Annotated in this window: 55 protein-coding genes and 3 tRNA genes (1 of these 58 cut by a window edge); 47 read left to right on the top strand and 11 right to left on the bottom strand. The window is 58.7% G+C overall.

From position 1 onward, the window contains the following. The 31 genes from AC6RA8_RS03270 to AC6RA8_RS03120 form a co-directional block, all read left to right on the top strand. Positions 1-86: the end of a hypothetical protein gene (locus AC6RA8_RS03270; RefSeq protein WP_500350695.1), read on the top strand. Its footprint begins 247 nt before the window's first position; the window shows 86 of its 333 coding nt (coding positions 248-333); the start codon falls outside the window, past its left edge; the stop codon is at positions 84-86. Then, a complete protein-coding gene (locus AC6RA8_RS03265; RefSeq protein ID WP_500350694.1) occupies positions 83-478 on the top strand; it encodes a hypothetical protein in 396 nt (131 codons plus the stop codon). The genes AC6RA8_RS03270 and AC6RA8_RS03265 overlap by 4 nt, the downstream gene beginning before the upstream one ends. Positions 479-636: 158 nt before the next feature. Further along, the gene (locus AC6RA8_RS03260; RefSeq protein ID WP_500350693.1) at positions 637-855 is read left to right on the top strand and encodes a hypothetical protein; all 219 of its coding nucleotides are present in this window, start codon (positions 637-639) and stop codon (positions 853-855) included. Beyond that, positions 852-1,130, top strand: a complete 279-nt coding sequence (locus AC6RA8_RS03255; protein WP_500350692.1) for a hypothetical protein — start codon at positions 852-854, stop codon at positions 1,128-1,130. Before AC6RA8_RS03260 ends, AC6RA8_RS03255 begins: the two co-directional genes overlap by 4 nt. Next, positions 1,131-3,161, top strand: a complete 2,031-nt coding sequence (locus AC6RA8_RS03250; RefSeq protein ID WP_500350691.1) for a hypothetical protein — start codon at positions 1,131-1,133, stop codon at positions 3,159-3,161. A gap of 442 nt (positions 3,162-3,603) precedes the next feature. Further along, entirely contained in the window at positions 3,604-4,272 is a 669-nt protein-coding gene (locus tag AC6RA8_RS03245) for a hypothetical protein (protein WP_500350690.1), read from the top strand. A gap of 172 nt (positions 4,273-4,444) precedes the next feature. Then, on the top strand, positions 4,445-6,223 hold the full coding sequence (locus AC6RA8_RS03240; protein ID WP_500350689.1) for a hypothetical protein: 1,779 nt from the start codon (positions 4,445-4,447) through the stop codon (positions 6,221-6,223). A 2-nt stretch (positions 6,224-6,225) separates the two neighbouring features. Further along, positions 6,226-6,672 carry a hypothetical protein gene (locus tag AC6RA8_RS03235; RefSeq protein ID WP_500350688.1) on the top strand — a complete coding sequence of 149 codons (447 nt, stop codon included), beginning with the start codon at positions 6,226-6,228 and terminating at the stop codon, positions 6,670-6,672. 15 nt (positions 6,673-6,687) lie between these two features. Then, positions 6,688-7,221: a hypothetical protein gene (locus tag AC6RA8_RS03230; protein ID WP_500350687.1), complete on the top strand. Its 534-nt coding sequence runs from the start codon at positions 6,688-6,690 to the stop codon at positions 7,219-7,221. A 204-nt stretch (positions 7,222-7,425) separates the two neighbouring features. Continuing rightward, on the top strand, positions 7,426-9,051 hold the full coding sequence (locus AC6RA8_RS03225; protein WP_500350686.1) for a portal protein: 1,626 nt from the start codon (positions 7,426-7,428) through the stop codon (positions 9,049-9,051). Beyond that, entirely contained in the window at positions 9,051-9,194 is a 144-nt protein-coding gene (locus AC6RA8_RS03220) for a hypothetical protein (RefSeq protein WP_500350685.1), read from the top strand. The genes AC6RA8_RS03225 and AC6RA8_RS03220 overlap by 1 nt, the downstream gene beginning before the upstream one ends. A 19-nt stretch (positions 9,195-9,213) precedes the next feature. Next, the gene (locus tag AC6RA8_RS03215; protein ID WP_500350684.1) at positions 9,214-9,528 is read left to right on the top strand and encodes a hypothetical protein; all 315 of its coding nucleotides are present in this window, start codon (positions 9,214-9,216) and stop codon (positions 9,526-9,528) included. Then, positions 9,518-10,501 (top strand): hypothetical protein, encoded by a 984-nt coding sequence (locus tag AC6RA8_RS03210; protein WP_500350683.1) that lies wholly within the window; start codon positions 9,518-9,520, stop codon positions 10,499-10,501. The genes AC6RA8_RS03215 and AC6RA8_RS03210 overlap by 11 nt, the downstream gene beginning before the upstream one ends. 242 nt (positions 10,502-10,743) lie before the next feature. Then, entirely contained in the window at positions 10,744-11,694 is a 951-nt protein-coding gene (locus AC6RA8_RS03205) for a phage capsid protein (protein ID WP_500350682.1), read from the top strand. Positions 11,695-11,774: 80 nt separating this feature from the next. Further along, a complete protein-coding gene (locus tag AC6RA8_RS03200; protein WP_500350681.1) occupies positions 11,775-12,233 on the top strand; it encodes a hypothetical protein in 459 nt (152 codons plus the stop codon). Between the two features lie 67 nt (positions 12,234-12,300). After that, positions 12,301-12,897, top strand: coding sequence for a phage connector family protein (locus AC6RA8_RS03195; protein ID WP_500350680.1), 597 nt, complete (start codon positions 12,301-12,303; stop codon positions 12,895-12,897). Continuing rightward, the gene (locus AC6RA8_RS03190) at positions 12,894-15,110 is read left to right on the top strand and encodes a phage tail protein (RefSeq protein WP_500350679.1); all 2,217 of its coding nucleotides are present in this window, start codon (positions 12,894-12,896) and stop codon (positions 15,108-15,110) included. Before AC6RA8_RS03195 ends, AC6RA8_RS03190 begins: the two co-directional genes overlap by 4 nt. Beyond that, positions 15,110-15,649: a hypothetical protein gene (locus AC6RA8_RS03185; RefSeq protein WP_500350678.1), complete on the top strand. Its 540-nt coding sequence runs from the start codon at positions 15,110-15,112 to the stop codon at positions 15,647-15,649. Before AC6RA8_RS03190 ends, AC6RA8_RS03185 begins: the two co-directional genes overlap by 1 nt. Next, entirely contained in the window at positions 15,646-17,757 is a 2,112-nt protein-coding gene (locus AC6RA8_RS03180) for a hypothetical protein (RefSeq protein ID WP_500350677.1), read from the top strand. The genes AC6RA8_RS03185 and AC6RA8_RS03180 overlap by 4 nt, the downstream gene beginning before the upstream one ends. After that, positions 17,754-20,654, top strand: coding sequence for a hypothetical protein (locus AC6RA8_RS03175; protein ID WP_500350676.1), 2,901 nt, complete (start codon positions 17,754-17,756; stop codon positions 20,652-20,654). The genes AC6RA8_RS03180 and AC6RA8_RS03175 overlap by 4 nt, the downstream gene beginning before the upstream one ends. After that, on the top strand, positions 20,654-23,143 hold the full coding sequence (locus AC6RA8_RS03170; protein ID WP_500350675.1) for a hypothetical protein: 2,490 nt from the start codon (positions 20,654-20,656) through the stop codon (positions 23,141-23,143). The genes AC6RA8_RS03175 and AC6RA8_RS03170 overlap by 1 nt, the downstream gene beginning before the upstream one ends. Further along, positions 23,140-25,461 (top strand): hypothetical protein, encoded by a 2,322-nt coding sequence (locus AC6RA8_RS03165; RefSeq protein WP_500350674.1) that lies wholly within the window; start codon positions 23,140-23,142, stop codon positions 25,459-25,461. Before AC6RA8_RS03170 ends, AC6RA8_RS03165 begins: the two co-directional genes overlap by 4 nt. Positions 25,462-25,472: 11 nt before the next feature. After that, positions 25,473-25,880: a hypothetical protein gene (locus AC6RA8_RS03160; protein WP_500350673.1), complete on the top strand. Its 408-nt coding sequence runs from the start codon at positions 25,473-25,475 to the stop codon at positions 25,878-25,880. Then, positions 25,873-26,397, top strand: coding sequence for a hypothetical protein (locus AC6RA8_RS03155; RefSeq protein ID WP_500350672.1), 525 nt, complete (start codon positions 25,873-25,875; stop codon positions 26,395-26,397). The genes AC6RA8_RS03160 and AC6RA8_RS03155 overlap by 8 nt, the downstream gene beginning before the upstream one ends. After that, positions 26,397-27,059, top strand: a complete 663-nt coding sequence (locus AC6RA8_RS03150) for a peptidoglycan recognition protein family protein (protein ID WP_500350671.1) — start codon at positions 26,397-26,399, stop codon at positions 27,057-27,059. Before AC6RA8_RS03155 ends, AC6RA8_RS03150 begins: the two co-directional genes overlap by 1 nt. Before the next feature lie 10 nt (positions 27,060-27,069). Next, positions 27,070-27,345: a hypothetical protein gene (locus AC6RA8_RS03145; RefSeq protein ID WP_500350670.1), complete on the top strand. Its 276-nt coding sequence runs from the start codon at positions 27,070-27,072 to the stop codon at positions 27,343-27,345. Beyond that, on the top strand, positions 27,342-27,548 hold the full coding sequence (locus AC6RA8_RS03140; RefSeq protein ID WP_500350669.1) for a hypothetical protein: 207 nt from the start codon (positions 27,342-27,344) through the stop codon (positions 27,546-27,548). The genes AC6RA8_RS03145 and AC6RA8_RS03140 overlap by 4 nt, the downstream gene beginning before the upstream one ends. Before the next feature lie 26 nt (positions 27,549-27,574). Further along, positions 27,575-27,865, top strand: coding sequence for a hypothetical protein (locus AC6RA8_RS03135; protein WP_500350668.1), 291 nt, complete (start codon positions 27,575-27,577; stop codon positions 27,863-27,865). A 40-nt stretch (positions 27,866-27,905) separates the two neighbouring features. Next, positions 27,906-28,052, top strand: a complete 147-nt coding sequence (locus tag AC6RA8_RS03130; protein WP_500350667.1) for a hypothetical protein — start codon at positions 27,906-27,908, stop codon at positions 28,050-28,052. Then, entirely contained in the window at positions 28,045-29,316 is a 1,272-nt protein-coding gene (locus AC6RA8_RS03125) for a hypothetical protein (protein WP_500350666.1), read from the top strand. Before AC6RA8_RS03130 ends, AC6RA8_RS03125 begins: the two co-directional genes overlap by 8 nt. A 9-nt stretch (positions 29,317-29,325) precedes the next feature. Beyond that, on the top strand, positions 29,326-31,716 hold the full coding sequence (locus AC6RA8_RS03120; RefSeq protein WP_500350665.1) for a hypothetical protein: 2,391 nt from the start codon (positions 29,326-29,328) through the stop codon (positions 31,714-31,716). Here the strand turns inward: AC6RA8_RS03120 and AC6RA8_RS03115 are convergent. Beyond that, entirely contained in the window at positions 31,713-31,862 is a 150-nt protein-coding gene (locus AC6RA8_RS03115; protein WP_500350664.1) for a hypothetical protein, read from the bottom strand. The two genes, AC6RA8_RS03120 and AC6RA8_RS03115, sit on opposite strands and share 4 nt — an antisense overlap. A gap of 111 nt (positions 31,863-31,973) precedes the next feature. Here AC6RA8_RS03115 and AC6RA8_RS03110 point away from each other — a divergent pair. Beyond that, a tRNA-Ser gene (locus AC6RA8_RS03110) sits at positions 31,974-32,065 on the top strand. A 942-nt stretch (positions 32,066-33,007) separates the two neighbouring features. On the opposite strand, the gene AC6RA8_RS03105 is transcribed toward AC6RA8_RS03110, so the two are convergent. Further along, on the bottom strand, positions 33,008-35,479 hold the full coding sequence (locus AC6RA8_RS03105) for an HsdM family class I SAM-dependent methyltransferase (protein ID WP_500350663.1): 2,472 nt from the start codon (positions 35,477-35,479) through the stop codon (positions 33,008-33,010). A 354-nt stretch (positions 35,480-35,833) separates the two neighbouring features. Next, positions 35,834-36,211 (bottom strand): hypothetical protein, encoded by a 378-nt coding sequence (locus AC6RA8_RS03100; protein WP_500350662.1) that lies wholly within the window; start codon positions 36,209-36,211, stop codon positions 35,834-35,836. Here AC6RA8_RS03100 and AC6RA8_RS03095 point away from each other — a divergent pair. Beyond that, positions 36,204-36,845, top strand: coding sequence for a tyrosine-type recombinase/integrase (locus AC6RA8_RS03095; RefSeq protein ID WP_500350661.1), 642 nt, complete (start codon positions 36,204-36,206; stop codon positions 36,843-36,845). The two genes, AC6RA8_RS03100 and AC6RA8_RS03095, sit on opposite strands and share 8 nt — an antisense overlap. 15 nt (positions 36,846-36,860) lie before the next feature. Here the strand turns inward: AC6RA8_RS03095 and AC6RA8_RS03090 are convergent. Further along, positions 36,861-36,934 (bottom strand) — tRNA-Cys (locus AC6RA8_RS03090). A gap of 164 nt (positions 36,935-37,098) precedes the next feature. On the opposite strand from AC6RA8_RS03090, the gene AC6RA8_RS03085 reads away from it, so the two are divergent. The 4 genes from AC6RA8_RS03085 to AC6RA8_RS03070 all read left to right on the top strand — a co-directional run bounded on the left by AC6RA8_RS03085 (position 37,099) and on the right by AC6RA8_RS03070 (position 40,796). Next, positions 37,099-37,752, top strand: a complete 654-nt coding sequence (locus AC6RA8_RS03085; RefSeq protein ID WP_500350713.1) for a protein-L-isoaspartate O-methyltransferase family protein — start codon at positions 37,099-37,101, stop codon at positions 37,750-37,752. Between the two features lie 44 nt (positions 37,753-37,796). Next, the gene (locus AC6RA8_RS03080) at positions 37,797-39,218 is read left to right on the top strand and encodes a TolC family outer membrane protein (protein WP_500350660.1); all 1,422 of its coding nucleotides are present in this window, start codon (positions 37,797-37,799) and stop codon (positions 39,216-39,218) included. A gap of 86 nt (positions 39,219-39,304) precedes the next feature. Next, positions 39,305-40,177: a hypothetical protein gene (locus tag AC6RA8_RS03075; protein WP_500350659.1), complete on the top strand. Its 873-nt coding sequence runs from the start codon at positions 39,305-39,307 to the stop codon at positions 40,175-40,177. 40 nt (positions 40,178-40,217) lie between these two features. Further along, positions 40,218-40,796 carry a cobalamin biosynthesis protein CobQ gene (locus AC6RA8_RS03070; RefSeq protein WP_500350658.1) on the top strand — a complete coding sequence of 193 codons (579 nt, stop codon included), beginning with the start codon at positions 40,218-40,220 and terminating at the stop codon, positions 40,794-40,796. 58 nt (positions 40,797-40,854) lie between these two features. On the opposite strand, the gene AC6RA8_RS03065 is transcribed toward AC6RA8_RS03070, so the two are convergent. After that, the gene (locus AC6RA8_RS03065; RefSeq protein ID WP_039684470.1) at positions 40,855-41,175 is read right to left on the bottom strand and encodes a DUF6280 family protein; all 321 of its coding nucleotides are present in this window, start codon (positions 41,173-41,175) and stop codon (positions 40,855-40,857) included. Between the two features lie 219 nt (positions 41,176-41,394). On the opposite strand from AC6RA8_RS03065, the gene efp reads away from it, so the two are divergent. Further along, positions 41,395-41,958 carry an elongation factor P gene (gene efp / locus AC6RA8_RS03060; RefSeq protein ID WP_500350657.1) on the top strand — a complete coding sequence of 188 codons (564 nt, stop codon included), beginning with the start codon at positions 41,395-41,397 and terminating at the stop codon, positions 41,956-41,958. Between the two features lie 289 nt (positions 41,959-42,247). Further along, the gene (locus AC6RA8_RS03055) at positions 42,248-42,949 is read left to right on the top strand and encodes an alpha/beta fold hydrolase (protein ID WP_500350656.1); all 702 of its coding nucleotides are present in this window, start codon (positions 42,248-42,250) and stop codon (positions 42,947-42,949) included. Positions 42,950-42,981: 32 nt separating this feature from the next. On the opposite strand, the gene ygfZ is transcribed toward AC6RA8_RS03055, so the two are convergent. Continuing rightward, a complete protein-coding gene (gene ygfZ / locus AC6RA8_RS03050) occupies positions 42,982-43,722 on the bottom strand; it encodes a CAF17-like 4Fe-4S cluster assembly/insertion protein YgfZ (protein ID WP_500350655.1) in 741 nt (246 codons plus the stop codon). 65 nt (positions 43,723-43,787) lie between these two features. Here ygfZ and AC6RA8_RS03045 point away from each other — a divergent pair, with 65 nt between their 5' ends. Further along, positions 43,788-44,456: a glycosyltransferase gene (locus AC6RA8_RS03045; RefSeq protein WP_500350654.1), complete on the top strand. Its 669-nt coding sequence runs from the start codon at positions 43,788-43,790 to the stop codon at positions 44,454-44,456. On the opposite strand, the gene AC6RA8_RS03040 is transcribed toward AC6RA8_RS03045, so the two are convergent. Further along, a complete protein-coding gene (locus AC6RA8_RS03040; protein ID WP_500350653.1) occupies positions 44,453-46,321 on the bottom strand; it encodes an ABC transporter ATP-binding protein in 1,869 nt (622 codons plus the stop codon). The two genes, AC6RA8_RS03045 and AC6RA8_RS03040, sit on opposite strands and share 4 nt — an antisense overlap. A gap of 155 nt (positions 46,322-46,476) precedes the next feature. Here AC6RA8_RS03040 and AC6RA8_RS03035 point away from each other — a divergent pair, with 155 nt between their 5' ends. Next, entirely contained in the window at positions 46,477-47,685 is a 1,209-nt protein-coding gene (locus tag AC6RA8_RS03035; protein WP_500350652.1) for a pyridoxal-phosphate-dependent aminotransferase family protein, read from the top strand. A gap of 45 nt (positions 47,686-47,730) precedes the next feature. Beyond that, on the top strand, positions 47,731-48,474 hold the full coding sequence (locus tag AC6RA8_RS03030) for a class I SAM-dependent methyltransferase (RefSeq protein WP_500350651.1): 744 nt from the start codon (positions 47,731-47,733) through the stop codon (positions 48,472-48,474). A 12-nt stretch (positions 48,475-48,486) separates the two neighbouring features. Here AC6RA8_RS03030 and AC6RA8_RS03025 read toward each other — a convergent pair whose 3' ends face one another. Both AC6RA8_RS03025 and AC6RA8_RS03020 read right to left on the bottom strand, forming a co-directional pair. Further along, positions 48,487-48,705, bottom strand: a complete 219-nt coding sequence (locus AC6RA8_RS03025; RefSeq protein WP_189369677.1) for a hypothetical protein — start codon at positions 48,703-48,705, stop codon at positions 48,487-48,489. Positions 48,706-48,754: 49 nt separating this feature from the next. Next, positions 48,755-49,858 (bottom strand): pyridoxal phosphate-dependent aminotransferase, encoded by a 1,104-nt coding sequence (locus AC6RA8_RS03020; protein WP_500350650.1) that lies wholly within the window; start codon positions 49,856-49,858, stop codon positions 48,755-48,757. Between the two features lie 101 nt (positions 49,859-49,959). Between AC6RA8_RS03020 and AC6RA8_RS03015 the strand changes: the two genes are divergently transcribed. Beyond that, entirely contained in the window at positions 49,960-50,754 is a 795-nt protein-coding gene (locus AC6RA8_RS03015) for a crotonase/enoyl-CoA hydratase family protein (RefSeq protein WP_500350649.1), read from the top strand. A 176-nt stretch (positions 50,755-50,930) separates the two neighbouring features. Here AC6RA8_RS03015 and AC6RA8_RS03010 read toward each other — a convergent pair whose 3' ends face one another. Both AC6RA8_RS03010 and AC6RA8_RS03005 read right to left on the bottom strand, forming a co-directional pair. Further along, entirely contained in the window at positions 50,931-51,476 is a 546-nt protein-coding gene (locus AC6RA8_RS03010) for a P-loop nucleotide/nucleoside kinase family protein (protein WP_500350648.1), read from the bottom strand. A gap of 159 nt (positions 51,477-51,635) precedes the next feature. Beyond that, complete coding sequence (locus AC6RA8_RS03005) at positions 51,636-52,070, bottom strand: RidA family protein (RefSeq protein ID WP_500350647.1); 435 nt, start codon at positions 52,068-52,070, stop codon at positions 51,636-51,638. Positions 52,071-52,570: 500 nt separating this feature from the next. On the opposite strand from AC6RA8_RS03005, the gene AC6RA8_RS03000 reads away from it, so the two are divergent. From AC6RA8_RS03000 to AC6RA8_RS02985, 4 genes are all read left to right on the top strand, one after another. Next, positions 52,571-52,646, top strand: a tRNA-Thr gene (locus AC6RA8_RS03000). A 410-nt stretch (positions 52,647-53,056) separates the two neighbouring features. Beyond that, on the top strand, positions 53,057-54,190 hold the full coding sequence (locus AC6RA8_RS02995) for a slipin family protein (protein ID WP_500350646.1): 1,134 nt from the start codon (positions 53,057-53,059) through the stop codon (positions 54,188-54,190). 168 nt (positions 54,191-54,358) lie between these two features. Further along, complete coding sequence (locus AC6RA8_RS02990; RefSeq protein ID WP_500350645.1) at positions 54,359-55,123, top strand: DUF3592 domain-containing protein; 765 nt, start codon at positions 54,359-54,361, stop codon at positions 55,121-55,123. Positions 55,124-55,197: 74 nt separating this feature from the next. Continuing rightward, a partial coding sequence (locus AC6RA8_RS02985) for a xanthine dehydrogenase family protein molybdopterin-binding subunit (protein WP_500350644.1) occupies positions 55,198-57,181 on the top strand: 1,984 nt, incomplete at its 3' end.

Here is a 57,181-nt window from a genome sequence, read left to right as displayed (position 1 = left end):
CACCCGACACCCAAGAATGGATCGATCACAAAATGACCGATCCGTCCTGGGCTGATTGGCGAGCTGAACAGGAGAAAAGCGCATGAGTTTGGAAGCCTGGGGCGACGAAAACCCTGATGATGCCTTTGCCGACAGCTGGATGGCCGCGGCCGAGGCGGCCGGCTGGATCGATGGCGACGAACTGCGCCAGGGCACGAAAGATGTGATTGCCGAGCGTTACCGCCAGGAGGATGCGGAGGGGTTCGATGCAATCCATGATGATGCGTACGAAAACGACGAGCTGGTCCAGGCGGCGTGTTGCTATGTGCTGAACACAGAAACGCACCCGATCCCGGGCAGTCCGCCCGCGCCTTGGCTCTGGGGCAGTCAATGGTGGAAGCCAAAGGCCACAAGACGGCAGAACCTTGTGGTCGCGGCCGCGCTGTTGATTGCGGAGATCGAACGCATCGATCGCGCAGAAGAGCATGGGGAGGGTTGAATGCCATATCGCATTGAACTGACCCGCCTGGGGAAAATTGTTTACGCGGCGGCGATTGACGGTCCTCTTGGGCTACCCGCTGTCGCTCTGGCATACATCTGCCCGCACTCATGGCTGGTCAAAAGCTTCACGCAGACGTTTCCGAAGAAGGATCATCCATGATCGATCCAATCTACGCAGACAGCGTTGTTGTCGGGAACTGTGCCGACGACTGCAAATGTCAAAACGTCCACTTGCTGCATTGCGACGACGAGGGCGACGTTATTTCGGCAATGACGCTTGGTCCCGACCAGGCCCGCGCCGTTGCCCGCGATCTGATCGCCGCAGCTGACCAGGCGGATCTGATGCGCGCACGCCAGGCGGGGCGCGTTGCATGAACTTCCGCGCTGAATTTGACCATGACGGCACGGCCCACGTGCTGGGCTTTGGCGAGGGGTCGCACATCGCCTTCGATCAGTACGGGGCCGTCACAGAGCTGCACGCGCATCCGCTGGATCGGGGCTTTCGCTTTTCGGCGCAGCGGATTGCCAGGGCGGCCGCATCGCAGGCCCGCCTTGAGCTGGCCAAACCGACCTACGGCCGTCGCGACAGCGTTGCGCGCCGCAAATTCATCGATCGGGTTGCCACGATCGCCAACAGTATGGAGATCTGAGTGGCTGACATTGAGCAGAACAACGACGCCTGGCTAAAGAACCCCAACCCGGCCAGCTATCGCAAAGACCCCCCACCCACCACTGACGATCTGCGCGACGCCCTGGCGAACGCGCCCGAGGCACCACGAAAGGATCAAGACGATGGTAGACACCCAAAAACAGATGACGCCGGAAATGCAGGCCGTCCTGGCGCAGATGAAAGGCGTGACGCCAAGCCATCTGACGCATCCAGCAGTGGCGCAGGCGGCCAAGGCAGTGGCCGCGCGGGAGATCGCGCCCGTGGTGAAATATTTGATGACTGCCCGGTCACGCCTCTTGGGGTCCGTGGCAAATACGCCTATTACCTCGATGTGCTTGGCCAGCTGAGGGCCATCGACAACCACAACGCCCAGAACATCCAGGGCCTGTTTGGTCATCAGATCCCGCGCCTTTGCTACAACTTCCCGCAGTGGAAAAAGGGCGAGGACGGCACATTCGAGCGGGTCAAAAACCGCTTTGATCAGACCACGGCCAGCATGTCGATGCACGCGGCCGCGTCGGAATGTGGCGTGTTCAATCCTGACAACGCGGTGCGCGGCGTGGGCGCCTGGACGGACGAAGATGGCCAGCTGGTCTATCACATGGGCGATCAGGTGCTGTTTGACGGTAAGGTGCACAAGCCGGGCCGCCTGGGGCGCCATATCTACCCTGCCCAGCCCACGATCCCACACCCGAACACCAGCGACACAGCGCCGGATCCGACACCCGAGATCCTGCGCACCCTGGAAACCTGGAACTGGACCAACAAGGATGTGCACCCGTTCATTGCCCTGGGCATGATCGCGACCCAAATGCTGTGCGGCGCCCTGGACTGGCGCCCTGTCTTTTGGCTGTTGGCCCCGGCCGGGGCCGGCAAGTCAGAACTGCAGCGCCTGGTCAAGATGCTGCACGGTGACGATGGCCTGGTGCAGACCACCGACGCCACCAAATCCGGCATCACCAGCAAGCTCGGCCAGTCCAGTTTGCCCGTGGCCGTGGACGAGCTCGAGCCGGGCGACGAACGGTCCACCAAAGAGCGGGACATCATCGCCCTGGCGCGGGTCGCCGCGTCCGGGGGTGAATGGTTCAGGGGCTCGGCCGATCAAACAGGCGTGGGGGGCAAGGTCTATTCCGCGTTCCTGTTTTCCTCGATCCTGATCCCCGGCGTGATGAAAACTCAGGACGTGCAGCGCCTAATCCGCCTCGAGCTAAAACCACTTGAGAAAGGGTCGGCCAAGCTGAGCCTGCAACCCCGCACCTGGCGCGCCCGTGGCGCCCGCTTGAAACAGCTGTTGATCGCGCGGTGGGACACATGGCCGGAACGCCTCGAGGCTTGGCGCCACGCGCTGGAAATCGCCGGCGTGACGGGCAGGGACGCGGACAATTGGGGCACGGTCCTAGCGATGGCTGACATGGCCTGTAATGAGGATCTGCCCGACGAAGAAATCACCCAGAGCTGGGCCAAAAAGATCGCCTATGTGGCCGAGGCAGACCGCGATGACGTGATGAACGATGCCGAGGCGATGCTGGTGCACCTATTGGGCCAGCCATTCGACATCTACAGGCGCGGAGAGCTTCACACCGTGGCGCAGTGGATCATGTCGGCCGCCCAGCTGCCCGGCGGACCGATCAGCCTTGCGGGCGACGGATCGGACGCCATCGATGCGCTGGATCGTGCCAAGATCGCCAATGAAAAGCTGGCCAAGGCAGGGATGCGCGTCACCGGCAAAATGCAGGATGCGACGCTGTTCATTGCCAACAAGCAGATCCCAGGCTTGCTGGATCTTTTCAAGGGCACGCAGTGGGCCGGTGGAGTGTGGGCGCAGTCCGTAAAACGCGTGCCAGGCGCTGAGACGGCCGGCGTCAAGCGTCTGGCTGGCATAGCCAGTCGTGGCGTTGTCATCCCCCTGACAGCCGTTCCTGGCCTCTTTGCCTTCCCCGCTGATCGCATCAGCAACGCTGATCAGCCCGGCGCGCCCAAGACCACCAAAGACATCGACGATTTTGGCTAAAGAAAATGCTTGACACGATCAACCATCTGAAAACACGCGCTTATTGTCGCTTTTTCCCCGACCCGTTTGGTGCCATAATTTGCGTGCGCCACAGTCCAGATCGACGGGTTTGGGGCGCAACACCGCAACACGGACGCCCCCGTATGTGTTGCGGGTCTGTTGCGGGTAAAAACCGTTTAAAAACAGATACTTCACCCCTAGCCGCAACACCGCAACAGAAAATCCCCCCGTACACATGTGCGTGCACACCCGCGCGCGCGCACGTGAGGCACCCCCTGTTTTTCTGTTGCGGTGTTGCTCTTTATATCTATCTTATTGAAAAGATTGATATTTTACCCGCAACATGCCCGCAACAATGCCGCAACACCATGCCAAGAAGTGTTGCGGGTAGCGTTGCGTCTCTCTCTAAGCCTCTGTTTTCATTGAAAAAGGGTGCTTTTTGATGCCGGGTCGCGACACGAAGTACGAAAAGCTGGCCCGTGAAGCGGATGAACGGCTGCGATCTGATCGAGCGATGCAGGAGCAGCTGTCATTGCTGCCCGATGAACAGGACGGCGCGGACCTGGTGGACGATGGCAAGGTGAAGCGCGGGCAGGGCAAGGCGCTGAGCCAGATGCGTGAGTTCCTGGCGGCAGAAGGCTACCGGTTCCCCGAGCAGGTGCTGGCGCAGATTGCGGGGCTCGACCGCAAGGACGGTGACAGCCTGGAGGCAGCCATGGCGCAGGCTGAGCGGATACTGGCCTGGGCGCAGGACGGTGCGCGGCCTGAAAAGGATGGCGATAGCTTGGTGGAGGCCAAGCCCACCCTGGCCCAGCGATTGAACACCCTGCAGCTGGTGCGCACGGCCCAGCTGCGGGCAGCGGATGCCCTGATGCCCTATGGCGCGCCCAAGGCCACACCAGACGACGCGCCACCGCCAGCCAACCAGATCGTGGTGCCTGGTGCGCCCAGCACGGCCGATCCTGCCGCCCAGGCCCGCGATGTGACGCCAGAACCGGCACGGATCCGTGGTCGGATGGCTCCGGCGGATGTGGTTTATGAAATGCAGCAAAATCAACAGGTTAGCGAGACGCAATCGGACGCGTCGGACGCAGAAAGTCGGACGGAGTAGCCAACGTGTTGAAAGCACTGAGAAATCATAGACGCATCCGACTGATTGAAAATCAGTTGGCCCGCGCCCTGGGCAAAGCGGCCTCGACCCCCCGGGGGGGCCTCGCGCGCCTTGCCTCTCTACCCCTCTGTCCGACCCCATTCAGCATTTTGGAAATGCTTCGGAGGTCAAATTGAGCGCGATACTCAAAACCGGTGGATGGGGTTGGGGGTTAACTCTGGCCATGCCAGACGCCCAGAGGGGTGAGGGGGATGGTGCATCTGTCGGTTTGACAGACGATCAGGTCGCAAAGCTGCAGGGGCTTGATGCGAAAGAGGCAATTCACAGCCTAAACGGCAATTTCGCCGAGGGTCAACTCCCTGATTTGCAGGCGGCCAATTTCCCAGGCCCCATCGCCGAAGCGTTCTATTGGTCGAATGCGGACCTGTTGGGCATTCAAGGGCCGGTCGGGTCTGGCAAAACAACCACGTTGATGAAATCGCGGCTGCGCCGTGCGATCGAGATGCCGCGTTCGGTCTTGACCGGAGAGCGCGAATACACCGTCACGTTCACCCGTGAAACCTACCGTCAGCTTTGGTCGACATCGATCCCAAGCTACCTTGAGGTGTTTCCAAAAGACCTGGGCCACTGGTCTGGTGGTCGCGGTGATCCCGTGACGCACGTGATCCGGTTCGAGGACGAATTTGGCCCGATCACCTTCATTGCCCGGTTTCTGGCGTTCGGCGACAGCATCGTAAATTCGATGCGTGGTCTGCAAACCACGGACCTGGTGTTGAATGAGCTCGACACGATGCCCGAAGAAATCTTGACCGTTGGGATCGGTCGGATAGATCGGGCACCGGCGCGCAAACACTTCGAGGGTCTGCCACAGCATTTGCGCAGCTACGGGCAGATCGTGGGCGACTTCAACGCGCCCGACGAGGACAATTACGCGTTTCGGGTGTTCCATGACGAAGAAGAACGCAAGCGCCTGGGCGATGAGCTGTCCGCCGGCCTTCCAGAAGGAGCCAAGCGCATCGAAATCGCGTTCTACAATCAGCCTGGGTTCGGTGTGCCCGGATGTGAAAACCTGCAGAACCTGTCGCCAAGCTACTACGAACGCCAAATCGCGGCCATGAAACTGGCCGGCCGCGGCGATATGATCGATCGTTTGGTCTACAACAAGGTCGTTTACCTGCGTGTCGGTGATCCGGTCTGGAAAGACCACTACAACCCACGGATCCACGCGTCCGATACGTCGCTGCAGCCCGTTGCCGGCATTCCGCTGCGCGTCGGGCTCGACCAGGGCTTTAAGGGCGCGGCTGTCATCGGGCAATGCCTCGAAAAGTACCGTTGGCGGATCTACCGCGAAGTGCATTTCCCGTCGGAGCGCTTGATGGCGTCGGTGTTTGGCGAGCGTCTTGCCGACATCCTGGACGAAGAGTTTCGCGGCTTTGAGGTTGAGGCCGGTTTTGGCGACATGGCGGGCGAGCATGGCGCGTCCCAGGCTGCGGATGAAAACGCGACCTGGAACCTTGAGGTGAGCAAAAAAGCCGGTTTCTACGTGCGACCGCAGCGGATCGGGACGAACCGGATCAATCCACGCCTTGAAGCCGTGCGCGCAGCCCTGGATGCGCCGCTGGTCCGCGGCGAGCCTGGGCTGATCGTGCATCCCCGCTGCAAGTTCCTGATCCGCGGCTTTGCAGCCCGGTATGTGTGGACCGAAGAGGTCAACAAAAGCGGCGACAAGCGCAAGGTGCCGGACAAAAGCTACACCGAGGCCAACGTGCACGATGGCCTGCAGTATCTGCTTTTGAGTGAGCATTCGGCGGATGGCACGAGCCCGTACGCCAAAAAACTGCCCGACAATGATCGACGTGGCCAGATGGGTCACAACGGAGGACCGTCCATGTCGGGTGGCGGCGGCCTCACGTCCCAATGGGACCTTCTCAACCCTTATGGAGATCAATGATCATGCGAAAATCGAAACAAGCTGGTGCAGGCCAGGACACAGTGAAGGCCGATGCAGGCCAGGACACGGTGAAAGCCGATGCGGGCCAGGACACGGTGAAGGCCGATGCGGGCCAGGACACGGTGAAGGCCGATGCGGGCCAGGACACGGTTAAAAATGATCCTGCGGAAAACGAAGGCGATGGTGAAACCGGTCAGGCAGCGCAGGACGGTCTGGATCTGCAGAACATCAAACGCATCGTCGAGGTGATCGACAATCGGCCGGGGCAAACCTTTGCCGCCTTTGCACATGAGCTGCGGGAAAAAGAGGGCGCGAAGTTTCGCGCGACGACCGAAGGTCGCTCGTATCTCCGGATGGCTGGCCTCGAGGCGGGCGCCCGCGGTGGCGAGGCAGATGCGCTGGCCAATTGGTGCAACAAGGCGCGGCGTATGCTGCTCCAAGCCGCCTGATCAGGACCAGCTGACATGACCAAGCCCACGCTCCACGTTCTGGACTATGATGATCACCGCGCAATGGCTGTTCTGTCGCGCCTGGATCCGATGGATCAACTTGAGGCGTCCGTGGTGCGTGGGCAGTCTGTTTCGCATTTGGCGCTGTTCGCCGACTGGCGCGCTGTCAATCCGGCGCGTGTACTGTCCGTCGTTTTTGCTCATGGCATTTCGTCGGACAGCTCCACACCTTTTGCCGTTCTTGGCCTGTCAAACACAGGGCAGGCCGGCGTTGCGCAGGGGGCATTCATGTCCCGCAACCATGAAAAATTCAAGCAACCGATCCTTGCCGCCATGCGCCGGATCCGGCGCGATTTGCCTGTGTTTTGTGAAGAACTTGGCATTCACCGGATCGAAGCGCGCAGCTGGACGGGTCACAGCCGCGCGGCACACTTTTTGCAGGGATGTGGTTTTCGACACGAAACCCCTTTGCACGGCTACGGACCAGATGGGTCCGATTGCTTTCACCTATTTGCCTGGACCTCTCAAAAACACAGTCAGGAGACTTAAACCCATGTGTGAAGCCATTTTCGGAGGCGGCAGATCAGCGCCGCAAACCGTCGCTGCACCGCTCATTGCAGCCACTGATCGCGGCGAAAGCACGCAGACAGCTGACATCGAGGCACGGTTGCGCCGGCGTCGGCAGGGCGCTGCAGCTGACATCCTGACCAGCCCTGTAGGTCTGCCAGCAACGCCAAAGTTAGGGCAAACAGCATGATCGGCATGAAAGATGATCCCAAGGCCAAACGCGCACGCGAACGATTTGACGAGCTGCGCGTTGGCCGGGTCTGCTATGAGCAGGATTGGGAAGATATTGCACGCCTGATGCGCCCGCAACGGGGCGGTTTCGGGCTCTATGACCACAAGCGCCAGCGTCAGGAAAAACCGCTCAGCAGTGAACCGATCATGGCGCAGTCCAGCTTTGCCGCCGGGATCTATGCGTCGCTGACGAACCCGGCAATGCGTTGGGGCGGGTTGGAAACGCCTGACGCAGATCTGAATGCCTGGAAACCGATGGCGGAATGGTTGGACCACGCAACATCGCGCGTCATGGCCAGTTTCAGCCCGTCCATTTCCCCGTTCTATGGTGCGACCTTTCAGGCGTATTCGGACCTGTCGGCTTTTGGAAATGCCTGCGGGTACGATGAAATCGATTTGGCAAATCAACGGTTCATCGATGTGACCCTGTCATTGGCTGAAATGGTGGTGGACATCGATGCGCATGGCCGCGTGATCGAAATGGTACGCAAGTACAGCCTGAAGCCGGAAAGCGCTGCGCGTGCCTATGGTGACAAGGCTCTGCCGCCCAAGCTGATGGAAATGGCAGAGCAAGGCAAACGCGACGACATCACGTTTTACTACCACGTCCTGCCCAATGACCAGTTTGTGCGTGGCAAGATGGGCCCGCGTGGCAAGCGTTGGTTGGCTGTCACCGCCTGCGAAATGGATGATTGCCTGGTCAAGTTGGGCGGTCACGATGACATGCCCGGGTATTACCCGCGCTGGGACGTGGACAGCGGCATGACCTATGGCACCGGGCCGGGCATGATCGCCTTGCCGTCAGCCCGCATGGTCAACCTGATGGACGCCGAGACGATCCGGGCAGCGCAGTTCGCGGCGAACCCGACAAAGCTGGCACCCGATCGGAATGCTGTGCCTTTGAACGGAACATTCCGTCCAGGTTATACGATCTATGGCGGGATCGATATGCGCGGCAACGAGTTGGTGCGCAACATGACCCACGCGCCCAGCATTGGTCTGACCATGGAAGAAAAGCGCGCCAAGGTCGAAGCAGTCAAGGATGCCTATCATTACGCGGTCATGTCGCTGACCGGCCGCACAGGTGTGACCGAAGAAGAAACTCGCATCATGGAAGAGGGCCGGTTGCGCAATTGGGCGCCGCATGCCGATCGGATCATGGAAGAGTACGCCGCCCCGAAATTTGAACGTCGGTTTACGCTGTTGTGGCGCGCTGGCCAGATCCTGCCGCCGCCAAACGAAGCGGAGGGCTTGCCCTTGCGGGCTCGGTACCAGTCCGCGGCAACCATGGCGTTGCGTGCCCGGGAAGGGCAGGCGGTGCGTCAGTTCCTGAACGACCTGGGGCCGCTTGCACAGGTCAACCCGCGTTACATCGATCGCGTTGATCCGGATGCGGTTGCTGAAACGCTTCACGACGCCAGCCCAAGCCTGCCTGCGCGGATCCTGCGCAGCCGCGACGAGGCGGATCAAATTGCTGAGGCACGCGCCCAGCAGCAACAACAGGCGGATCATCTGGCGCAGCTGCAGGCCGGTGCGTCTGCGGTCGGTGATTTGGCCGGTGCGTTGGGAGGGCAGGGGTGATGTGGCCAATCATCATTGCCGCGTTGACCGGCTTTTTCATCGGCGTTGCTGAAACCAAAGGTCTACCCATGGGTCCGGTGGCTTTGATTGCCAGTTGTATCGGTTTTGCCGTTGGTCTCGCGGCAAAAAACGGTTTGCGATGATTGATCTGAGGAATTTCTAATGTTTGACCGTCTCGGCGTCCTGCGCGCCTTTTTCTCCCCCCACAACGACAGCACGGCGGCTGACGCTGCGCGACGCTGGGCCCGCGCCTTTGGCAAAGACACAGATCTGGCCCGTGACCTGGTGATCCAAGGCGGGTTGTTCGTGCAGCAGCCGGTCAACATGGTCGAAGGCTTTGCCGAGGTTGCACCGATCGATCCTTACCGCTTGGCCTATGAGGCCGGGCGCCGCGATTTTGCCATCCTGCTTTTGGCGCAGGGTGGCGTGACTGTTGATGACCTAAACGAGCTCATGGAGGACAAACATGTTCGTTGAATATTGGTGGATGAAATTGCCGTTCTTTGCCCCAAACGATGGTGGTGCAGGTGGCGGTGATGGCGGCCAAGGTGGCGGAGGCGATGGTGGCGACGGTGGCCAAGGCGGTGATGGCGGCGATGGTGGCGACGGCGGCCAGGGCGGATCCGGCGAGGCCAAATGGTGGGAGCGTGACGAGCTGAAAGACTACAGCGAAATGCTCACCTCGTCGGGCTTGACCGTGGATGATCCCGTCCAAGCGGTGGTTGCGTTGGCCAAAATGGAGAAATCAGCGCAGACCAAGCTGGGGCGATCGGCTGATGACCTTTTGGTCAAGCCGGCCGAGGGCCAGAGCGTTGCGGAGTGGCTGAAAGAAAACGGCAGCGCCTTCGGGATCCCTGAAGCACCCGACAAATACGAGGTGACGCGCCCACACAGCTGGCCAAAGGAAGCTAAGTGGAATGATGCGCTGGAAGCCAAAAGCCGCGATATTGCTCACAATCATGGTTTGACGAGTGACGCCCTGAACGATTTTGTGGGCCTCTTTGCTGAACACGTTGCGTCTTTGGATCACGACGCCGGGGAAGATCTGAAACAGGCCAATAACGAGATGATGGCGAACCTTGGTAAAGACTTTGGGGAGCAGCTGCCTGCCAAGCTGACGCTGGCCAAACAGGCTGCATCCGTCATGGCAGAAGCCGCGGGCCTTGATAGCGCGGCCATGGCAGGCATTGCCGCAGCCTTGCAGCCAAAGATCGGCGATGCGAACACCATGCGGCTGTTCATCGCCATGGGTGAAAAAATGTCCGATGACGGATTTGTGCCTAGCGATACCAACACCAGTTTCACAAGCACACCAGCAGAAGCGCGCCAGCGGTTGCAGCAGCTGGAAAAAAAGGGCGGCGACTACTACGAGGCTGTGGCCGCCAACGATAAAGACAAGATCAAACAGCTGCAGCCAGAAATCGACCGGCTCCGCAAGATCGTCGCCTAGTCGAATGAGGCACCACATGTGCGCGTTTCAGTTTGAAATCGCGCACATGTGGTTTTTTCTTGACAAGTTTGTCATTTCTGTTTTTCAAATCGACGCGACGGGTGGCCCTTGCATTCCAGGGTCCGTCTGATCAGAGACAAGCCTCTGCGCCGATGCAGCGTTAAGCCCAGGTCGGGTCCGGATCGTCCGGGTGGCTCTTCCGAAAATCACCGAACATCGTTGAATTTCGCAGGAGCATAGGCATGTCCTATCAACAAGTGGTCGAGGACCACCACAAGCTCACCTTCTCAAGCAACGTCAAGATGCGCGTCCAGCAGATGACCAATCCGCTGCGCAATGCTGTGACCATCGTGTCGGCGACTGGCGAAGCGCAAGACATGGCGGATCTGATCGATCAGGTCGATTACCAAGAAGGTGAAGACTATGAACGCCGCAATCCAGACAACCCGCCTAATCGTTCGCGGCGCTGGTTGGTGCGGCCGCCCGTCGTGCAATCCGGTCAGCTGATCACAAAAGAAGAAAAATTCGACCAAGCGATGGATCCGACATCGCCGCTGACCATGGCCCATGTCAAAGCCTGCGAGCGTGGGGTGTTCGATCGCATCCTTGGTGTGCGCAAGAAAAAGGGCAGCCCAGCCGAGCTCGCATCCGGTGGCATTCTGGGCAGCGTGTTTGAAGGCAAAACGCCGACGTCCACGGTGGCACTGCCGGCAAACAATTACCTGGCCGCGGACTATGGTACTGCTGGCACGCCAACCGGTCTTGGCATCGCCAAGCTGCGGGCGGCGTGTGAGAGCATGGAGCTCGAAGAGTTCGGGCTGGAAACCGAGGATGAAATCTACGGTCTGATTTCGCCGCGGCAGAAAACGGACCTGATCAACCTGGCCGTCGAGACAGGTAAAAACCTGAACCCGTTTGATGTGGACAACATCCGCGAAGGTAAGCCGGGTCGTTTGCTGGGCATCAACTGGCTGTTCACAAACCGCCTGCCAACCGATGACGCAAATCATCGTCTCATCCCGCTTTGGTCCAAGGCCAATATCATTTGCGGCATGTGGCAAGACGTCCAGGGCATGATGTTCAACGACAGCTCTGCGAAGAACCTGCCGCGCGTTCTGGTCGACTGCTACCCGGTTGCGGGCCGCATCGAGGACGAAGGCGTCCGCGTCATCCGGTGCGCCGAAACCGTGTGATCCTGCGGGCCGCCATCTGGTGGCCCGTTCCCATCACCCCGTCACCCGTCTGACGTTCAAAGTTCACAAGGAAACCAGACATGGCACTTGTCAATTCTACTTCCACACTGGTGCGGGATTTTTTCGATCCCACCGACACCAGCCCAGATCCCGCCGAGGCGCGTGGTCGCCTTATCCTGGCAACCGGCACCGTTACGAATGCCGCTGATGACCTTATCGGTTCGACCTACAAGCTGATTGATCTGCCGGCAGATTGTTTGCTGCACGAAGGCACGTTCTTCGACGTTGAAAATGACGGCTTCGCGCAAATCGTCATCGGCACCAAAACCGACACGGATGCCATGCTGGACGTCGCGCGCGCCGCTTCGGCGATCCAGCAGCCTTTTGCCATTGGCGATGCCAATCATGGTCGTCGGCTGTGGGAGATCCTTGGGTTAGCCAAAAACCCAGGCGGCACCATCGCGCTTTACAAGCATGCCGAAGCCAATGCGACGGCCGCCGGATCGATGCCCTTCCGGATCGCGTACATCACGGCCTGACAGGCCGCGACAAGACCTTGCGCGAGGCGGTCCCCGCCTGGCGCTTCCCCAACCATTTGGCAGCCTTATGACCTCGCCGATCGCCACGTCCACCATTGTTCAACAAGCGTTCCGCTACATGGAAGTGACGCCGCCTGCGTCCTTGTCAGAACCGGGCGAAAAAGGCGCTTCGGCGACGAGCCAGTATCCGATGGCATTGGAAATCTGCCTAGCGCATCACGATTGGGGTTTCGCGCGGCGCATGGCGCGACTGCCTATATTGTCCCCTCTTCCAGAGGGAGAAATTGAGGACCCGGAACTGCCGTATCTGCACCAGTTGCCCGGGAATTGTGTCCGGCTGCGCGCCGTTGTGTCCAAGGTCAAGTGGCGCCAGGAAGGTGAATTGATCCGTAGTCAAAGCGCCACCGGGCTCACTGTGCGCTACACGCGCCTGATCACCGACGAAACAAAGCTGCCGGCGCTCTTTCAAACGGCGGTGAGTTACCAGCTGGCGGTGCGCTTGGCCCCAAAGCATGTCGGATCACGCACCAAGCGGGCGGATCTCAAAACTGATGCAATCGACGCGCTGGAGCAAGCCACCGTTAACGATCGGGTGACTGCGAGCGCGGAGCGTTGGGATGGGCACGAGGACCAAAACGACTGGGTTCACGAGGCGCAGCGATGACAGCATCCCGACCTCCCCAGTATTCGATGGCCAGCGGCGAAATCTCGCCCTTGCTGTTCAGCCGGCCAGACTACCAGCGCAACCAAACCGGCCTGCGGGCATGCAATGGTTTTGTGCCGCTGCGGCAGGGCGGTGTGACGCGGGCGCCTGGTACGCAGTTCCGCGGCAACACCAGGAACAACGCTTATGCGCGCCTGATCAATTTCCAGTTTTCGGAAAACGATGCCGTGACGCTCGAATTTACCGACGGTTTCATGCGTGTATGGCGCTACGGCACGTTGATTGAGAGCGGTGGAGTGCCTTACGAACTCGCCACTCCTTACGATGCGGACGCTCTGGACCGGCTTTGGTGGGTTCAATCGGCAGATGCTATTTACATCGCCGACGGGCAGCAGCCTATCCAGCGTCTAACGCGGCAGGCCCTGGACAATTGGAGCATTGCGCCAGCGAATTTCAGTGCTGGTCCCTTCAAGGTCCAAAATCTTGACGAGGCCAAAACCATTCGTGCCAGCGGCAGCACGGGCACGATCACGCTGAACGCGGTGGGCGACGTCTTTGATGCAAGTTGGGTGGGCACAACCGTTCAGTTAAAGCCGGTCGATCTGAACATCTCTCTCTGGACCGGAAATGTCGATACTTCGCCTGGCGGGTTTTATCGCAATGGCGACAACATTTACGAGCATGTGAGCGGGGGTAACCTGGGCGTCAATGCGCCCATTCACGAAGAGGGCACGCGCCGGACCGATGCCTTTCATGGCACGCGGTTCCGGTTTGTGTCTGACACCACTGGCATTGTGCGTATCACGGCTGTCACAGACGCAAATACCGCGACCGCCGAAGTCATCAAAACCGTACCTAAGCCGATCGTCGATGGGCCAACCTACCGGTGGTCACAGGGTGCCTGGTCGGAACAGTTTGGCTACCCATCTGCGCTCGAAATCGACGATCAAAGCCTGTTTGCCGCGTTCACCAGCAGCGAACCGCGAGGGCTTTGGGTTTCGACCCTGGGCGACTTCTTGGATTTTTCGCCAAGTGCTGAGGCAGATGGTTCGTTTGCCTACACCATTGCAGGCAGTGACAATCAAAACTCCGGCACGTTTTTGCGCCGCGGTCGGCGCGGTATGTATATCGGTGCTTTGGGTGAAGTGTTGCGCGGGTTCTCAAATGCGCCTGGCCAGCGCATCGGCCCGACCACGTTCGACACAGAAGTCGAAGCGACGGACGGCGCCCGACCTATTCGGCCGATATCGCCCTACGGCTACCCAATCCTTGTGACCAAGGATGGCCAGCGCCTGCAGGAACTGCGGTACACGTTCGAAGAAGATGGCGGCAAGCCGCTTGAGCTGTCCTTGCCGTCCCAGCACCTTGGCGCGCCGGGGTTCAAAGAAATCGTTTGGCAGTCTGCGCCGCAACGCCTTGCCTGGATCCGGCGAGGTAGTGGCGATCTGGTCTGCATGCTCTACGACCCGGAGGAGCAAGTTCTTGGGTTTGCGCGGTGTTCTGTCGCGAATGGGTTTGTCGAAAGCCAGTCCATCAACGCATCGGAGGACAGTGCAACCGACACCCTGACCATGGTTGTGCGCCGCGAGATCGACGGCCAGACCGTAAGGTACGTTGAAGAACAAGCAGTGACCTACGGTATCGTTGCAGGCGACCAACCGATTTCGCAAGCCAATCATTTCTTTGCTGCCTCGGTATTCACCCCTGTAGAACCCACCGACACTTTTTTTGTTCCGCACCTCGTGAATGAAACAGTCTTTGCCTGGACGGATGTTGGCCAATACGGCCCATTTGTGGTGCCTGTCACCGGCGAGGTGACGTTGCCGGTCCAAGTCACCCGCGCGACCATTGGTCTGTTTGACGAAACACATTTCTTTGAAACGCTGGACATTCCGGCCGACGCCCGGGACGGCAGTTCTATCGGCCGGGAAAAGCGGCTTCTTCAGGGCTCTGGCATTAAGTTGCACAAAACGGCAGCGGGCCGCGTCCAGTGCGTAGAGCGTACGTTCCTTGAACCCGAACAAGTGAGCGATCCGGAAGAGCTGATCCCGGTACCGGTCGCGTCGGACCTATCGACGGCATACAGCGGCACCTCAAAACTCGAAACGTCGTCCGGATATGCCGACGAAGTGTCGCTGCGGTTCACGCCTGTCGGTGGCGCGCCGATGACCGTTTTGGCGACGGTTCCAAACATCGACGAGCGGGGGGCGTAATGTGTGAGGTCGTCACAGGGGCTATCCTGACTGCGTTGACCGGGGGCGGTGCGGCTGCAACAGCCGCTGGTGCCACGGCAACGGCTGCAACGGTCGGATCGACGATTGCAACCGTCGGCACTCTGGTCAGTGTGGCGGGTAGCCTGGCGCAAGGGGTTGCTGGTCGGCGAGCGGCCCGGGATCAAGCCCGATTGGTTCAGCAGCAGCGCAACACCGAAGCGCAGTTGACCGCTGTTCGAGAGCAAAGAGAACGCGCGCGTTTCAAAACAGCTATTGCGCAGCAAAGTGCCGAGCTGGCGGGGCGAGGAGTTCAGCTTGACAGTGCGACGGCCGTGTTCCTGGGGCAGACAGCCGCGGCCGAAATGGCCTTTTCGGCGCAATCCATCAGATCCGACGGGTTGGCAACGCAGGCCGAGCTGACATCGCAAGAGCGTGCTTTGGAAGCACGCGGCCGCCAATCGCTGTTGCGCGGTGGTTTGACAGCGGCCGGGGCTTGGTTCAACCGGGAGCCTGACGCCTGGCCAGGGTTGGCCGCATGACGCTGACTGTTCCAAGATCCAACGCATCCGGCGGCCGCGCTGCCCGCATCCAAGTCGAGACGCCACAAACTGGCGCGCTAGTGGCAGGGTTCGGCGAGCAAATGCGCCAGGTTGGTGAAGCCCTGGAAAACGACTATCTGGCGCGCGAGCGTCAGCGCTACACCACGGACCTGACGGCCGACATGAACGATCTGCGGTTGGAGGTTTCCCAGATCGGAGATCCGGACGCGGCAGAGTTTGCCTGGCAACGCGGTGTTGGCAGCCTTCGGCAAACCTATGAAGCCGGACAGCACGACGATGGCCGTCCGCGCGTCAGCCCTAAAAACCGCGAACAGTTCGGGCTTACCTTTGACGAGCTCGCCAACCGCAATGCCTTTTCCTTGGGGCGCCAGACCCTTGTGGCGCGCCAAGCGCAACGTCAAGCCACATTCATCACCTATGCGCATGAGGCAACGCGGCAGGGCGCGTCGGCTGATCCGGACACCCGGGCCGTCCTGCTGGACAACGGGTTTGAACAGATCGACGGCCTTGTTGCCGCCGGCATAATTGACGAGGCCGAAGCCGCGCGCCGCAAAATTGGATTGACCAATGACATGGATCGGGCGCGCGCGATCCGGTTGATCGACGAAGATCCGGAAGGGTTCTTGAACGCGGCAGATGCTGGTGACTTTGATGGTCTGCCGGCGGACAGTCTTGAGCAGTACCGCACCCGTGCAAAAGGAACGCTGGCGCAGGCCCAAAAGGCCGCCGCAGCCGAGGCAGAGCGCAACGAAAAGCTGCGCGCCGATGAAGTCGCGGACCAGCTGGACGAAATGACCGACATCTTCCTGGCTGGCCGTACGGCGGTCAACGAGGATTTGCTGAGCGATCCCGAGTACCAGGCCAGTGAGGCGTTCCAAGAAGCGGCTGCGGCACGTTCCTTGCGCGACGAGGGAGTGTTGCTGCGCGGTTTGCCGCCTCAAGATCTGCAGGCGTTGATCGATGACGAGCGCAATCGGCCCATCGCGCACAAGTTTCAGGCCAAGCGTTTGGAGCTGTTGCAGTCCACGCTGGATGCGCACGAGGAAGGATACGCATCAGATCCGGTAGCCTATGCGGCCGCGCAAGGGTTAAGTGTTCCGTCGCCTGACGGGCTCGATTTTTCCAGTCCCGACGCATTGTCCCGCGGCCTCCAGCAGCGCGTTGTCTGGTCGAACCGTCAACGATTGGACGGATACACCGATGAAATCCGCTACCTGTCAAATGCGGAGCGGGAACAGCTGAAAGGCGTCACGCGCGACGCGGATCCCGCACAGCAAGCAGCATTTGCCCGATCATTGTCGGTTGCTTTGAGCGGGGCCAATCCGGCGGTGGTCGAAAGCTACGACCTGAACCCGGTCTTCACTATGATGGGCGAGCTTCAACTGGCTGGCGGCACGCCTGAGTTGGCGGAGGAAGTCCTGCGCGGCAATCAGTCTATCCAGTCCAAAAACGTGATCCTGCCACCAGCGGCAGACCGCATATCAGCCGCCCACAGTTCGATCGGCACGCTGTTTGCGGATCTTCCCGGCGGCCAGGCGGCGCAGGCAAACGTGCGCGCCGCCGCTGATGCACTCTATGCTGCGCGTGTCCAGGCGGATGGACCCGTCGATGACATCGATGACAGCGTGTACCGCCAAGCCGTGCACGAAGTTTTGGGCGGGCAGGGTGCATTCAACGGTCGCGACGCACGCGGTGGCGTGCAAGACATCCGTGGACGCGACACGGTCCTGCCGATGGGTCTGACTGCACGGCACATCGAGGACGGGCTGGACCGTCTTGGCAATGTCCAGGGCAGTTTCGACCCCTTTCGTGCCGGACTGGACGACGCGTCCGCCGCAGCCTTGGCTGAACGGCAGGCCGCTACACTGAAATCACAGCTTTCGGATATCTCCGGAGGCCAGGCGGCCGTCATCGGTGGCGCACCGTTGTCCGTACTGGACCTCAATGAATTGCAAATCAAAGCCATCGGCGATGACCGGTTTGTGTTTGTTCTGCCTTTGCAGGGGCGGTTGCACGAAGTGCGCAACGACGACGGCGCACAGTTCACATTCTCGCTGCGCAAGCTGATCCAGGTGACCCGGCCATGACGTTTGCGCTGAAACAAACGGGCACCGCGCCCACGATGCACGATGCCTTGGAGCGTACAGAGCCCAGCTTTGGCGAGGTGTATTCGGCAGGTCGCAAGGCTGAGCAAATCGAAACCGACAGCTGGTTCTATTCGGACCGTCGCGCGGTGGAAACCTATCGCGAGCTGGCCGATCGTCTGGGTGATGATTTCGTGCCACGCCCGGTGGACTACGACCCAAGTGAAGGCGCGCGGGCGCAATTGAATGCGCAGGTCCGAGCGGCCACGCAAGAGGTTGCCCGCCGGCGTGCAAGCGACCCGGTTGGCCCTTGGGCGGATCTGCCCGCCACGCTGGAAGAGTTTGAGCAGAGCGTCACAGATCAATTGCGTGCTGAGTGGGATGACGCGTCAGCCGTGTTGAATGCTGGCGGGTGGTTTCCGGAAACTCTAGGGCGCATGGCAACGGGTGCGACCGACGAAAGCACGGTTTTGACATTGCCATTCGGCGCAGCTGCAGGGGCAAATGTCACCCGCGCTGTCGTGGCAGAAGGGACGGCCAGTGTGGCCGCGGAGGCACTTTTGCTTCCGCGGCAGTTCCGAATGGCGGAACGCCTTGATCTACCAGATCCCAATGTGGCGCTCCAATTGGGCGCCGCGGCGGCCATCGGTGGTGGGCTTGGTGGCGCGCTAGCAGGCGTTCAAAAGGCGGTGCGCTATCGTAGCGCCCGCGACGAGGCCGATGCAGCACAACGGCCCGAGGGCGCTTCTGTCAGCGAATTTGAGGGAGGTGTCGCCGATGCCGAGTTGAGCTTTGGCCAAGAGGTGAACACGCAGATCCAGCCAGAAAGCCAGGCGCACGCGCTGGCGGGTGATCCCATTGTTAGCCAGGCTTTGGACTTCATCGGCGATCTTGAGGCCCCGCGCGGCTACAATCAGGTGTTTGGGGGTATCCGGGCGGCCGATCGTCCGCCGCGGCCTCTGACAAAAATGACGGTCGATCAGGTTCTGGCGTGGCAAGACAGCATTGATCCCCAGTACAACTCTGAAGCTGCAGGCCGGTTCCAGATCATGGAAGACACGTTGCGCGGCTTGAAGCGCAACCTTGGTCTGCGCGGCGACGAGCTTTTTGACCAATCCATGCAGGACCGTCTGGCCATCGAGTTGATGCGCGAGCAGGGCCTGGACGATTTTTTGGCCGGGCGCCTTTCTGCCCGCAGTTTTGGCACCAATCTGGCACGCGTCTGGGCGGCGTTGCCGCAGCTGGCCGGTGTCGATCGGGGCCGCGGCGTCTATGACGGGTTCAATGGCAACAAGTCGCTTGCCAGTGCGGATCGCTGGGAGCGCGTTTTGAGCCGGCCAGGCACCTACGCATCGAGCGGGGATCTGTTTGCGGCAGACGTTGGCTTTGGTGGGTACACGCCCACAAGCCGGGGCTACACGGGCACGGGTCAAGTTCTGGTTGGGGACGAGCTGCGCGTCAACGTCGAGTACCAGGTGGTCGATGCCAGCAGCCTGAAACAAGCCGGCGGTGATCTACAGCCCCGCGATCGCGGCCGCGTGGCATCCGACGCTTGGGTGGCTGACACAGCGGCACAGCTGGATCCGGCGCGGCTGATGCCATCGCCCACGGCAGATCGCGGCACGCCTTTGGTTGGTCCTGACAACCAGATCGAAAGCGGTAATGGCCGGGTGTTGGCCATCAGCCGTGCCTATGACCGGGTGCCCGATCGGGCGGCAGCCTATCGCCAGCAGATCGCCGAGGCGGGTTTTACTGTTCCGAAGGGCGTGGAGCGTCCGGTATTGATCGCACGCCGCACAAGCGACCTGACAGACGCAGAACGGCGTTCCCTGGTGGTCGATGCTCAGGACAGCGGAGTTGCGCGTCTCACGGCCACAGAACGGGCGCAAATCGGTCAGCGTGCCTTGACGGCAGATGCACTGTCCAGGTTCAGCCGTGATGCGCGGATCGGAGATGCGCGCAATCGTGATTTTGCGCGTCAGTTTGCCGGCGCCTTCCCTCGAAGCGAACGCAACGCCTTTATTGGATCCGACGGCGCAATTTCAACTGATGGGATCCGGCAGATCCGCGACAGCCTGTTTGCGCGCGCCTGGTCCGCGCCGGACGTGGTTGCACGCGCGCTTGAGGGTGAAAGTGGAGATCTGCGCAGCTTGCTTGATGGGCTCGATCAGTCCGCGCCGGCCATCGCCACGCTTCGCGCTGAAATCGAAGCGGGCCGCGTGCGTCCAGACATGGACATCACCGACTACATCATCGACGCGGTGCGCATCATTGCGGCAGCGCGTGACGCTGCACAGCAGGGCGGCCGTGTCGCCGATCTGATCGAGGACATGCTGGCCGATATCGATTTGCTGGACGGTGCGGTTCCGGATCTGACCCAGGCTTTGGTGCGGTTCATGGCGCCAGGCGGCAAACAAATCAGCGCCAAAAAGCTGTCATCGTTCCTGGACCGTTACGCAGACGAGGCAATCAAGGCCGGCCGCACAGGTCAGCTGCTTGACGACGCGTTGCCCGGCCCGATCGACATCCTGCAGCAGATTGAGCCACGGGCATTTCGGGATGTAGGTGAGATTTCAGGCATTCCGCGTGTTCCGGACCCTGCGCCGCTCGATCCTGGTACGTTGCCGGCGTCCGCATTTTCCGATGGGGCGCAAGGTGACAGCGCGCAGCTCGCATCAGATATTGCCGAGGCGGAATTGCGGGATCCCGTCATCGATGTGCCTGAAGACACGGCGGCCATAGATCAGGAGTTGCGCCAGCTGATTGCGGACAATCCTGAAATTGAATTGACCGACCCCGACGGAACCACGCTGACCGCCCGCGCGCTGATGGATGATTTGGACCAGGACGACGTGCTGGCAACTGTTGTCGACCTTTGTGACTTCAAGGGGGGCAGCTGATGGCAAACCTGCATGATTGTCTGGACACAGCCGTCCAAGCTGGCGAGCTCGACCGTGCCCGGGCCGAAGTGGCCAAGGAAGAATTTGAACGGCTGGTGGCAAAGTACGCAACAGCGATGCCGCGCCACCAAGCCGAAGCGACCGCTGCGCAGCATCTGAAAGAGGCAACCAGGCGTGCGCAGCGGTCGCGACGGCATGCGGTTCTCAACCAGCTGCAGGCCATGGTTCGGATCCGCAATGTGGTGATGACGGCCGATACTCCGGAAAAGGCGCCTCTGGCCATATTGGAAAGTCGGATGGATGACGGGCTCCGCGGTGAAAGCGTGCGGTTTGTCACCGAGGGTTTGCAGGCGCGGATCCGCAGTGAGCTGAAAGAGTTTCTGGACGATGCCGGGCTGAACGTGGTCGGATCCTCGCGTGATCCGGCCTTGGTGCGCAAGGTGGTCCGCGAGTTGCACGGCCAGGACACAGGTAGCGCGTCAGCCAAGGCGCATGCCGATGCGATACGAAAGCCACAAAAATGGCTGCGTCAGATGTTCAACGCCCAGGGGGGGGACATTGGCGAGATCGCGGATTATGGCCTGCGGCACACGCATGATCCGGTCAAGTTGCGTCGTGTCGGTTTCGATGCCTGGGCCGAAAGTGTTTTCGAAAAGCTGGATTGGCACCGGATCATCAATCGCACCACAGGGGAGCCCTTCGCTGCCCGTGGGGCTCGCCCGCGTCGAGCAGATGCTACTAACATGCTGCGCGAGGTGTACGAAAACATCACGACGGATGGCTGGAACTCGCGCGATCCCAAGTTCAGCACCAACGGCCGCGCGCTTTACAACCAAAGGTCAGACCCGCGGATCCTGCATTTCCGAGACGGGGATGCCTGGATGGAATACAACGCCGCGTTCGGCGGAGCGGATCTGTTCAGCGCTTTGGTGGGCGGTCTCGATGCCATGGCGCGTGATGTGGGCCTGATGCGCGTGCTGGGGCCAAACCCCAATGGCGGGTTGGAATATGCGATCCAGCTGGTCGAGAAAGCCGCTGCGCTGTCCAAAAACGAAAAGCGGATCAAGCTGGCGGGCCAAAACGCCAAAAAGGCCCGCGTCATGATCCAGCACTTAAACGGTGCGATAAATGATCCGCACCGCGAGCAGCTAGCCAAAGTGTTTTCCAACGTGCGCCATTTCAACGTGGCCACGCGCCTGGGCTCTGCGATCCTGAGCGCTGCAGGCGACTTGGCCACAGTGACCGTTGGCAGTGCCGCGATGGGGCGTAACCCGGTCAACATCCTGTCGCGCGGTGTGCAACAGCTGGTGAGTTCTGGCAGCCGACAAGAGGCGGCACGGGCCGGATTTGTGGCGGAAACGCTAATGTCAATTGGGGCAAGTTCTGCCCGGCTGACCAATGACGTTGTCGGTAATGATACCTTTGGCCGCATGTCCGGGTTCACGATCCGCGCCACGGGCCTGGCCTATTGGACGGATCAGTGGCGCGTTGCCGTTCAAATGGACATTGCTGGCGATCTGGCCGATCACGCAGGCAAAGCGTTGGACGATCTGCCGCGCGGACTGCGCGCGGCACTTGAGCGTAATGGGATCAACGAGGCCGACTGGGATGTGCTGCGCAGCGCGCCCATGTTTGAGCCGCGCCCGGGCGCCACGTTCATATCGCCGCTGTGGTGGTTGGAACACCAAACCGCCTTACCGCGGGCCGAGGCGGAAAGCCTGGCCATCCGATTGCAAGGCGCGTTCCAAGAGCAGTTGGAAACACTGGTCCCGACGCGCCGCATTCGTGGCAGTGCAACCTTAATCGGTGACAGCAAGCCGGGCACGGCCGGTGGTGAATTGCTGCGATCGACGGCCGGGTTCAAGAATTATGCGACCAGTTTCACGATCGGGCAGGTCGCGCTGTTCAATAGCCTGCCCACGCCACAGTCAAAAATTGCGTATGTCAGCAGCATGGCCGCAGCCACGGTGCTGTTGGGCGCGTTTTCCATGCAGCTGAAGCAGCTGGCCAAAGGCAATGACCCGCAGCCCATGGACACGCCCAAGTTCTGGCTGGCAGCCACGGCTCAAGGCGGCGGCCTGGGCATCTTTGGCGACTTCTTCTTTTCAGAAACCAGTCGTCTAGGCGGTGGCATCGAGCAAGCCTTGGCCGGTCCCGTTGCGGGCCTGGTTGGTGATATCGTTCGGCCGGTTGCGTCCAATATCCAGCTGGCAGCCGAAGGCAAGGACACGAAGTTCGGACGCGACGCGGCCAATCTATTACGCCGCAACACCCCGTTTCTATCCAGTGCCTGGTACACCCGCGTCGCCTTCGATCGCGCCGTGGCGGACCAGCTGCAGAACTTTCTTGATCCAGAAGCCGACCGCCAGATGCGGCAGGCTGCCGGTCGGCTTGAGCGTGAATACGGCACTTACAGCTGGTGGCAGCGTGGCCGCCTGCAGCCGTCGCGCGGGCCTGATCTGAGCAATGCCCTAGGAGACTTGCAATGACACGTGAAACCTTCATGGCAACGCCGTCTGTTCTGATCGATGGGCCTGGTCCCTACGAAGTGACGCACCCGTACAGGGAGGGCAGCCTGGTGCTCTACGCGGTCGGTGACGAAGTGTCAGAGCTCTTGCCATCTGACTATGGCGTGCAGCCTGTGGCCAGCGACGACACCGGCGCAGTCACATTAACCGCTCAGGCAGCGGCCACCTATGCAGGGGAAACCCTCTATATCCGCCGTGCCACCGTGGTCGAACAGGGGTGGCAAGGCCAAAGCAACCGAGAGCTGGGACTGACCGCCCAACTCGATTTTTTGACCGAAGCCATCCAGGATGTGGCGGCGCAAGTGAGCCGATCCGTGCGCGGCTTTGAGCCCGTCGGCCTTGGCGATTTGCGGCCTGGTACAACGCTGGCATTTGACCAAAACGGCGATATCGCGGTTGGACCGACAGCGGACCAGATTACGCAGGCGCAGGGGCACGCAGTGACGGCACAGCAGGCCGCCGCAGAGGCCGCTACGGCTGCCAACGCGGCCTTGACTGTGGCTGCCCCTTACGCAACGCGTGCGGCGGCTGTTACAGCCCTGGCAGGGCTGCCTGCACCAGTCCTTCGCGTGCTTTGGATCGACCCGGCCGGCAAAATCCGTGGCGTCGTGCGTTCTGGTGGTTCCACTGACATTCCGGACATGCCCGGGTGGATCCCCGACGGCGCACCCTGCATGCAGCATTTTGGGGGTGCCCCGACAGCCACGCCGGCAGCAAACGCGGCAGCCTTCCATTACCTGCAGCTGCATATTGGCACTGGGCTGATCGAGCTTGGAGGTGGCATTTGGACGTTTGGGGCGTCGCCAGATCCGGCTACATACGAAAACGGTGGCACCTACTTGCCCGCATCCAACGCATGCCTTGTGTTGCGGCCGGGGATATCACTGCGCGGCCATGGTCAGCTGCAGACAATTGTGCTGCCCGAGACGCAAGACTTGCAGGCCATCTATGCGATCAGTCCGTACGGCACGTTTATCCAGGATCTGTTCATTGATGGCCAATGGGACCTTGTCACCCCAACCAGTCGATCCGGTATTCTTAATGTTGTTCCGTCTGACGCTGATCTTTCCAAGCTGATCGACAACAATTTCGAAGATGGGACAATTCAATCCTGGCAGGATCTGGGTGGTGATTTTGCTGCCTCGAATGTCACAGGCGGGGATTTGCGGTGCAATTTCGGACCAACTTATGGCGGTCTAGGATACGTGTCCAAAACCATCCCGACCGAGATTGGCAAGGAATACCGCGTGCGCGTGATGATCACGCCGGATCCGACTGTGCCAAATCCGGAATACATCACCGTGTCTGCATCAAATGGCGGGATTGGTGGGCGGTACTTTAGCCAGACGATTGGAGAGCCGATTTCGACGAGGTTTGCCGCCACGGTGACGTTCACGGCGGAACAAACCGAAACACAGATCCACATCTGGCACGCGAACCCGACACAGACGGAACTGCAGAACAGCTACTTTGAAGTCGAAGAGGTGACCGTCGCTGAATTTTCGGTGGCTGATCAAATGCTGTGGGTGAACGACTGGACCTTGCAGCGTGTGACCATCGAAAAAGTCGCAGCCTACGGGTTCAACATCCAAGATGGTGACATGCGCAAGGTGTCGATTATCGATTGCCGGACCCGTTACACTGGCGGCGATGCGATCGACTTCAAGCAGCGCGGTCCATCCGCTGACAACTATGCGCTGACACTGGTCAACTTCTTGGCAGAAGATGCGTGTTTAACAGAAGACAAAACGGCCGCCGTCGATATCCGCGGAGATTTCAAAGGCGTCAACATTACGGTGCGCCGCTTCGGGCCTGCAGACTTCAACACGACCGCAATTCGCTTGCGCACGCTCACGAGCCCCAGGGCGGCTTACGGAGGCGACGCCGCCGAAGGCAGTTCCATCACACAATTCTGTATCGAAGGCGAGGGCCGGGCACACGGTTTGGGCAGTGGCATGGGCATCGGATCGCCCGACGTAAAGATATCACAAGGCACAATCAAAAACTGCTTTGTCGGACTGCAAACCAGCGGCAACCAATTTGGGCAGGCGCTGAATGCGCAGGTCTCGCAAGTCACCGCGATCGGGTGCGGCACCGGGTTCAATATCCTGGCCGATCGAAACCGTCTATCCCAGCTGACATCGCGGGATTGCAACCTCGGGTTTAATCGTGCCGGCGATGACGGCGACTTTTCCCAATGCTGGGATGAGGGGTCGACCACACCTCAAACGACAACTGGGCCAAATATCACCGGCACCATCGGACTACTTGCAGCCTAGGACGCGTGAACATGATCTTATCTTTCAAATCCGTCCTAAATGTCGCCGTTGGGTTTGCCGCTTATGCAGGCATGGTCGAGGTGTCCGAAGAAGTTCAACCCATGGTGAATGTCTTCGACCAGGACGCGCTGGTTGTGGCTATGCATGGGGCGCTTGGAGGATCCGCGCGGTGGCTCTTTCTGCGTGAGCCGTGGCGGGACGGCCTGCGCCTGATGGTGCTGGGGGCCATACTCGCATTTGGCACCGGATCGCTGTGGCGCCTGCTTGTCCAAAACTGGATCGGCGATGTGCCTGAAAGCGTTTGGGCGCAGCCAGAGGCCGCCTATTGGGGCGCGTTCCTGGTGGGCCTACTGGCCGTCGTCATCCTGGGCCGCTTAGTCGATCAGACCGATGGTAGGGAGGATGCGCCAGATGGCTGAAACTTACGTACGTCGTGAGAAAGGCACGCCCGCGCAGAACATGTTGCATGTCTTGCATATGGGGCTGTGGGCCTTCCTCGCCGTTGTTCTACTTTTTCCCGGTTTGGAGCGGGTTGTCGAACGCACCTTTATGCCGAGCAATCCGATCTCCGTGAATATGCAGTTGGATCTCAATGAGCAGGGGCGGGTGATCATCAAGTACCAGGCTCATGCAAGCTGGGCTGTAAACGCCATCTGGATCGGACAGCTAAGGGATGCAAACGACGCGCCGATCTATACCAAGCGGGCAACGGATCGGCATGGATACGGAGCCCAGCTTTCGAAGTCAGATGAATGGACTTGGCGCGGCTGGTGGGAAGATTACAACGTCGGAGCTGCTCCGGATCCGGCTGTACCTCAAATCCCTTTCAAACTTTGCGTTCGATATGACGGTCGTGGAGCAATCGGAGATACGTATTTCGATCAGCCTTACGCCTGCACCGACGTGTTTGACGCGCACTTGCAGGAGGCAAGCTAATGGGCTTTTCGACCAGAGACATTCAGGCGCGATGCGCGGCATTGGGTTTCGATCCCGGCCCCATCGACGGAATGCGCGGGCCAAAGACGCGTGCGGCAATTCAGTCGGGACTGGCGACCCGCGGAGGCGGTCGTGTCGCCGATCTGTTCGATGAAAGCGGGTTGCATCGCGTGCACTGGCACTGGACTGCTGGCGCCTATGGGCTGATCGCGATGGAGCGAAAAGCCTACAACGTACTGATCGATCACGAAGGCAACCAGTATGACGGTGTGTTCCGCCCGGAAATGCAGGCGGCCTACCAACCCCGACACGCTGCTTCCCACACGCTCAACGCAAACACCGGAGCGATCGGTGTTGCCTGCGATGCAATGGCTGGCGCGCATGATCGGCCGTTCCGTTGGGGGGCGCACCCACTGACATGGGAACAGATCGACGGCATGCTCGAAGTGACCCGCGATCTTTGCGAAGACTACGATATTCCCGTGTCGCGCTATTCGACGCTCAGCCATGCCGAGGTGCAACCCACCTTGGGCATCCGTCAGCGTTGGAAATGGGACATCCGTGTTCTGCCTGACGACATGAAACTCCGAGACGCGGTCGCGGTCGGAGACATCTTGCGCAAGCGGTTGGCTGACCGCTTTGCCATGCCCCTTGCAGCTTAGGAGAAAGATAATGAAATCCATTGCATTTGCAGCTGTCACGCTTGGCCTAACACTGACGTTTCTGGCAGGATGCACGGGTTTGACACCCGAACAGCGCTCAGCCGTTGTCGACGTGGCCTTGCTTGAAATCGCCACCTTGAATGATGCCGGCATCGATCCGGTCAACGCGTCGCCCGAAGCGCAGGCCCTGATCCGCAGTGGATGCGCGGTTGCGGCTGTGTCCAAACCAGAGAGTTTTGCAGAGATCCGCGACGTCTGCGCAGTGGTGTCGGAGGCGGCAAAATGAGGTTGGGCCGGTTCCGCAAAATGATCGCTGGGCTGGTGGCTGCACTTGCCGCCGGCACCTTGTTCCAGGTCATTGAAACACCGGGTGGCACCGTTCTGCAGATTCCGGTGTCTGGTGGCGTGGCTGAAATACTGGCCACTGCATTGGCGGTCGCGGCCGCCGTGTACGGCTTCGCCAACGACGACCCCGATAAAGCCGCCTGACGCGGCCAAACACTCAGGAGCTGATCATGCCAGAAGTCATCAAAACCGCAGACCAATTGCCGGCGGGCCAATGGAGTTTGTGGACTGACACCGACGTCACGGGCGCATTCACGTTGCAAGGTGATGGCACGCACGATTTCTACGTGCGCCGCGCGACAGCTGCACCACCTGACGGCATGGCCGGACGCCTGATTGTCCGGGATGGAGAGCCGATGGTAGCTGCCTCTTTGGACGAGCTATTTCCAGGCGTGGATGGCGCGCGTCTGTGGATCCGGCCGATCGATCGGCCGGTAACTGTCACGGGATCCTATGCGTAGGTTTGGGGCGTATCGTTTTGGTGACGTTTGGAACCCTTTTGTGGGTGACTTTGATGCCGTTCCCGGTCCCACGCTGAACATCTCCGACAACGGTGACGGCACGTCTGACGTGATCAGCATCACGCCGCCTGCTGCGCTCATTTTCACAGACAACGGTGACGGCACATCGGAGGTTCGCGATGCCTAACTATGCTATTCCCACCGCCAATTTGGCCGACATCCTGGGCATCACGGGTGCCATCGATTTGTCGACGCTACCTGCATCTGCCGTGGATTTCCCGGACGATATAGAGATGACGATTGTCAGCGTAACCGGGACTTATACGCAGCCGGTTGCAGCTTCTGGCGGTTCGCTAACCGCTGAACTTCAGGCCAATGGGACAATTCTGGTCGATGATCAGGGCCAGACCGGGACGTTTGACCTGCCACTCTTGGACAACACGCCTTACCCACTTTGGGAAGTACAGTTCAGCGTTTCATTGCAGCTGGTCGATCCGAGTATTCTAGTCGATCCTGTAATTTCCAACACGGGTGGGGTGTTGCAGTTAACAACTCCGGCGCTTGTTGCAGCGGACACAGACTACGGAGCGGTTTCGGTACAGCACCAGTGGTTCCAAGACAACACGCCGTTGAATTCGCCACTGTCCGGTGATCTCGTTGATGGCAGCTTGCCGGAACTGGACACCAATCAAGTCGGCACTGGCACATTCGATTTTCGCACCTCCGTCACCCAAGATGGGGTTACTGTTGTTGCACAATCCAACGAATTCACCTTCACTCCGCCCCCGGTTGAGTTCCTGACCTACCAAGGCGCGCTTGAGGTGGCCAATGTTGCCTACACTCCGGGGACGCCAGTTAGCGTTGGAAGTCCCATCGCCATCGGTGATCCAGCGCAACGTGCGGAAATTTACGTTGCCGCGTTTCACAATACATTTGGTGGGAACACATGCGATATTGATGTGCTCGAAATTGCAGGCGTTGCGTTCCAAAAGCTGGGTGTCGTCATGGGCGGGGACCGTCTCTACGGTCATCTGTTCAAGGGCGTGGTCGCCACTGGAACGACAGGGCAAGTCGCCATTGACGGAGCGACGGCGGAAACCGTCGGTGCGGTCCAGCTTGCAACGTGGACAACCTCAGGAGCGTCAAACCTCGTCTCTCAAAATCCCGCCGTATCCGCTGTTTCATTTGGATCGGATCAGACATTTGACGTCTCCCAAAACATGCTTGCAGGTGATGCTGCCATCGTAGCCATTGCTCACAATTTTGGGCGCACAATAGGTGCGGTCACGGGCGCAACCAACGACGCAAATCTTAGTGGCATTTCAAACTACCAAGCCCGGTTCGGATCTTTCATTGCCGATGCGGATGTCTCGCCGCGCCCGATGACGGTCCCCGTGGGTGCCAATAGTTCGCGGGCGGGCTTTTCGTCTTTCGTTATCCGCCCAGCCTAGGGGTCAACCATGCTTCCCATTGAACTTATAACGGTACCGACAGGCACCAATTTTGATTTTGGCGCGGCCTCAACTTCTGTTGATGGCTATCGTATCCCTCAACCGTCCGGGGGAGCGTCAGCAGTTATCAGCACGTACCGTAGCGATCTGAGGGTCGCCCCAGAGGGGATTAACTTCGACGTTTCCACAACCGGCTTCGACACTCCCGGCCCGTTGGAAGTGGCTGACATCGAAATTGATGGAGACTATGCGCTGCCTTTTAATCGGGTCAGCGACCGGGACGTCTATGATCCACAGTTTCACGACCTTTACTATTATTGGAGTTTTGGTGACGCGGGTACGGTTTACAGTGCGCCGCAGAAAGTCGCCGCGGCGATGATGGACGCCAACCGAATGTTTGGCCCGCTCGCGTCACACACCTATCAGAACCCCGGGACATACCTAGTTCAATGTCTGATCCTTGAGCCATCATCGGGCAAGTGGGCGATCGCAACTCAGAATGTAACCGTGGGCGACAAAGAGGTTCTGTTTGCCGGGGCACGCACGATCTTTTGCAGTACGGACCTGAGCTACTCGCGCAAGCCCGATCCCGCAATGTTGGAAGAGTCAGACCCTTTCGCGGCATTGGACCTTCAGAGGGTTTTGCAGGAGGCAAACCCAGATCATTTCTACCGGATCATGTTCGACCGTGAGGTCGATCACTTTTTCCACAAAACAGGCAACCTGCGCATCTCGAAACAGACAAACCTGTGGTTTGAGTATTCGCCAGGTGTGTCTGATCCCGGAACGATCTTCTACGCCAATGAAGACGCCTCTCACGCTTTCATTGATGACCAATTGACCACTGACCGCCCTGGTGAAAACTGTGATGTCGTATTCAACGGCCTGAAGCTGGACGGGTACTTTGACGTTCAGACGGAATCGATGGGTGGCCCATACGCTGCCGCGCATCCTGGCAGTCAAGTTTTCTACAATCAGAGGAACCCGGAAGGCAGCACTTATATGCTGTTCAACCGGTTGAAATTCACCGGCGGCAACAAGATCGCGGACATATCCAGCAACCACCAGAACGGGCCAGAGGCACGCATCGTAGTCTTCAACGACATCGAGTGTGACAGCTGGTCGGATTTTGCCATTTTTGAAAATGAACAAGGGTTCTCTGCCTACACGGGATGTCGTCTGCGGCAGGACCCGCTTGCTTTATCAGGGGGTGTCAAAGGTATTGGTCACAACAACCACGGACCCGTGCGTATCCAGCAAGGCGGCAAGTGTGCCATGCACTCGTGTGACTTTTTCGTCACCAACGGTTGGTTCAGGAACACACCGTTTATACACACCACCCAACCCTGCGTGCGTTGGAATATGGCGGGGGATCAGCGGGCAAAGCTGAACATGCAAGGCTGCGTCCTGGAAGGCGGCAATGAGGTCGTTTCTATTGGCATCCAGGATTCGAACTACATTCCCGTGCTTCAGAACGCACTGATCGACAAGTGCGTCATCATCGGGAACTCCATGACAAGTGACCTGATCAAGTGTGAGCACAGTGGGCTGACTGTGCGCAACACATCCGGTCATCAAACAACTGATCGTACAGCCCGTGGGTTTTTTGAACCAGCGTCATTTGTGCGTTTTGTATCGCGCTCGCAAGTCCCGTCATATGTAAGCGCGCGAAATGAGGTTTATAACTGCACCTTTGACAATGCTTTGTCTGATGCTCAGTCAGTTGACGGGGATGCTAGATTGCCAATCTTGCGTACATCAAACGCCACCACAGGGTCGAACATAGGTGATCCGTTCACCGGCGTTGCCGAAGTGAACAACGTCATAAACCAGCCCAACCTAGGCGCACCGGATGTAGCTTTTGCTCCGCTCGGAGACACCGTTTTATTGACCCCTCGTGAACTCGGCTATCGGCACCGGCGCGCTATTTCGGATACGGGTCTTACACTGGCGTCTGATGTGCCTGACGGCGGCACAGTGACAATTCCCTATGCCGATTATGATCAAGCGGGTTTGACCGCAGGTGATTTTGACCAGGCTAACCCCGATCCACGCAAGGTTCATGGTGTTCGGGTAGGCGGCGCTCTGCATTTTTCAAACGGCGTGTCGCCGGGCATAACGGTTTCGTTTGGGGTGTCCGATGTGACTTTCACAAACACAAGCGGCACCACATGGGCGGCGGGGTTAAGTTTCGTCAGCCAACTCGCAACCTTGGCCACCTACGAATACCCAACATCGGCTACACCTTTGGATGCTGTGAAGCTTAGAACGCCGCAAGTGGGTTCATCTGCGATTGACGCAGCCACGGCTGGTCTGCGATCAATCGAGGCGTTTGACGGCACGTTGCTCACAAGCCAAACTAACCCGGCATACACAACGAGAAACGCGGGCGCACACTAACGTTTTGCGCGGCTGACGATCCGGGCGATGGTTGATGCAATCACAACCACGCCTGTCCAGGTGACGGCGATGATCCATCCAATCGCATACTTGTATTTTGGTTGTTGAACGCGCGTGCGTTCTTCGTCGGGCTTAATGCTGGTCATCGCAAGCCCCCTGTATTTCTCTGCTTAGGTCTTTCGGCAAACCGGCAATACAGCGTTGATCGGAGTTTATTGCGAAATCTGTAAGGTATTGATTTCCAATATTTGTTTCGGGGCCCTGAAAAGCGTCAAGGCATTGAAAACATTGAATACACTGCTGATTTGTAATCAGTAGGTCCGCGGTTCGAGTCCGTGTGGGGGCACCATGATTTCACCTAAATTTTTGATTTTATTGAATAATTTTGTTGCAGGATTGTTTTTTGGTCAATTCCCGCAACAAAGACGTATCCGAGTCGAGGCCTATCGTATTCTTCGTCGGGCACGAAGAACACAGTGGCAACCGGGTGTAGCGCGGTGCGTCAAGTCAAACGAACGTGCGCGCCGAATTATATAACTGTTCTCATAGCGCGGCGGCGGCTTTCGGACGAAATGGCGGGATTTGCCGGACAGCCCAGTGGTCTGCACATGAATGGCTCGAGGCAAATAGTTAGCCGGATCAATTCTTGCTACCTTCGGTGCTTAAACAAAAAATAGTTGTTCCCGGCCTCGGTTTCTGCGCCTTTGGAGGCAGCTGGTAGTGAAGTAACCCGCGAGTTTTCATGTCTTTGCAGAGGTCTTTGACATGCGTTTCGCGCATCGGAAACCTTTCCATGATTTCCAGCGCCAAGTCTGAGAACTCGACCTTACCTCGTTCAGAAAGGATTTTGGTCGTCAGTTCTTCAGATCGCAGCCGATACCTCTTGCAACCGACACCGCGCTCGCCTTGCTCGTGAAGCGCAAAGTCATCGTATCATGTCCTGAAGTGTCTGTGTGGCCTTGGCCTGGCGACGGGCTTTGAACTCCTCCCGCTCGACCCTCCAATGCACGTCACGAAACAGCGTTACACCTTCCGGCCTGTGTGCGCCTATACCAGTTGATCATTGAGCTCTTCACACGGTTTTCAGCTAAACTCGCAGCGCTTTGTCAGTTGGACAAGAGGGCTGGTTGACTAGGGTGACCCATCAAGCAAGCTTTTCAGAAAGCTTTTCAGAAAGCTTTTCAGAAAGCTTTTAAGTTGTAGCTACGAACTCCGACTATCCTAACCGGCGCTTGTTAGCGGGTGATACGATGTAAGGCAGACACCTTAAATCGTGTGAAGATGCTAGCGCTTAGACAAGCGCGACATGTGAGGTGCGCTTCTGAACACCTGGTATATTAACGCCACCGTTCAGTATCATGCGGTTCACCTTCGCGGAAATGTCTGGCTGCCCGGCTAGCAAACCATCTACATATGGCTTCACCGCTGCTCGGTCCTTATCGCTCAGTATTGGCACCAAAACATCGGCAGCATCAGCTGTGGTAATCTCAGCTAAGCCATCTGATCCACGCGCAAAGGCTCTCATCTGGGAGGTATAGGACTCACTACATAAAAACGCGGCAAGATCGACGATAAAGTCCTCCTTGCCATCCTGCATCGCAAGTCTATGGCAACCGTTTGTCACAATCGTACCATTTGCCCCTATTGGAACTACGCACCATTTTTGAACACTTGACCAAATGGCACCTATAAAGATCTCCCCACCTTCTGAAACGTGTTTTGCGCGTTGCGGCAATTCCCATCCACGCATTCGTTGCGCGCGATAGTCGCCTTGTCCGATGAACTGTAGCTCAACGTAGTCATATTCTTCACTTGTCTGCCGTTTTAGCTTGTCTCCTGAACGATTTTGCATCTCCGGAACAAAGCTAACCAAGTCCCCCAGCCTCAAGTGATCACTCAACTCAATTTGCGCCCGAATGTCGCAAAACTTCCGACAATGCCGCTTTGGATCAAGAGTTAAATCGGAGTCAGTGAGGACCCTGCTTATTGGCACTGACCAGCCGTCCAGCACTTCCCCTGCGGCCTGTCCTTCCAACAACCACGGAAAATAAGCGACTGCTTCGCTAGAGCGGAGGTCATGCAAAGACTTTTCGAAGTCCGCATCCAAAAAGCGCTCACCGTCTTCGTCAATTAGGTAGCTGCCGTCTTCGGGATTTCTGACAAATCTTGGGGCTGCCTTTTTGTCACCAAGGTTCCAACCGACGTTCTCAATCATTTGCACCGAAAACTTGTAGTCCGAGTCGTCTGCAACGTCGCTGAGAGGCGTGTCTCGCTTCTCTAAGTATACAATACTTGCGCTGACATCAGCACCAGATGTCTTGAATGTGAACCTCGGAAACGCGCAAACTGCAGCGATGCGCGTGTGACGCAGAAGCCAATCTCGGAAAACCTGATACTTGGGTGATCGGTTTCCCAAATACCCGTTAGGGAAGATTATACCAATACGACCGCCAGCATGTGCCTGCCGAACGCAAAGCTCCGCAAACAATAGGCCGGTTTCCACTTGCGGAGCTAGAACCTCGTGCTTGAGCCAGCGTCCACTTTTTTCCTCGTATGACCATTGATGTCCGAGATCGAACTTTCGAAGTACTTTGCTTCGTTTTTCTACGATCTTGAGGCCAAACGGGGGATTACATACCAAGATGGAGTACTGCTCGGCGTCGTCGGTAACGGTCAGCAAGGAGTCACCTTCCTTGATGTTTGATTTACCATCGCCATTAAGCAGCATATTCAAAACGGCCACTTGAACAGCGTTTTCCGAGTTGTCCATTCCCCAGATACAATCTGCATAGCCCGGATCAATGTCGCGTCTTCTGTGGAAAGCAGCCGTGAGAAAGTCTGCGCTTCCGCACGCTGGGTCTTTGATGTGTTCACCAAACTGGGGGTTGAGGATCGAAACGATGTAGTCCGTAACCGATGGCGGCGTGAAATACTGCGCCAAGTCCCACTTATAGAGACCCTTTGAGAACTTCATATAAAAGCTTTGAACCACGTCTCGCTTTGAAGCTATCAGACATACTGGAGCGAGGGAGCGGCATATTTCACAAAGCAATTCACCAGTGACTTTCTTTGGGAGTGACTTCTCGACTGGTTGGGGCAAATGCGCTTGATAGTAAGCGACCGCTTTTGAAAGAACGCCATTAAAGGCTTTGAGGGCCGTTGCAGCGCCACCGCCGAGCGCGGCATAGTCTTGAATCAATAATTCGGCGTCGGGGTCGCGCTGGTGAGCATGCTCGTCATAAAGTTTCGCCAGTATAAGCTGTAAAATAACAGAGAACCGGCGCTCATGATCGATCGAAGCAGCGTGAAGTACGTTTTCGATACGATCAAAGACATCTACCAGACTATCAGCTGCGTTGAGATCGTCGAATTTAAGCGGGCTAAGATGTATCTGATTGCCATACCTTGGCAGAATTTGGATCGGCCCCTCTTTGGTCGATCTGACCCCGCCTTCTCGTTCTTGCCAAAAAACACGCTGATCAACGTTGTCCCAATAGACTGCGAGACAATCGTCCCGCTTTGCAAAATCTAGGAGCGGATGAACCTGAGTGTTTTTCACATAGTCAGCGGCTGCATTGTCTCTTTTTACCTCAACAAGGACGATTGCATGTTCAAGCAGACTATCGACATCGCCAGATTTCATCTCCGCAACCGGAATATCCAGCACTGCTAGGTCTGCCCGCATCGCGTTCCTACCAGCATTCCCAAATTTCTTTACTGTTGCTTCGACTTTGATGTTTTCAGATGGATATCCTAGTCTCAACAAGTGTCGGATAGCTTCAACTCGAAAGTACTCCTCGGACGGCTTCAGGCCGTCAGCGCTTTTGGCGCTTGCTTTGAGAACACCTCGTATCGGACATCGTAGCGTAAGGCCTACCAAGAAAAAATCTCCCACCGTGTTGAGAGTTTTTTCGGCGAAACACCGATGGAAAACAAGCACCAAGTTGTAGAGTGTGGAAGAACTAGCACCTGGGCCGGTGTTGTCGGTGTCGACTGCGAAGAGTGACGCTTGTTCAACGGTTCGCTGTGCCCTCTCGTCTTCTGTTCTCGTTGGTTGATGCACAGAGGCATGCGGAGGAAAAGCACTTGGCCCACAGTACCTGGCTCAGTCAGGTCGTCATGTCTTTATCTCGGCCTGTCGGTCACCGACCGCCACCAACCAATCCTCTAGAGCATTCAGCTCGTTTTCGATGGCATCGGGCGTCGGTGCCTTCGGGTTGAGCGCATCGGAAGCCTTATGAAGCAGCTCGGAGCATTGTCTGTAGTGCTGGCGCATGGTGTTTGCATCCGTCTCGGTGATCGCCGAAAGCTTGGCGAAGCCCTTGGTATTCACTTTTCTAGCGAACGTCCGAAGCACCGGAGAAATCGCGTCTTCTACGGCGGTTTCCCGAGTTTGCCGCAAGCTGTCGATCAATCCCCTCGCATTGATGAGCCAATCGGTACTGTCGGGGTCGCGCTCATAGAGGATACGCGTATTGGCGAGATGCTTGCGCATCTACACAGTGGATCGGGCCGAGATCGTTTGGAGCGATGCGGACCAGCGGGCCTTTAAGGACGCTGCGCCCCACTGGGTGCAGCGGGTCCTTACACTTGCATGCGAGACCGGGTTGCGGCCAGCTGATCTTGTTCGTCTTACGCGAGGCAACCTTGAGAGCTTTGAAGGCTTAGAGCGTTTCCGGGTTAGGACACAGAAACGAGGGCGTGTGGCGCATATCCCGGTGACGCCAGAGCTTCGGCAGTTGATTGATGAAACCCCGGCGGATCAGCTTGTTTTGTTGGTCAATGACCGAGGTAAGCCGCTCCAGCCAACGTCAGCCAGCCGTGCCGTCACGCGCTACCGTGACCGTATTGCCGACAAGCTCAGCGATCCAACGCTCAGGCTCCAGGATACGCGCGGTACTGCGGCCACGCGCCTACTACGTGCGGGCCTTGGGCTTAACCAAATCGCAAATCACATGGGGTGGTCGCTTCGTTACGCCGCCGCTGTGATCGAGCATTACGCCGCAGTTTCACCTGCTGAGAGCGCGGAAGTCCTCGACTTACTGAAGCGCGAAAGGCAGCGCCGCGAGGGCAAAACTGTAAACGCTATTGTAAACGCCCCCAATGGGGCACAGAGAGGAGAGAGCTAAGTGCTTGAAATTAAATGGAGGCGAGTACCGGAATCGAACCGGTGTACACGGATTTGCAATCCGCTGCGTCACCACTCCGCCAACTCGCCGTCCATGGTGTGTGAGCGGCGATAGACCATTAAATCGCGCCGTGCAAGGCGGCTTGGCCACAATACGCTGATATTCTAATGCATTGGTCACCTGCTGCGTTGCCCACACGCGCTGACTGTGGCACATGTATGCGAAAGAACCTGAACGAATGAGTTTAGCTGAAATGCCCGACTTCTCGACCCGGCGCACCATGATGGTAGACACGCAAGTCCGTCCCTCTGATGTGACAAAATTTCCGATTATAGATGCAATGCTGACGGTCCAGCGCGAGGACTTTGTCCCAGTCGGACAGCGTGAGACTGCGTATATGGGCGAAAACCTCGATCTTGGGGAAGGGCGTGTTCTGCTTGAGCCACGCACACTGGCCAAGATACTGGATGCGCTGGATATTGCTCCGGACGAACTGGTGCTGGATGTTGGTTCGGCTCTTGGCTATTCGTCGGCCGTTATCGCGCATATGGCTCAAGCCGTTGTCGCGCTGGAAGACAACGAAACGATGGCGGCCGAGGCGCAGGAAGCGCTGATGTCTGCAGGTGTCGACAACGTCATTACATATGTCGAGGCGTTGAAGCTCGGCGCAGCAGAACACGGTCCCTACGATGTGATAGTTGTTGAAGGGGGGGTGACCCGGGTGCCCGATGAACTACTCTCCCAGTTGAAAGATGGTGGGCGCATCGCCGCCCTGTTCATGGACGGTCCGCTTGGCGAGGTTCGGATAGGATACAAAATGGACGGTGCGATGTCCTGGCGTAGGGTGTTTAACGCAGGCGCACCCGTTTTGCCGGGGTTCGAAAAGCAAGAGGCATTTACGCTTTAGTCCGAAGGCCATTGGGCAGATAAATTAACAAGAGGCAGGTTGAGATGATGGGCAAGTTGGCGCGGAAATTTCTGAGTACGACTGCGATGCAAGGGGCCCTCGTTCTGGGTCTTTGTTCAACACACGTAACTGCGGATACCCTTGCTGACGCAATGGTGGGTGCATACACGCACAGCGGTTTGCTCGATCAGAACAGGGCATTGTTGCGCGCAGCTGACGAAGATGTACCAATCGCATTGTCGGCACTCCGTCCCATAATCAACTGGACGGGCAGCATTACACAAGACTTTGGGGATGTTACGACGTCGAGCGGTATCGAGACCAGCGCGGAGTCCACGGACGTCATTCTGGCATTGAGCGCGTCATTGCAATTGTTTGATGGGGGCGCCGACCGGGCTCGGGTCGAGGCGACAAAAGAGACTGTGTTGGCCACCCGAGCAACCTTGTTGAATGTTGAACAGGGCGTACTCTTGCGAGCGGCAACCGCCTTTATCAATGTTGGACGACAGCAGAACTTCGTCGCTCTAAGCCAGAACAACCTCCGCCTCCTGCAAGAGGAACTGCGTGCCGCCAATGATCGTTTCGAAGTGGGTGAGGTGACGCGGACTGACGTGTCCTTGGCCGAAGCCGCCGTGGCGCAGGCACGCAGCAATCTGGCGGACGCACAGCGCAATCTCATCCAGGCGCAGGCGGAATACACCAACGTGGTCGGGCGGCGACCGGGGCAGCTATCACCACTGCCCGGACTGCCGAGAACCGAGACAAACGTTGCTTCCGCACAAGCTGTGGCCGTCCGCAACCACCCGGACATGGAGACCGCGCGTCGGCAAGTGTCGGCGAGTGAGCTGCTCGTCACAGCGGCCGTCAAAGATACACTTCCGGTCGTCACATTGAATGGATCCCTGGGTGTACAGGAAGACATCGGCAATCCAGATGACGGCCAAACCGGATCGATTGGGGTTGAAGTGACAGGCCCAATTTATCAGGGCGGCCGTCTTTCGGCGCTCGAACGTCAGGCAATGGCCTCGCGCGATGCATCCCGCGGGAACCTCCACAATGTACGCCACGGGGTTCAGCAGGATGTCGTAAATGCCATTTCGGATCTTGAAGCGGCACGTGCCAGCCTAGCCGCATCCGAACGCCAAATTCGCGCGGCACGTATTGCGTTCCAGGGTGTGCGCGAAGAGGCAACCTTGGGAGCCCGGACAACGCTTGACGTTCTGGATGCGGAACAGGACCTCTTGGATGCCGAAACCAACCGCATCGCAGCGCAAGCGGATCAATACATCGCCGCATACTCTGTTCTTGAGTCCATGGGCCTGCTGACAGCACAACGCCTGCAGCTGCCCGTGCAGCTCTATGACCCCGCAGCGTATTACAACCTGGTCAAAGACGGTCCTGCAAAGCGATCAAAACAGGGCAGACAACTGGACCGGGTGCTTCGGGCACTTCAAGTAGACGATTAAGGTTTTCAGCATAGTATTGTGCGACTCTCACCCCCGGGGTAAGCTGTAACCGAGGTTGAGAGTGGTACTTTGACATGTCTGATCCAATGACCAACACCGAGGTGGAGGACGTCTTGGCGTCCATTCGCCGTCTGGTGTCCGATGACAACCGCCAGGCGCCCGAGAGCGAGGCGAAGGCATCGTCTGATAGACTGGTCCTGACGCCTGCACTGCGGGTAACCGACGATGTCGACGAAGACCGTGATGTTGTGCATGAGGCGGATACGGCGACGGATAACGTCGCCGAAGAGATCACAGAGATTGAACAAGACGAAACGCCCGAGGACGAAGTGCCCGCTTCCGTCGAGGTCCAATACGTTTCCGAACAGGGCGGGGATGAGGGCGATCAAACCGATTTTGACGGCGTTGAAGAACCGCAAGAAAGTGACCCTGATATAGACGAGCATCCAATCGCACTTGATGAAGTCAATTTGGATCAGGACACGCTGATGTCCATTCAGGATGCATTTGACGATGTCGATCATGACGGCGCCGTTGCGGCGTCAGCGGAGACCGAGCCAACTTCGGACGAGAAGGCGACGACCCTTAGTGCAAAGATTGCAGCACTTGAGACACTTATCGCCGGACAGACTGACGAATTTGAACCGGAAATGGCCGGGGATGGAGAGAACGCTGGCACGGAACCACCCGCTCTTGCTTGGGAAGATGCGGATGACGAAGTGAACACTCCCGAACCGTCTCCGCATGTTGAACCACAAGCCGAAACCGCGAGTGTCGAGGGCGCGCAGATATTCTCGAGCGATGAAGATGTGCTTGATGAAGAGGCACTTCGTGATCTGGTCAGTGATATTGTGCGCGAAGAGCTGCAAGGGGCGTTGGGCGAACGCATCACACGCAACGTGCGCAAGCTGGTTCGGCGTGAAATTCACAGGGCGCTTGCCGCTCAAGACCTGGAATAGAATTGCGAGCGGTCAACCTGGCTTGCTGTTCTGACCGGTCGTGAACACGCCCGCACATTTACTTGTTGGCGCTGCCGTCTTTGGTGGCCGTACGGACCACCGAATCCTTGCCGCCGCCCTTGTCGGGGCAATCCTTCCGGATCTGTCGCTCTACGTCATGGCGGGTGTATCCCTGTTCATGCTGGGGATTCCGCCGGCAATTGTTTTCAACACTCTTTATTTCTCGAACGCTTGGCAAACTGTGTTTGCCATCGACAACTCGTTTGTTGTTTGGGGGATATTGTTTGGTTGTGCATGCTGGTATCGGTCGGCTTGGGTCATCGCCCTGACCGGTGCGGCGTTGTTGCACGTGCTCTTGGATTTCCCGCTGCACCACGACGACGGCCGACCGCACTTCTGGCCACTCAGTTGGTGGGTTTTTGAAAGTCCAATCAGCTACTGGGACCGTGGCCACGGTGCGGCCTGGGTTGCACCGATCGAAGCTGCGCTCGCCACATTTTCTGCGGTGATCCTTTGGCGCCGGGGACTGCCAGCATGGGGCATTGCCTGTGTCGTACTCCTGTTGCTTGCCGAGCTTTGGGTCGTACGCCAGTGGTTGTTTTTCTTCTCAAGCGGATAAGCAAAAAAGAAAACGCGCCCCGCGGGGCGCGCGCTCTTTGTAGCAGCAGTGGTTGTGATCAGGCTGCTTCCGCCTGCTGTGCCGCGTTGCGGCGTTCTGATTCCTCGCGGCTCAGGGCGACAGACGTACGGACACCTTTGCCGACAAATTCCATCAGTCCTTCCACAACCCGTTCATTCGGGTCAATACCCGCGCAACTCAGCACTTCGCGTCCGTCACGCGAACGTGCCCAGCGGGCGATCTGCTCTGGCCCGTTACCATATTTCTTGTCATCGGCGATTGCATCGTCGAGTGCAGCCAACACAACGGCTGCGAATAGTTTGCGTGCACGGTTGCCTTGCTCATTGTTAAAGGCAGTGCCGTCAACGAAATCTTTCATTCGTCGTCCTTCCTTTATTCTTGCTCTTGTCTTTCCGGCGTGGCGCCCGTTATGGACGAACTGCTCCGATTCGGATACCCCGTAAATGCATGGCTGCCCTGCAAGGAATGCATATCACCCTGCTGATGCAGCACAGTATGTCGTTGTCTTGCCGGGACCCAATACGCGAGATATAGGGAGCATCAAGTTTTCATCAACCTTTCGTCAAGGTTTTGCCACATGCCAAAAATCAACGGAAATGAGATCCGCCCGGGAAACGTGCTGGAGCACAACGATGGCCTATGGGCCGCGGTGAAGGTGGATCATGTTAAGCCCGGTAAGGGTGGGGCCTTTGCTCAGGTCGAACTGCGCAATCTGCGTAATGGATCCAAACTGAACGAACGTTTCCGCAGCGCCGACAAGGTTGAAAGGGTGCGGCTCGAGCAGAAAGATCAACAATTCCTGTACGAAAACGACGGGATGTTGGTGTTCATGGACGCCGACACCTACGAGCAGATTGAACTGCCGGCAGAGCTGCTGGGTGATCGCCGTCCTTTTCTGCAAGACGGCATGACCATTGTCGTTGAATTCTACGAGGAAGAAGCGCTGAACGCGACTGTACCGCAGAAAGTCACTTGCAAGATCGTCGAGACGGAGCCGGTTGTGAAAGGCCAGACTGCCGCGAACTCATTCAAGCCGGCGATCCTCGACAACGGGATCAAGGTGATGGTGCCGCCGTTTGTCGGCCAAGACGAAGACATCATCGTGAACACCGAGACTATGGAGTATGCGGAACGCGCCTAAGGCGTCTGCATCATTCTTCACAGAAGCTTCTACGGGGCGCGCGGCGCCCCGTTTTTGTTTGAGCCATGCATTTCTGGGCAACGGTATGTTCACATTCGGATGGTTTGCCGAACGCATCTTCTGTCATTTCTGATCTGCCGGTGACGTGGTTGCGCGGGTATCTGCCCCAGGGAATTCAAAGTGCTTGATCGTTTTTAAATACGTGTAATAGCTGCACGCAATTCACATGCCGGCCAAACGTCGTGAAAGTGAGCCGGGACATTCCAGAATGGTGTCACGCGATCAGCACATGACGGCAACAACAACGCAATCCGCTCTTGCATCGCGACCAAGCCTTTGGATTCACGGCGCCAGCCTAACCTGCGCGACATGGCGAGAGGTCGCTGCAGGACTATCGCTGGCCCAAACGCCAAACTTGCCTGCATTCGACGCCGAAGCACGTGTTGAGGCGTATGCGGACAGGCTGCAGCCTTTCGCACCTGACGGCGCCGTACTTGTCGGGCACTCGCTGGGCGGGATGGTCGCGCTGGAACTTGCCGCGCGCACACGGCCAGCGGCACTGGTATTAATCGAAGCGGTCCCCACGGTCGTTGACAGATTTGTGGGCCGCCTAGCTGGACGCATTCTTCCGGGTATTCTCCAACGCATCCCTCCGCACCGGCTGGCCCGTCTGACGGCGTTGGGAAAGCCAAGCATTGTCGCGCAGGAGTTGCGTGCGCAAATTCCGCATTGGAGCTCTGAGGCAATTGCCGATCAGATGCGCGCGGCAGCGTCCTATGACGGTCGGAATCTTCTCAACAAGATTGATGCTCCGACACTCTTGGTGCGTGGGCTGCGAAACCGCGCTACTCGTCGGGGCATGGAAGCGTTTGAAAAGGGCATTGTCGGTTCAGAGCTGCTGGAACTTGACGGCGGACACAACCTACCTTTGGAAGTGCCAGAAATCTTGCGCGCGCAGATCGACGCGTTTGTGAGCCGCAGGCTTGGGTAATGACAGATGGAGCATTCGCGAAGGTATGTGCTTCAGCTTTCGCTGCGCGTTACGGTAGCGTCTCCGGCCCGCATGGTGCCTACGGCACGATTAAAGCGCAGATAGGCGATTGCCCGATCCCCGGCTCGGGACAGCAACGTCCCGGCGGCCTTGCCATTTGCGACAATCTCAGCGCCTGGCGCGGCATCCCCGGTCACGTCCACCTGTGCCAGTCCCTTGCGCAAGGTCGTTTTGTGTTTCATTCGCGCAGTCACCTCTTGCCCGACATAGCAGCCCTTGCGGAAATCTACGCCGTTCAAGGCTTCAAATCCCACCTCAAGGATGAACGTGTTGGGGGTCAATTCCACATCGGTTTCTGGGATCAGATGTGCGACGCGCAAAGCCGTCCAATCAACGTCATCCTCAGTCTGCGGTTCATCGCGATAGGCGCGCCAGCCCAAATCCGGATGCCGTGGGTCCGCGAACCCATCTTCGGGCACATCCCCCAACCCCCGGTGCAGGTGCAGCGCCGTATCCTCCAGCGTGACATTGGCGCGCAGCTTGTACATGCTCAGCCGTTGACGAAGCATATCGGCATGATCGCCATGCGCATCCAGCAGCACGGCGTCACCGTCTGGGACCAGGAAGAAGTCGGAGATGTACTTACCCTGCGGCGTCAACAGCGCAGCATAGACCAACCCGTTGGCTAGCCCATCCACATCATTGGTTACCAACCCCTGCAGAAAGCTGTGTGCGTCAGGTCCTGACAGGCGAAAGATATGACGGCTCGACATGGGTGTTCCTTTTCGATCTTCCTCTTGTCATATAGCAGCGCGAACTCCATCCGAAAGGGGCCGAAGTGCCTGCGCCGATCTCTGTCATCGTTCCCACACTGAATGCCGAGGCTGCACTCGGTCCGACCTTTGCTGCCTTGATAGAGGGCGTGGATGGCGGTTTGATTGCCGAGTTGATTGTCAGCGATGGCGGATCGACAGATGACACGCTGAAGCTGGCGGATGCTTGGGGTGCAAACATCGTGAATGGCCCGCCGTCACGTGGTGGGCAGCTACGCCGTGGATGCGAGGCCGCGCGGGCCGAATGGTTCCTCGTCGTGCATGCAGATACTATGCTATTGGGGGGCTGGGCAGAGGCGGTATCCGCCCATCTGTGCCGACGAGATGCGGCGTATTTCAAGCTGCGATTTGATCAGGGTGGCGGCGCAGTTGCTGCGTGGGCTAATCTGCGTGCCCGGTTTTTTGGATTGCCATATGGAGATCAGGGCCTGTTGATCCGCCGCGATCTTTACGCGCATGTGGGGGGCTATGCAGACATTCCTCTGATGGAAGATGTTGCGCTGGCCCGTGCTTTGCGTGGACAGCTTGTCCGCCTTGAGGCGACAGCTGTAACCAGTGCCGAGAAATACCACCGTCAAGGTTGGGTCCGCCGTGGGGCGCGAAACCTTTGGACGTTGTTCCGATATCTAACGGGTACTGATCCAGAGGTGCTGGCGGCGGCCTATCGACGTTAGCCGAACAGTCGTGACCTCAGCCGCCTGAACAGTCCCTTTGATGCGTTGTTCTCGTCCTGATCGCCCAGCACGTCAGACAGCGGCGCGTCGATGATCGTTTTTCCATCCTTGAACTGCAAGCGGTAGAGATCTGCGTAAATGCCCCCGCGCTCCAGCAGTTCCTGATGTGTGCCTGTGTCCTTAACCTCACCGCGATCCATGACGACGATCTGATCTGCGCTGCGGATCGTCGAAAGGCGGTGCGCGATCACCAGTGTCGTGCGCCCCGCGGACAACCGGTCGAGCGCGTCTTGAACCACTTTTTCGGATTGCGCATCAAGCGCCGAAGTCGCTTCGTCCAGCAACAGGACGGGCGTGTCGCGCAGCAGGGCACGCGCAATCACCACCCGTTGCCGCTGCCCTCCAGACAGCGCCGATCCCCGTGGGCCGACATGTGTTTCCAAGCCATCGGGCAGCTTTTCAACGAAGTCGGTGACATGGGCAGCATCTAGCACTTCCTTCAAGCGCTCGTCACTGACGTCTGTGCGCCCAAGCAAGATGTTTTCCCGCAGTGTTTCGTCAAACAGAAGCGCTTCTTGTGTCACCACAGAATAAAGACCGCGCAACGCTTCAAGGTCCATTTCGATCGTCGGCGTGCCACCGATCAAGACGGTTCCAGCCCCCGGATCAATGAGCCGTGTCAGCACGTTGAAGACCGTTGATTTCCCGGCACCTGATGCGCCCACAAGCGCGGTTATCTTGCCCGGCTTGGCGGTTAAGGAAACACCACGCAGAACCGGTGCTTCGCCATAAGATAGCTCGACGTTCTCGAGGCGGATTTCCGGAATGCCAACTGGTGCGGGTTTGGCATTCGGTGGCGACGTCAACACCAGCGGCGTGTCCATCAATTCTTTTACCCGTTCGATAGACGCCGCAGCCGTTTGCCACAGGCCTGAAATCGCCCCAAGTCTGCGCATCGGGTCAAAGGCAAAACCCATTGCGGTAAAGAATGTCATAAACTGACCGATGGTCTTGTCGCCCGAGATGATCTCGGAGCCGCCATACAGGATCACAGCCATGAACCCGACGCCTGAGATGATGTCTATCATAGCCGGGATGGCGGCCCCGCCAAATGCGGTTCGCGTCTGGGTTCTGATAAACCGATTGGTAAGTCCACGATATTGGCGCGCCTGGTAGGATTCGAGCGCGTTCAACTTGACTTGAACAATCCCGTGAAAGACTTCATCCAAACGGGTCGAAAGGCCAGCACCCAGATCGCGCGACTTACGTGCCTGTTTGCGTACATAGCGTTGGGCCATTCCCGCCGGCAGCACCAGAACGGGGATACCGATCAGCGCCAGCATTGCCCAGATTGGATCAACACTGATCGCGACGCCCAAAAGTACCAAGAGGCCCAAAAAATCCCTGCCTGCACCGGTGATGATTGCCCGCCAGACATTGCCGACGGCGCCAACATCGCCTTGCACCCGTTGGATCAGGTGACCGGGTGGATGTGATTGGTGAAAGGCGCCGTCCTGCAACATGATCCGATCCAGAAGGTCCATGCGCAACGCGGCTGAGGTTTTAAGCGCCACGCGCGTCAGGATTAGCTTTTGAATGACGGAGGATGTGGCGCGCACCACAAAAATTGCGATAACAAAGACACCTACCCAGACCAGCATGCCCGAGTTTCCTGCCACAAAAACCTGATCGAACATAGGCTGCATGAGGTAGCTGAGCGCACCCAGCATGGAGCCCTCGATCAACATGAACAGAACGGCCACACTCATGAGGCCGGTGTGTTTCTTGAGATATCCACGCCAAATCCAGCGCAGAAGCTCGCGAGAGTCTTCGGTAGGGGTGAAGGAGGCTTTGGTCTCTGTCACGCGTGGTGTCTGTCGGCGTTACGCCGCACTCCGGTAAGGGACGTTGGGTGGAAGCTCTAGCGCGGCGGGCGCGGCGGGGCAAGCGCAGCAGACTGATTGACGCGGGGATGCTGGGCGCTACGGTGCGCCAGTCAATTACATGGCGGAGAGCATTCATGACATCAGCATCCAAAGGTCGTTCGGGACGCGAGTATCTGGCTATTCCCGGGCCCTCGGTGATGCCAGACGCGGTCTTGCAGGCAATGCACCGGGCAGCGCCCAATATTTACGCGGGCGAGATCGTGGACATCGCAGCCAGCCTGGTGCCCGATCTGAAGGCCGTCGCCCGCACCGAAGGCCATGTCGCAATGTACATCGGCAATGGTCATGCCGCGTGGGAGGCAGCTCTCGCCAACGTGGTTGTGCCCGGTGACACCGTACTGGTGCCTGCAACGGGCCGTTTTGCGCATGGATGGGCCGACATGGCCGAGGGCCTCGGCGTAAACACGCAAATCCTTGATTTCGGCAAGCGGGCGCCATGGGACATGGAACAGATTGCAGACGCATTGCGCGCGGATACATCGCACAAAATCAAGGCGATCCTGGCTGTGCATGTCGATACATCGACCTCGGTGCGCAACGACGTCGCCGCATTGCGCGCCTTGATGGATGAGGTTGGACATCCCGCGTTGTTGATGGCGGATTGCATTGCGTCACTGGGCTGCGACGCATTTCAGATGGATGCCTGGGGCGTCGATGTGATGGTGGCCGGATGCCAGAAGGGGCTGATGGTCCCGCCAGGCATGTCGTTCGTCTTCTTCAACGACAAGGCCGACGCAGTGCGCAATGCCATGCCGCGCGTCAGCTGCTACTGGGACTGGTCTCCGCGCGCCAACCCCGAAGAATTTTTCATGTACTGGAACGGCACTGCTCCTACGCATCACCTCTATGGTCTGCGTACCGCACTGGACATGATCCACGCCGAGGGGATGGAGGCGATCTGGGCGCGCCATGGTCAGCTTGCCCGCGCAATCTGGGTCGCGTGCGAGGCGTGGGGTGAGGGCGGGCCACTGGAGCTGAACGTGGCGGATCGTGTCAACCGAAGCTGCGCCGTAACCGCACTGCGTTTGGAAAGCCCGCACGCCACGGCGCTGCGCGATTGGACCGAACAAAATCTCGGGCTGACATTGGGGATCGGTCTGGGCATGGCCCCACCGGGCGACCCGGCATGGCACGGCTTCTTCCGCCTCGGCCATATGGGGCATGTGAACGGGCATATGATCATGGGCCTGCTCGGCGGGATCGAGGCCGGGCTGTCCGCACTCAGTGTGCCGCACGGTTCCGGCGCATTGGAGGCTGCGGCCAAAGTGATTGCCGAGGGTTGAACGCCAGCACGTATGGTAAGCCACATGGGCGAAAGGCCGGCGTAAATGGATGAACATTATAAGGACCAGGCGCTCGTCGCGCTGTATGATACGGTAAACGCTTCCCGGGACGATTTTGATTTTTACCACGCGCGGCTGCCCAACCCGCCGTGCCGCATCCTTGATATTGGATGTGGGACAGGAACGTTCGCCGTCGATCTTGCTGCCGCAGGCTATACCGTCACTGGGATCGACCCAGCCGCCGCAATGATCGCAGCCGCACGCGCCAAATCCGGGGCGGACAAGGTAAACTGGGTGATTGGCGAGGTATCCGATTTGGATCACGACACGTCCTTCGATGCTGCCGTCATGACCGGCCACGCCTTTCAATGTCTGCTGCACGACGATCAAATCGTGGACCTGTTTCAAAACGTTGCCCAGCGCCTGCCAGCACGCGCGTCATTCTGGTTTGAAACGCGCAACCCATCGGTCAAACCATGGACGCGCTGGACACCGGACCAAGCCGGGCCACCGATTGCACTTGCAGACGGGCGTCGCCTGCAGGTCACGCATGACGTCTACGCGGTTGACGGTGAGTACGTCACTTTTTCAGAAACATACACGGTCAACAGCGGCCAAGAGGTGGGGTCGACGCAAAGCTGTCTCCGCTTCCTCACGTTGCCGGCGATCAAATCGTTGGCCGAACGCGCGGGCCTGTTTGTTCACACGGTGCATGGGAACTGGGCCGGAGAGGCGTTTGACGAAAGCAGCCCCGAAATGATCGTCGAACTCAAAAGATCGGGGGCATAGTCACTGCGCTGTTCAGACCTGTTTGCCCCGCCGGATGGATGCGGCCTGCCGCCGCGCGGCCCAGACCCTGCCGCGCTCAATCAGGTGGTTCACGCCAAGCCCCAGGAGCATCGCGGCAATCAGACCCCAGATGGCCCAGATCGCAACCAGGATCCATGTGATGTTCACCCCGAACATCACGATGCAGGCGTTTGTGTAGTTGGGCGCGGTTCCGATGTTGTGATCGTCCATTGCAGCCTCCGGGTCCTCACCCTCGACTATAATGCGGCAATCGACCCTGTCAGCCCTTTCTCGCGTCATTGAGAGCGGTTGGGAGCGCGGCCGCAAAGGCATCGAGATTTTCAGCTGTGCCACAGCTGACCCGGATGCAACGGTTTTGCGGCGCGGCAAAGGGCATGCGCACAAAGATGCCTTGCGCAATCAAACCATCCAGCACGGCCTTGGCAAAAACACCGTCGGCGCCGCAATCGATGGTAACAAAGTTGGTGGCCGAGGGCAGGGTCCTCAGCCCGTCATCGCTTGCAATCCGGGCAATCCGGTCCCGCGCTGCGCCAATTTGCTCCTGCACGTGAGCCAGATAGGATTGATCCTGTAGGGCTGCCAAGGCGCCAGCTTGGGCGGCGCGGTTCATGCCGAAATGGTTGCGCACCTTATTGAACGCATCAATCAAGGGGGCCGCCCCAATGGCGTAACCAACACGCGCCCCGGCAAGGCCATAGACTTTTGAGAAAGTGCGCATGCGGATCACACGCGGGTCGGCGGGATCAATCTCCGGTGCCGTGCCATGCGGCGCGCATTCAATATAAGCCTCGTCCAACACCAGCACGCAACCGCCTGGCACCGTATCCAGCGCGCGTTCCAGAACCGCGCCATCATGCCATGTGCCCATCGGGTTGTCCGGGTTGGCAAGGTAGACAAGCTTCGCACCGGTCTCAGCCGCCTTTGCAAACAGGGCTTCGGGATCCTCGTGATCGTCTTTATAGGGGACGGTGTGCAGCGTGCCGCCATAGCCTGCGACGTGGTAGTTGAAGGTTGGGTACGCCCCCAGCGATGTCACCACGTGATCACCCGGCCCAACGAACAGCCGCACGAGGTAACCCAGCAAACCGTCGATCCCTTCACCGACCATGATATGTTGCGCGTTGATGCCATGATGCGCGGCAAGCGCCTGCCGCAGATCGTGGTTTTCCGGATCACCATATTTCCAGATGTCCACCGCGGCCATGGCCTCGGCCACTTTGGGCGAAGGGCCAAACACGCTTTCATTGGCCCCCAATCGCGCCGCGAAGGTTGCGCCACGCGCGCGCTCCTGCGCTTCGGGGCCAACAAAGGGCACGGTAGAGGGCAGGCTGGCGGCGAGCGGTGTCAGGCGAAGATCGGTCATGGTCCGAGGGGTAGCGCGGCACGCCATGACGGGCAATGCCCTTACGTTCTGCTGGTGCCTCACGCCGGTTTGCGGTTCTCTGAGTACAAAGGAGATTGCTCATGTCTGATCGCGTATCTGTCACCTACGAAAACCACATCGCCCATGTCCGCCTGACCCGCGCCGACAAGATGAACGCGGTCGACCAGGCCATGATCGATGGGATTATCGCCGCCGGGAACGAGGTCGCGGCCAGCACGGCCCGTGTCTGCGTGATCTCGGGTGAGGGCAAAGGGTTCTGCGCGGGCATCGACATCGGCGGCCTCGGCGCCATGATTGGCAAGGACCCGGTCGAGTTGATGATGCCGCGCACCCATGGGAATGGCACTACGAACCAGTGGCAAGAGGTGTCGATGATCTGGACCCGGCTGCCCATGCCCGTCATCGCTGCCGTGCACGGCGTGTGTTTCGGCGCCGGTATGCAATTGGCGCTGGGCGCGGATATCCGAATTGCCGCACCAGATGCGCGCTTTGCGGTGATGGAGATGAAATGGGGCATCGTGCCTGATATGGGCGGCATGGTTCTGATGCCACGGCTGTTGCGGTCTGACGTGATGCGCAGACTGACCTACACGGCTGAACCGGTTGCCGCCGAAAAGGCCGAGGCTTTGGGCCTTGTCACCGAATTGGCAGATCATCCGCTGGCGGCGGCTATGGAATTGGCTGAGGCATTGACGCTGAAATCACCAGCTGCCCTGCGCGCCGCCAAGGCCCTGATAGGATATGCCGAGACGCACGAGCCTGATGACATCCTTTTGGAAGAGAGCCGGGCGCAAGCAGGTCTGATGGGCACGCCCGAACAAATGGAGGTTGTTGCAGCCCAAATGCAAAAGCGGGCACCCGTGTTCAAAGACTGAGGTGTGATGCCGCGATTGCAAACGGATTGACTTCGGGATGTTGGCGGTAAGTTCCAAACGATGTGCTGTTTGGACGCTACTCCGGCCATACAGCGATGGGTCAACATCACTGAATGCCGCACTGGCATGACGTATTTTACATGCGTGCCGCGTCTACGGCCGGGCCATCCACGAAACTAGTTTTCGGCTTTGATCGGTATTTGAAAGTGCCGCGCAATCTTGGCGGCAGTCTCCGCAGGCGCTGTCTTCTCTGTGGACAGGCTCAGGCAGTTGTCTCGCGCTATTGCCGTAAAGCTGTTGTTGTCGAGGTAGGTCCTGAGGGTTTCGGGACTGGCGATCTTTCCCCTTTGCGCACGCTCAGGTGCAGATACGCGAGACATCAAAGTATCTTCGGAACAAAAGAGATGAACGGGTACGAGCACGCCTCCATATTCCTGAATCGCGCGTTCATAATCGCTCACAAGGGGGGCGTCCTCGGGATGGCTGTATGCGGCAGTTGTAATGAGCCGCGGCACTTCAGCTTTCGCAGCGCCACGCAACGTTGTGACACGAAGATCATGCACGAGGTCCCAAAAACCCGGCGCAGCGAAACCGAATACCATTTTCGCGATATCGATGGCCGCATGATTGTCAACGAGCGGTGAGCCGGTCAGCAATGCCAGCGCTCGCGCAACCGTCAGCTTACCAGTGGCGGGCGCGCCATGAATAAGAAACAGTCTCATGTCTGCGCAGGATAGGGGCGGAGCGGAGGCGCATCAATGCCGTCGCGGCCCAAATGCAAAAGCTGGCGCATGTGTTCAAAGACCGAGGTGGTAAGCACCTCGGTGCGCCGGCTTGGTGCGTCGTTGGATGCTGAATTCCAACGCGCGCTTTCAGCCGCTTTATCGGTGTTTCTCTTGTGCCGCCTCAGGCATCACAAAGCGATCCAGCGGGATTTCGGCAAGGCCTGTAATCTCGACCATCAGCCTTGGATCATAAAGCGATGACACTTCCAGTGTGGTGGTGACCGGAAAAGGTGCTTCAAAGAACATCGCCCGAACCTCGCCGCACGCCATGAACGCCTGAATGTCCGTCGTGAACTGCTGAAGTGACACGATGTCGTTCATCTTTCCGCCCATCGAGTCAAGGATGGCGGCAATGTTGCGCAGGACTTGCGCCACCTGGGCCGCCATATCCCCGTCACCCACAATCTGACCGTCAGGGTCGAGCGCAACCTGTCCCTTGAGGAAGATCGTCTTTCCGTCACCCGAGATGACGGATTGAGAAAACGCACCAAACGGGCTCCAGACATGTGGTGGGTTGAAACTTTTTGCCATGTTGCATGTCCTGTTTGCTCAATCCGGAGTGGGTCGGGTCTTTTTGTCCGCAAGGCCATGTGGCCTTATGGACAAGTTTCAAGCAATGGGCAGGTGCGGAACGGCTTGCCTGAGACACGGCCGAACACTCTGACGACGGCCTCGCTGCTCTGTTTCTTCTGCGTGTCCCCATGTCGCGTGATTCCGGGATGGCTGCCCTTGATTGCTTTTGAAATCTTATGGCGTTCAACCCGATCCTTCCCGACGCATTGCCTCTTCACTCCGATGTGGGTCTTTTCATTTATTGCGCAAGTGCGCAATATTGTTGCGCTGGTGCCACAGAGTTTCCCAAGCGTCATTTCCGCTGTTGAGCGAATCCTCGGCCCCGCCGATACAGCGCCTCCCGACAGTTCAGGTCGGACCCTAGCGGCAAGAGGTGATCACTCTTCCGGTGCGGGCGGCGCTGCCGACCTCGTATGCCAGGGCCGGGTTGACCAAGGGACGTGGTTTAGGTCCACGCACGATGTGTAGCTCAATCGGTAGAGCAGTAGATTTGTAATCTATTGGTAGCGGGTTCGAGTCCCGCCACAACGACCATGGGTAAAGTGGAAACACTTTGGGTTCGAGTCCCATCGGGGCCTGTGAGGGCTTCACCATTTTCGGATCCGGGGTTGCCCCAGCAGGGGCGGACCTCGCGGCTTGGTCGCTTGCGTGGTCATGCCAAAGGGTCCGCACCTGCTCTGACCGGTGGTCGGGCGCGGGGTTGATGACGTTCGACGTGCCGATCCGGGCCGGGTGGATTTCGATATACCCCATGCCCCGATCCGCGCTGCGGCGTCCGCTCGCTCCGGCTCCACCTTCGGTTTTGGCGCGGGGCGGCTCCGGGTCTTTCCTGCCCTTTGTTGGGCTTCACACCTGTCAGCCGCTCTGGCTGCAACCCCCTGACACCAAAAAGGAGTTCGCGCTTTGCGACGACGATGATCCGAAAGATATGAAGGAGACACGACATGACAGTTATAGATTTTGTGATGGGCCGGCGGATGCTGACCCTGACAGAAACCGAGCGGGCGCTGGTGACGCGCAAGGGCCGGTTTGACACCATTCTGGGCCCTGGACGGCACGGTATTGCACGGCGCAACACCGACGTACTGCGGTTCGACATGTCGGATCCTCATTTCAAGTCGGACTACATCGACGCGCTTGTGAAAACGCGGCCCGATCTGGTTGAGGCGCATCTGACTGCGGTGCGGACTGGCGCGGACGAGGTGGCTATCCTGAACCGGGATGGTCGGGCGTTCGAGGTGGTGACACCCGAGCACCGGACCTTTGTCTGGACCGATGCGGGGCCCTGGACGGTCGATAGGATTGATCTGTCGGATGGGCACGAAGTGCCTTTGGCTCTGGCACAGCGGCTGATGCGGTCAGGTCTGACCCGGGCGCTGACCTCGACCGAGGTCTCGGCCGGTCACGTGGGCATCCTGTCGGTCGACGGGGTGGTGACGCGGCAGGTGTCGGCGGGCACGCACTGGTTCTGGATGCTGGGCCGGAAGCATGTGGTCAAGTTGGTGGACACGCGGTGGCAGGCCCATGAGGTCGGCGGGCAGGAGATTCTGACCCGGGACCGGGTGTCGCTGCGGGTGAACCTGTCGGCTGATTACCGGGTGAGTGATCCCATGCGGGCGGTGGCCGAGGCCAAGGACTTTGTCGGAGCGCTGCACCTGTCGCTGCAGTTGGCGTTCCGGAAAACTCTTGGGGCGCTGACGCTCGACGAGGTGCTGGCTGACAAAGTGTCGGTGAGCGCTGAGGCTGCGGCGCAGGTCCGGTCGGAGATGGCTGGTCTTGGCATCGAAGTGGGGGAGATCGCGTTGAAGGACGTGATCTTGCCCGGCGAGATGCGGGACATCCTGAACCAGGTGGTCGCGGCCCAGAAAGAGGCCGAGGCCAACGTGATCCGGCGGCGGGAGGAAACGAACGCCACAAGGTCGCTGCTCAACACTGCCAAGGTGATGGCGGAGCATCCCGTCATGCTGCGGCTGAAAGAGCTGGAAGCGCTGGAGACGATTGCCGGCAAGGTCGAACGGCTGACCGTGCACAACGGGGCCGAGGGGCTGATGCGGGACATCGTCCGGCTGACGGACTGAAGCAAAGGGCCGATCCGGGGTATTCCCGGGTCGGCCCGTTTTCTTGTGGACGCGGCAAGCCGCAACGCGAGTTATTCTTGTGAATGAGGGGCATGGCCATTGTCTCTCTAACCAATGGCGGAACGGAAAGGGCTTTTGACGACCTGCGGACCGGGATAGGTGTGTGTAATGAGTGATCACACGAACGGGCCCGCTCCCGGCTTTCTGATTATTTGGTGGCGCAATGGCGCATTTCTCCCGTTTGCGGTTGGGGTGTTTGCGATCATTGTGGGGTTGTCCAGCTTCAATTCATTGCGTGCAGGGCTGGAGTTTGATTCCCGTGGCGTTGTTGTGGTTGGTGACGTCGTGGATCGGCGCACCGCGAAAAGGCAGACGAACGACCGCACCAAAACCGACTACTATGTCAGCATCCGCTATGAGACTGCGGATGGCCCGGTCGAGATTGAACGCCGGGTGTCGCGTGCTTTCTTTAACGTTTCACGTGTCGGGGCACAGCATGATGTACGCTACTTGCCATCGCGGCCCCGTCGCGTTGAGTTCACGATCAGTGAAACCTGGGACGATGGGCAAACCGCGCGTTGGATATCGCTGATTGCTGGTGTGCTGGCGTTGGGGAGCTTTTGGTGGACAGCGCGCCCGGCGGTCGAGGCCATGCGTGCCCGACGCTATGGTCGGTCAGAGCGTGGGATTGTCACCCATATCGACAGCAATCAGCATAAGAACGGACGTAGCTATCAATTGGTATGGCGCACTGAAAGCGGTGGCGAAGGGCGCAGCATGTCATCCTCTTCCAAGGCGCATTGCCTCATGTATCCGCCGGGATCGCAGATTGAGCTGTTTCGGGACAGCAAAGGCCGTACATGGTGGGTCGGCGATGTCGGCCCTCGGGCAACCGCACCAACGGTGCCGGATGCAGGCAAGTCCACGTCGTAACTGGTGCTGGACACTGCGCGTGCACGCGATAGGTTCGCCGGTGACAATGCCCTCAGGCAGACAGGAGTTCTCCCATGGAAAAGTTTGGTAAATCCCAGCCCGTGAAACGCCGCGAGGATGTGCGGTTTCTGACTGGCGAAGGCCGGTATGTGGATGACATTGCGCCTGCCAACGCGTTGCAATCTTTTGTTTTTCGCTCGCCTGTCGCCCACGGAGTCATCACCGAACTTGATGTGACCGATGCCCGTGAAGCTGACGGCGTGTGCGCCGTCTATACCCTTTCGGACCTCGAGGCGGCGGGCATGAACGTGGCGATGCCCGCGGCGATCGTGAAAAACAGCGATGGATCCGATGGGGCGAGCCCGGAGCGGCCGGTGCTGGCGCGGGACCGTTTGCGCTTTGTGGGCGAGCCGGTGGCTGTTGTAGTGGCCGAGACGCTGGCGCAGGCGCGGGATGCGGCCGAGTTGATCATGCTCGACTACGATGACCTGCCTGCCAAGATGGATATGGCGGCGGGTGGCGAGCCTGTACACGAGGGCGTGGCTGACAACGTGGCCTACGACTGGGCGCTGGGTGACAAGGACGCGACCGATGCGGCCTTTGCTAAGGCGGCACGTGTGATGTCGTTGGATGTCAGTGACAACCGTATCATCGTTAGTTCGATGGAACCGCGCGGCTGTTACGCGGAGTCCGAGGGCGACAGGCTGCATGTGGCCATCAATGGGCAGGGCGTGTGGGGCCCGAAGGGGGCCTTGTCCAAAGCGCTGGGCATGAACGAGGACGACATTCGAGTGACAAACCCGGACACCGGCGGCGGGTTCGGCATGAAGGCGTTCATGTACCCCGAGTATTTCGTGGTTGCCTACGCCGCGCGCGACCTGAAGCACCCTGTACGCTGGATATCCGAAAGGACCGAGGCGATGCTGTCCGACAATGCAGGGCGCGACCTGACCTCGTTGACCGAGCTGGCCTTTGACGAAAACCACCGCATCATCGGCTACCGCGTGTTCACCGAAGCGAATATGGGTGCCTACAACTCGCAATATGCGCAGTTCATTCAGACACAGTTGTTTTCCCGAGTGTTGACCGGTGTCTATGACATGCCAGCGGCGCATCTGCGGTCCGTTGGCTATTACACCAACACCACGCAGGTGGATGCTTATCGTGGGGCCGGGCGGCCCGAGGCGATCTATATTCTGGAACGGGCGATGGACCGGGCGGCCCGTGAACTGGGCGTGGATCCGCTTCAGCTGCGCCGCATCAACTTCATCAGGCCGGATCAGTTTCCTTACAAAACGCTTGTGGACGAGACCTATGATGTGGGTGATTTCGATAAGGTGCTGACCCGTGCAGAGGCGGAGGCGGATATCCCCGGTTTCGCCGCGCGCAAAGCTGCCGATGCGGCAGAGGGGCGCCTGCGCGGTCTGGGCCTGTGTTACTATATCGAAAGTATTCTCGGTGATCCTGCCGAGAGTGCAAAGGTCGAGTTTGCGGATGAGGGCCGTGTGAACATCTATGTCGGGACCCAATCGAACGGGCAGGGGCACGAAACTGTCTATGCCCAGTTCCTGTCTGATCAGACGGGGATTCCGGTCGATGTAATCGACGTAGTGCAGGGTGACAGCGACCGCATCAAGCAGGGTGGTGGAACCGGCGGGTCCCGCTCCGTGACAGTACAGAACACCGCAACGCTGGCGACGGTATCGGCGATGACCGAAGCGTTCGTAGCCTTTTTGAGCGAGGAAGAAGGAGTACCAGCATCCGAAATTTCCTTTGATGATGAGCAATTCCGGATCGAGGGTTCGAACATGACGCCCACGATGTTGGAGGTCGCCGACATGGCCCGCGAGAAGGGTCGCGAGGACCTGTTGGTGCACGAACAGCGCACGACGCTCGAGGCGCGCAGCTTCCCCAATGGCTGTCATGTTACAGAAGTTGTTGTCGATTCCGACACGGGCGTTGTGACCGTCGATCGCTATGCGGTTGTTGACGATTTTGGTAACCTTATCAACCCGATGCTGGCCGAAGGGCAGGTGCATGGCGGCGTTGTCCAGGGCA

This window comes from Tateyamaria sp. (assembly GCF_059783535.1).
Note: the sequence above shows the minus strand (reverse complement) of the source record. Positions and strands in the feature narration are given on the sequence as shown.

Coding starts and splice junctions, on each gene's coding strand:
- AC6RA8_RS03120 (WP_500350665.1), top strand. CDS start 29,326: ATGCTTCCCATTGAACTTATAACGGTACCGACAGGCACCAATTTTGAT.
- AC6RA8_RS03165 (WP_500350674.1), top strand. CDS start 23,140: ATGACACGTGAAACCTTCATGGCAACGCCGTCTGTTCTGATCGATGGG.
- AC6RA8_RS03230 (WP_500350687.1), top strand. CDS start 6,688: ATGACCAAGCCCACGCTCCACGTTCTGGACTATGATGATCACCGCGCA.
- AC6RA8_RS03140 (WP_500350669.1), top strand. CDS start 27,342: ATGAGGTTGGGCCGGTTCCGCAAAATGATCGCTGGGCTGGTGGCTGCA.
- AC6RA8_RS03220 (WP_500350685.1), top strand. CDS start 9,051: ATGTGGCCAATCATCATTGCCGCGTTGACCGGCTTTTTCATCGGCGTT.
- AC6RA8_RS03235 (WP_500350688.1), top strand. CDS start 6,226: ATGCGAAAATCGAAACAAGCTGGTGCAGGCCAGGACACAGTGAAGGCC.
- AC6RA8_RS03170 (WP_500350675.1), top strand. CDS start 20,654: ATGGCAAACCTGCATGATTGTCTGGACACAGCCGTCCAAGCTGGCGAG.
- AC6RA8_RS03055 (WP_500350656.1), top strand. CDS start 42,248: ATGACGGCAACAACAACGCAATCCGCTCTTGCATCGCGACCAAGCCTT.
- AC6RA8_RS03010 (WP_500350648.1), bottom strand. CDS start 51,476: ATGAGACTGTTTCTTATTCATGGCGCGCCCGCCACTGGTAAGCTGACG.
- AC6RA8_RS03160 (WP_500350673.1), top strand. CDS start 25,473: ATGATCTTATCTTTCAAATCCGTCCTAAATGTCGCCGTTGGGTTTGCC.
- AC6RA8_RS03175 (WP_500350676.1), top strand. CDS start 17,754: ATGACGTTTGCGCTGAAACAAACGGGCACCGCGCCCACGATGCACGAT.
- AC6RA8_RS03200 (WP_500350681.1), top strand. CDS start 11,775: ATGGCACTTGTCAATTCTACTTCCACACTGGTGCGGGATTTTTTCGAT.
- AC6RA8_RS03205 (WP_500350682.1), top strand. CDS start 10,744: ATGTCCTATCAACAAGTGGTCGAGGACCACCACAAGCTCACCTTCTCA.
- AC6RA8_RS03145 (WP_500350670.1), top strand. CDS start 27,070: ATGAAATCCATTGCATTTGCAGCTGTCACGCTTGGCCTAACACTGACG.
- AC6RA8_RS03100 (WP_500350662.1), bottom strand. CDS start 36,211: ATGCGCAAGCATCTCGCCAATACGCGTATCCTCTATGAGCGCGACCCC.
- AC6RA8_RS03065 (WP_039684470.1), bottom strand. CDS start 41,175: ATGAAAGATTTCGTTGACGGCACTGCCTTTAACAATGAGCAAGGCAAC.
- AC6RA8_RS03035 (WP_500350652.1), top strand. CDS start 46,477: ATGACATCAGCATCCAAAGGTCGTTCGGGACGCGAGTATCTGGCTATT.
- AC6RA8_RS03125 (WP_500350666.1), top strand. CDS start 28,045: ATGCCTAACTATGCTATTCCCACCGCCAATTTGGCCGACATCCTGGGC.
- AC6RA8_RS02995 (WP_500350646.1), top strand. CDS start 53,057: ATGACAGTTATAGATTTTGTGATGGGCCGGCGGATGCTGACCCTGACA.
- AC6RA8_RS03030 (WP_500350651.1), top strand. CDS start 47,731: ATGGATGAACATTATAAGGACCAGGCGCTCGTCGCGCTGTATGATACG.
- AC6RA8_RS02990 (WP_500350645.1), top strand. CDS start 54,359: ATGAGTGATCACACGAACGGGCCCGCTCCCGGCTTTCTGATTATTTGG.
- AC6RA8_RS03155 (WP_500350672.1), top strand. CDS start 25,873: ATGGCTGAAACTTACGTACGTCGTGAGAAAGGCACGCCCGCGCAGAAC.
- AC6RA8_RS03260 (WP_500350693.1), top strand. CDS start 637: ATGATCGATCCAATCTACGCAGACAGCGTTGTTGTCGGGAACTGTGCC.
- AC6RA8_RS03245 (WP_500350690.1), top strand. CDS start 3,604: ATGCCGGGTCGCGACACGAAGTACGAAAAGCTGGCCCGTGAAGCGGAT.
- AC6RA8_RS03180 (WP_500350677.1), top strand. CDS start 15,646: ATGACGCTGACTGTTCCAAGATCCAACGCATCCGGCGGCCGCGCTGCC.
- AC6RA8_RS03075 (WP_500350659.1), top strand. CDS start 39,305: ATGACCAACACCGAGGTGGAGGACGTCTTGGCGTCCATTCGCCGTCTG.
- AC6RA8_RS03210 (WP_500350683.1), top strand. CDS start 9,518: ATGTTCGTTGAATATTGGTGGATGAAATTGCCGTTCTTTGCCCCAAAC.
- AC6RA8_RS03080 (WP_500350660.1), top strand. CDS start 37,797: ATGATGGGCAAGTTGGCGCGGAAATTTCTGAGTACGACTGCGATGCAA.
- ygfZ (WP_500350655.1), bottom strand. CDS start 43,722: ATGTCGAGCCGTCATATCTTTCGCCTGTCAGGACCTGACGCACACAGC.
- AC6RA8_RS03015 (WP_500350649.1), top strand. CDS start 49,960: ATGTCTGATCGCGTATCTGTCACCTACGAAAACCACATCGCCCATGTC.
- AC6RA8_RS03185 (WP_500350678.1), top strand. CDS start 15,110: ATGTGTGAGGTCGTCACAGGGGCTATCCTGACTGCGTTGACCGGGGGC.
- efp (WP_500350657.1), top strand. CDS start 41,395: ATGCCAAAAATCAACGGAAATGAGATCCGCCCGGGAAACGTGCTGGAG.
- AC6RA8_RS03225 (WP_500350686.1), top strand. CDS start 7,426: ATGATCGGCATGAAAGATGATCCCAAGGCCAAACGCGCACGCGAACGA.
- AC6RA8_RS03190 (WP_500350679.1), top strand. CDS start 12,894: ATGACAGCATCCCGACCTCCCCAGTATTCGATGGCCAGCGGCGAAATC.
- AC6RA8_RS03085 (WP_500350713.1), top strand. CDS start 37,099: ATGCCCGACTTCTCGACCCGGCGCACCATGATGGTAGACACGCAAGTC.
- AC6RA8_RS03005 (WP_500350647.1), bottom strand. CDS start 52,070: ATGGCAAAAAGTTTCAACCCACCACATGTCTGGAGCCCGTTTGGTGCG.
- AC6RA8_RS03020 (WP_500350650.1), bottom strand. CDS start 49,858: ATGACCGATCTTCGCCTGACACCGCTCGCCGCCAGCCTGCCCTCTACC.
- AC6RA8_RS03115 (WP_500350664.1), bottom strand. CDS start 31,862: ATGACCAGCATTAAGCCCGACGAAGAACGCACGCGCGTTCAACAACCA.
- AC6RA8_RS03255 (WP_500350692.1), top strand. CDS start 852: ATGAACTTCCGCGCTGAATTTGACCATGACGGCACGGCCCACGTGCTG.
- AC6RA8_RS03265 (WP_500350694.1), top strand. CDS start 83: ATGAGTTTGGAAGCCTGGGGCGACGAAAACCCTGATGATGCCTTTGCC.
- AC6RA8_RS03135 (WP_500350668.1), top strand. CDS start 27,575: ATGCCAGAAGTCATCAAAACCGCAGACCAATTGCCGGCGGGCCAATGG.
- AC6RA8_RS03025 (WP_189369677.1), bottom strand. CDS start 48,705: ATGGACGATCACAACATCGGAACCGCGCCCAACTACACAAACGCCTGC.
- AC6RA8_RS03150 (WP_500350671.1), top strand. CDS start 26,397: ATGGGCTTTTCGACCAGAGACATTCAGGCGCGATGCGCGGCATTGGGT.
- AC6RA8_RS03195 (WP_500350680.1), top strand. CDS start 12,301: ATGACCTCGCCGATCGCCACGTCCACCATTGTTCAACAAGCGTTCCGC.
- AC6RA8_RS03215 (WP_500350684.1), top strand. CDS start 9,214: ATGTTTGACCGTCTCGGCGTCCTGCGCGCCTTTTTCTCCCCCCACAAC.